The 57,671-nt window shown below is 48.6% G+C and carries 48 protein-coding genes and 2 riboswitches (1 of these 50 running past the window's edge); of the genes, 10 read left to right on the top strand and 38 right to left on the bottom strand.

From position 1 onward, the window contains the following. The 3 genes from BM181_RS09490 to BM181_RS09480 form a co-directional block, all read right to left on the bottom strand. A protein-coding gene (locus tag BM181_RS09490) for an O-linked N-acetylglucosamine transferase, SPINDLY family protein (RefSeq protein ID WP_143092155.1) crosses the window boundary here: on the bottom strand, positions 1 to 1,237 show its 5' portion. The gene continues 218 nt to the left of window position 1, outside the view; the window shows 1,237 of its 1,455 coding nt (coding positions 1-1,237); the start codon lies at positions 1,235 to 1,237; its stop codon lies beyond the left edge, outside the window. A gap of 102 nt (positions 1,238 to 1,339) precedes the next feature. After that, on the bottom strand, positions 1,340 to 2,275 hold the full coding sequence (locus tag BM181_RS09485; protein ID WP_075444357.1) for a metallophosphoesterase: 936 nt from the start codon (positions 2,273 to 2,275) through the stop codon (positions 1,340 to 1,342). Between the two features lie 140 nt (positions 2,276 to 2,415). After that, entirely contained in the window at positions 2,416 to 2,655 is a 240-nt protein-coding gene (locus BM181_RS09480) for a hypothetical protein (protein WP_033171335.1), read from the bottom strand. A 239-nt stretch (positions 2,656 to 2,894) separates the two neighbouring features. Between BM181_RS09480 and BM181_RS09475 the strand changes: the two genes are divergently transcribed. Genes BM181_RS09475 through BM181_RS09465 form a run of 3 tightly spaced genes read left to right on the top strand, consistent with a single transcriptional unit; the run spans position 2,895 to position 6,428 of the window. Continuing rightward, positions 2,895 to 3,401: an NADH-quinone oxidoreductase subunit NuoE family protein gene (locus tag BM181_RS09475; RefSeq protein WP_075444354.1), complete on the top strand. Its 507-nt coding sequence runs from the start codon at positions 2,895 to 2,897 to the stop codon at positions 3,399 to 3,401. 16 nt (positions 3,402 to 3,417) lie between these two features. Next, on the top strand, positions 3,418 to 4,668 hold the full coding sequence (locus BM181_RS09470; RefSeq protein WP_075444351.1) for a complex I 51 kDa subunit family protein: 1,251 nt from the start codon (positions 3,418 to 3,420) through the stop codon (positions 4,666 to 4,668). Next, on the top strand, positions 4,668 to 6,428 hold the full coding sequence (locus tag BM181_RS09465) for an NADH-dependent [FeFe] hydrogenase, group A6 (protein ID WP_075444393.1): 1,761 nt from the start codon (positions 4,668 to 4,670) through the stop codon (positions 6,426 to 6,428). The genes BM181_RS09470 and BM181_RS09465 overlap by 1 nt, the downstream gene beginning before the upstream one ends. 55 nt (positions 6,429 to 6,483) lie before the next feature. Here BM181_RS09465 and BM181_RS09460 read toward each other — a convergent pair whose 3' ends face one another. Beyond that, on the bottom strand, positions 6,484 to 7,791 hold the full coding sequence (locus BM181_RS09460) for an ATP-binding protein (protein ID WP_075444348.1): 1,308 nt from the start codon (positions 7,789 to 7,791) through the stop codon (positions 6,484 to 6,486). Between the two features lie 427 nt (positions 7,792 to 8,218). On the opposite strand from BM181_RS09460, the gene trpS reads away from it, so the two are divergent. Together trpS and BM181_RS09450 are read left to right on the top strand one after the other, a co-directional pair. Further along, entirely contained in the window at positions 8,219 to 9,238 is a 1,020-nt protein-coding gene (trpS, locus tag BM181_RS09455; RefSeq protein WP_075444345.1) for a tryptophan--tRNA ligase, read from the top strand. A gap of 193 nt (positions 9,239 to 9,431) precedes the next feature. Further along, positions 9,432 to 10,766 (top strand): ATP-binding protein, encoded by a 1,335-nt coding sequence (locus BM181_RS09450; RefSeq protein ID WP_075444342.1) that lies wholly within the window; start codon positions 9,432 to 9,434, stop codon positions 10,764 to 10,766. A 20-nt stretch (positions 10,767 to 10,786) separates the two neighbouring features. On the opposite strand, the gene BM181_RS09445 is transcribed toward BM181_RS09450, so the two are convergent. Beyond that, entirely contained in the window at positions 10,787 to 11,998 is a 1,212-nt protein-coding gene (locus BM181_RS09445; RefSeq protein WP_075444340.1) for a Fic family protein, read from the bottom strand. Between the two features lie 295 nt (positions 11,999 to 12,293). Here BM181_RS09445 and BM181_RS09440 point away from each other — a divergent pair, with 295 nt between their 5' ends. Then, positions 12,294 to 13,148 (top strand): PD-(D/E)XK nuclease family transposase, encoded by an 855-nt coding sequence (locus tag BM181_RS09440; protein WP_075444337.1) that lies wholly within the window; start codon positions 12,294 to 12,296, stop codon positions 13,146 to 13,148. A gap of 49 nt (positions 13,149 to 13,197) precedes the next feature. Here BM181_RS09440 and BM181_RS09435 read toward each other — a convergent pair whose 3' ends face one another. The 15 genes from BM181_RS09435 to BM181_RS09370 form a co-directional block, all read right to left on the bottom strand. After that, entirely contained in the window at positions 13,198 to 13,368 is a 171-nt protein-coding gene (locus BM181_RS09435) for a toxin-antitoxin system HicB family antitoxin (RefSeq protein ID WP_256211343.1), read from the bottom strand. 121 nt (positions 13,369 to 13,489) lie between these two features. Continuing rightward, on the bottom strand, positions 13,490 to 14,545 hold the full coding sequence (locus tag BM181_RS09430; RefSeq protein ID WP_075444331.1) for an acyltransferase family protein: 1,056 nt from the start codon (positions 14,543 to 14,545) through the stop codon (positions 13,490 to 13,492). 202 nt (positions 14,546 to 14,747) lie between these two features. After that, positions 14,748 to 15,776 carry an acyltransferase family protein gene (locus tag BM181_RS09425; protein WP_075444328.1) on the bottom strand — a complete coding sequence of 343 codons (1,029 nt, stop codon included), beginning with the start codon at positions 15,774 to 15,776 and terminating at the stop codon, positions 14,748 to 14,750. Between the two features lie 46 nt (positions 15,777 to 15,822). Further along, a complete protein-coding gene (locus BM181_RS09420; protein ID WP_082336256.1) occupies positions 15,823 to 16,884 on the bottom strand; it encodes a glycosyltransferase in 1,062 nt (353 codons plus the stop codon). Beyond that, on the bottom strand, positions 16,884 to 17,243 hold the full coding sequence (locus BM181_RS15000; RefSeq protein ID WP_082336255.1) for an LbetaH domain-containing protein: 360 nt from the start codon (positions 17,241 to 17,243) through the stop codon (positions 16,884 to 16,886). The genes BM181_RS09420 and BM181_RS15000 overlap by 1 nt, the downstream gene beginning before the upstream one ends. A 222-nt stretch (positions 17,244 to 17,465) precedes the next feature. Continuing rightward, positions 17,466 to 18,878, bottom strand: a complete 1,413-nt coding sequence (locus BM181_RS09410) for a lipopolysaccharide biosynthesis protein (RefSeq protein WP_256211345.1) — start codon at positions 18,876 to 18,878, stop codon at positions 17,466 to 17,468. Positions 18,879 to 18,928: 50 nt separating this feature from the next. After that, the gene (locus tag BM181_RS09405) at positions 18,929 to 20,317 is read right to left on the bottom strand and encodes an O-antigen polymerase (RefSeq protein ID WP_075444322.1); all 1,389 of its coding nucleotides are present in this window, start codon (positions 20,315 to 20,317) and stop codon (positions 18,929 to 18,931) included. Between the two features lie 26 nt (positions 20,318 to 20,343). Further along, on the bottom strand, positions 20,344 to 21,477 hold the full coding sequence (locus tag BM181_RS09400; protein ID WP_082336254.1) for a glycosyltransferase family 4 protein: 1,134 nt from the start codon (positions 21,475 to 21,477) through the stop codon (positions 20,344 to 20,346). 146 nt (positions 21,478 to 21,623) lie between these two features. Further along, positions 21,624 to 22,724, bottom strand: coding sequence for a glycosyltransferase (locus BM181_RS09395; protein WP_082336253.1), 1,101 nt, complete (start codon positions 22,722 to 22,724; stop codon positions 21,624 to 21,626). Positions 22,725 to 22,775: 51 nt separating this feature from the next. Then, entirely contained in the window at positions 22,776 to 23,528 is a 753-nt protein-coding gene (locus BM181_RS09390) for a glycosyltransferase family 2 protein (RefSeq protein WP_075444316.1), read from the bottom strand. Positions 23,529 to 23,792: 264 nt separating this feature from the next. Further along, positions 23,793 to 23,945: a hypothetical protein gene (locus BM181_RS15310; RefSeq protein ID WP_177207191.1), complete on the bottom strand. Its 153-nt coding sequence runs from the start codon at positions 23,943 to 23,945 to the stop codon at positions 23,793 to 23,795. Then, a complete protein-coding gene (locus tag BM181_RS09385) occupies positions 23,935 to 24,639 on the bottom strand; it encodes a sugar transferase (RefSeq protein WP_075444313.1) in 705 nt (234 codons plus the stop codon). Before BM181_RS09385 ends, BM181_RS15310 begins: the two co-directional genes overlap by 11 nt. A gap of 17 nt (positions 24,640 to 24,656) precedes the next feature. After that, positions 24,657 to 25,925 (bottom strand): DegT/DnrJ/EryC1/StrS family aminotransferase, encoded by a 1,269-nt coding sequence (locus BM181_RS09380; RefSeq protein WP_075444310.1) that lies wholly within the window; start codon positions 25,923 to 25,925, stop codon positions 24,657 to 24,659. Positions 25,926 to 26,027: 102 nt separating this feature from the next. After that, positions 26,028 to 27,689 carry a polysaccharide biosynthesis protein gene (locus BM181_RS09375; protein WP_256211342.1) on the bottom strand — a complete coding sequence of 554 codons (1,662 nt, stop codon included), beginning with the start codon at positions 27,687 to 27,689 and terminating at the stop codon, positions 26,028 to 26,030. A gap of 205 nt (positions 27,690 to 27,894) precedes the next feature. Continuing rightward, positions 27,895 to 29,244 carry a GumC family protein gene (locus tag BM181_RS09370; protein WP_075444307.1) on the bottom strand — a complete coding sequence of 450 codons (1,350 nt, stop codon included), beginning with the start codon at positions 29,242 to 29,244 and terminating at the stop codon, positions 27,895 to 27,897. Between the two features lie 182 nt (positions 29,245 to 29,426). On the opposite strand from BM181_RS09370, the gene BM181_RS09365 reads away from it, so the two are divergent. Both BM181_RS09365 and proC read left to right on the top strand, forming a co-directional pair. Further along, positions 29,427 to 29,813: a helix-turn-helix transcriptional regulator gene (locus BM181_RS09365; RefSeq protein WP_075444304.1), complete on the top strand. Its 387-nt coding sequence runs from the start codon at positions 29,427 to 29,429 to the stop codon at positions 29,811 to 29,813. A 123-nt stretch (positions 29,814 to 29,936) separates the two neighbouring features. Further along, positions 29,937 to 30,719: a pyrroline-5-carboxylate reductase gene (gene proC, locus BM181_RS09360; RefSeq protein ID WP_082336251.1), complete on the top strand. Its 783-nt coding sequence runs from the start codon at positions 29,937 to 29,939 to the stop codon at positions 30,717 to 30,719. Between the two features lie 360 nt (positions 30,720 to 31,079). On the opposite strand, the gene BM181_RS09355 is transcribed toward proC, so the two are convergent. From BM181_RS09355 to BM181_RS09340, 3 genes are all read right to left on the bottom strand, one after another. Then, positions 31,080 to 31,781, bottom strand: a complete 702-nt coding sequence (locus BM181_RS09355; RefSeq protein ID WP_075444301.1) for an L-ribulose-5-phosphate 4-epimerase — start codon at positions 31,779 to 31,781, stop codon at positions 31,080 to 31,082. A gap of 16 nt (positions 31,782 to 31,797) precedes the next feature. Beyond that, a complete protein-coding gene (locus tag BM181_RS09350) occupies positions 31,798 to 32,316 on the bottom strand; it encodes a hypothetical protein (protein WP_177207189.1) in 519 nt (172 codons plus the stop codon). 395 nt (positions 32,317 to 32,711) lie between these two features. After that, positions 32,712 to 34,517, bottom strand: a complete 1,806-nt coding sequence (locus BM181_RS09340; protein WP_075444382.1) for a M48 family metalloprotease — start codon at positions 34,515 to 34,517, stop codon at positions 32,712 to 32,714. A gap of 561 nt (positions 34,518 to 35,078) precedes the next feature. On the opposite strand from BM181_RS09340, the gene BM181_RS09335 reads away from it, so the two are divergent. Then, positions 35,079 to 36,614, top strand: coding sequence for an SLC13 family permease (locus BM181_RS09335; RefSeq protein ID WP_173372973.1), 1,536 nt, complete (start codon positions 35,079 to 35,081; stop codon positions 36,612 to 36,614). A 712-nt stretch (positions 36,615 to 37,326) separates the two neighbouring features. Then, positions 37,327 to 37,430: riboswitch (TPP riboswitch) on the top strand. A gap of 57 nt (positions 37,431 to 37,487) precedes the next feature. Further along, entirely contained in the window at positions 37,488 to 38,948 is a 1,461-nt protein-coding gene (thiD, locus tag BM181_RS15775) for a bifunctional hydroxymethylpyrimidine kinase/phosphomethylpyrimidine kinase (RefSeq protein WP_075444291.1), read from the top strand. Positions 38,949 to 38,953: 5 nt separating this feature from the next. On the opposite strand, the gene BM181_RS09325 is transcribed toward thiD, so the two are convergent. From BM181_RS09325 to BM181_RS09255, 15 genes are all read right to left on the bottom strand, one after another. Next, complete coding sequence (locus tag BM181_RS09325) at positions 38,954 to 39,553, bottom strand: hypothetical protein (protein ID WP_075444288.1); 600 nt, start codon at positions 39,551 to 39,553, stop codon at positions 38,954 to 38,956. Between the two features lie 174 nt (positions 39,554 to 39,727). After that, entirely contained in the window at positions 39,728 to 41,290 is a 1,563-nt protein-coding gene (locus BM181_RS09320; protein ID WP_075444285.1) for a methyl-accepting chemotaxis protein, read from the bottom strand. 124 nt (positions 41,291 to 41,414) lie between these two features. After that, positions 41,415 to 42,104, bottom strand: coding sequence for a formate dehydrogenase subunit gamma (locus BM181_RS09315; protein WP_075444282.1), 690 nt, complete (start codon positions 42,102 to 42,104; stop codon positions 41,415 to 41,417). A gap of 1 nt (position 42,105) precedes the next feature. Beyond that, entirely contained in the window at positions 42,106 to 42,891 is a 786-nt protein-coding gene (locus tag BM181_RS09310) for a 4Fe-4S dicluster domain-containing protein (protein WP_075444279.1), read from the bottom strand. A 35-nt stretch (positions 42,892 to 42,926) separates the two neighbouring features. Beyond that, positions 42,927 to 43,787 carry a formate dehydrogenase accessory protein FdhE gene (locus BM181_RS09305; RefSeq protein ID WP_075444276.1) on the bottom strand — a complete coding sequence of 287 codons (861 nt, stop codon included), beginning with the start codon at positions 43,785 to 43,787 and terminating at the stop codon, positions 42,927 to 42,929. Between the two features lie 24 nt (positions 43,788 to 43,811). Next, on the bottom strand, positions 43,812 to 46,829 hold the full coding sequence (gene fdnG / locus BM181_RS09300; RefSeq protein ID WP_075444273.1) for a formate dehydrogenase-N subunit alpha: 3,018 nt from the start codon (positions 46,827 to 46,829) through the stop codon (positions 43,812 to 43,814). Between the two features lie 151 nt (positions 46,830 to 46,980). Continuing rightward, positions 46,981 to 47,805 carry a formate dehydrogenase accessory sulfurtransferase FdhD gene (fdhD, locus tag BM181_RS09295; RefSeq protein WP_075444270.1) on the bottom strand — a complete coding sequence of 275 codons (825 nt, stop codon included), beginning with the start codon at positions 47,803 to 47,805 and terminating at the stop codon, positions 46,981 to 46,983. Between the two features lie 257 nt (positions 47,806 to 48,062). Beyond that, positions 48,063 to 49,169 carry a molybdopterin-guanine dinucleotide biosynthesis protein B gene (gene mobB, locus BM181_RS09290; RefSeq protein WP_075444380.1) on the bottom strand — a complete coding sequence of 369 codons (1,107 nt, stop codon included), beginning with the start codon at positions 49,167 to 49,169 and terminating at the stop codon, positions 48,063 to 48,065. A 1-nt stretch (position 49,170) separates the two neighbouring features. Further along, positions 49,171 to 50,103, bottom strand: coding sequence for an MOSC domain-containing protein (locus BM181_RS09285; RefSeq protein ID WP_075444267.1), 933 nt, complete (start codon positions 50,101 to 50,103; stop codon positions 49,171 to 49,173). 3 nt (positions 50,104 to 50,106) lie between these two features. Beyond that, on the bottom strand, positions 50,107 to 51,096 hold the full coding sequence (gene moaA, locus BM181_RS09280; protein WP_075444264.1) for a GTP 3',8-cyclase MoaA: 990 nt from the start codon (positions 51,094 to 51,096) through the stop codon (positions 50,107 to 50,109). Between the two features lie 27 nt (positions 51,097 to 51,123). Further along, positions 51,124 to 52,323: a molybdopterin molybdotransferase MoeA gene (locus BM181_RS09275; protein ID WP_075444261.1), complete on the bottom strand. Its 1,200-nt coding sequence runs from the start codon at positions 52,321 to 52,323 to the stop codon at positions 51,124 to 51,126. A 12-nt stretch (positions 52,324 to 52,335) separates the two neighbouring features. Then, positions 52,336 to 53,367, bottom strand: a complete 1,032-nt coding sequence (locus BM181_RS09270; RefSeq protein ID WP_075444258.1) for a molybdopterin-binding protein — start codon at positions 53,365 to 53,367, stop codon at positions 52,336 to 52,338. Between the two features lie 82 nt (positions 53,368 to 53,449). Next, positions 53,450 to 53,573, bottom strand: a riboswitch (molybdenum cofactor riboswitch). 80 nt (positions 53,574 to 53,653) lie between these two features. Then, a complete protein-coding gene (locus BM181_RS09265; RefSeq protein ID WP_075444255.1) occupies positions 53,654 to 54,817 on the bottom strand; it encodes a DNA polymerase IV in 1,164 nt (387 codons plus the stop codon). Between the two features lie 125 nt (positions 54,818 to 54,942). Continuing rightward, complete coding sequence (locus BM181_RS09260; RefSeq protein ID WP_075444252.1) at positions 54,943 to 56,364, bottom strand: glycoside-pentoside-hexuronide (GPH):cation symporter; 1,422 nt, start codon at positions 56,362 to 56,364, stop codon at positions 54,943 to 54,945. Between the two features lie 52 nt (positions 56,365 to 56,416). Beyond that, positions 56,417 to 57,028 (bottom strand): cytidylate kinase-like family protein, encoded by a 612-nt coding sequence (locus BM181_RS09255; RefSeq protein ID WP_075444249.1) that lies wholly within the window; start codon positions 57,026 to 57,028, stop codon positions 56,417 to 56,419. Positions 57,029 to 57,671 lie beyond the last annotated feature (643 nt).

Raw genomic sequence — 57,671 nt, 5'->3', positions numbered from 1 at the left:
TACTGGCACTCAGGCGTGCACTATGATGGTCGCCGCGCAGCGCGATGACCGGCACGCCCATATAAAGTGCCGTCGCTGCCGCCGCTCCGCCCGGATAGGGGAAAGTATCGAGCATGATATCGATTTGCTGATAGTCCTCAAGATAACGGTCACTGCCTATGCGCACTTCGACGCGCTCCATCGGCAGGCCGGCGTTTTCCAGCCGCCTTTCCAGCACGGCCCGCCGCTCTGGCAGCCGCGTCGTATCCTGCACGATCAGCCGGCTGCCCGGAAGATTTTCAAGGATATGCCGCCAGCATTCCATGACCTGCCGGTTGATTTTCATGAAATTCTGATAGCAGCCAAAGACAACGCCTGCCCGCTGCCGTGGCAGACGGCAAATGCGCTGCATGGCAGGCGCAGGAGTGAAGCAAAAACCGCTCGGCAGCCGCAACAGCTGCTCGGTAAAACGGTAGTCCGTACCAACAGGGTCCATCTCCGCATCAGTCAGGAACGCATCGACAGCCGGAAGCCCTGTGGTATCGAACCAGCCAATGCCGCAAAGCTGCCAAGGCGCTGGCCGCTGGGCTAAGACCATAAGCCCCATGCCACCAGCCGAATGACCGCCTAAATCCACAAGCACATCAATCTCATCCCAACGAATCATCTCCGCCTGCTGCCGCAGGCTCTGCCCTGCCAGGCAGCGGTATGTAAGCCCTGTTGCCTGCAGATGACGCGTGAAGTCGTCCTCGCTATCCTGCAAGGCGTAGGCATAAATAGCAAACTGCCGTGCATCAAGCCCCGTCAGCAGGCATTCATAGAACCTGGCCGACGAAGAATCCCGGAAATCCGGAGCCAGAAAGCCAATGCGAAGCCGCGCATGATTTGTTTTTTCCCGTGGTGGCAAAAGCTCTGTATCACGGTAGAGCCCCTGATAGACCTGATGCTGGGCAAACAGATCGTCGGCAGGAATGCCCGGCAGATAGTGCAGCGCAAACAGATAATTCGAGAAATGCTCGCGCTGGCTGCGCAGATACTTATCGGCCTGCGCCGCATTGTTATAAGCCGCCGCCGCGCCCTCGGCATCCGCAAGATCATGGAATACCGCACCATAGAGCTCATGGATACGCCATAGCTCCTCGTCCGGCACCATCCCCTCCTCACGCAGGGAATCCAGTGCCTGCCGCGCCGCACTCGTCCGCCCGCGCGCCAACATCTGCTGGATCTCCTCCAGCCGCGTCTTCCAAAATCCCATCATCTATATCCACCTTCCAGAAAATGCAGTTTGACTATTCGTACGCGGGAAGGTTATGGTTATGATTCTGATTCACATACATTGCCCGACAAACTGCAACTCATTTTATTGTACCGTAAAATATGCGATTTCTGGTGGGCAGCCTATGCGGCAGGGGAACCAGCTGCCGTTGCCGCTATGCACGTAACCGTAGCTTGCCCCCTTCTCCACCAGTCCGCGATTGTACTTGAATACGGGAAACAGTGGCAGTCCCAGCACACCGAACTGGCAGCCATGCGTATGTCCCGTGAGCGTCAGCAGCACACCAGCTGCAGCCGCATCATCGATGAACTCGGGATGATGGGCGAGCAGGATCGTGCGCGGCCGCTCCTCTGCGGGGATATCCGCCAGCGCATTTTCCGTAAACTTTGCCTTGAGCTGCTGGAATTTCTTCTCCTCACGCAGCATAGGATAGTCCACACCTGCCAGCCAGAAATCACGCCCCGGCACCTTGACCGCCTTGTTGTAGAGCGCATGGACACGCGTCTTCGCCAAATCCGCCTGGATTTTCTCCACGCCACGGAAATGTTCGTGATTGCCCAGACAAAACCAGATGCCATCGGGAAACGCATCCACAAAATCCTCCAGCACCCTAGCCGCACCAGGATTCAGCCTCTCATCGTCAAAGAGATCCCCTGTAATCACCAGCATGTCAGGGCCATCAGCCGCTATGCGCGCAAGCAGCTGCCGCAAATCTTCATTATCGAAGAATCGCCCCAGATGCACATCACTGATTTGCGCCAGGCGAAAGCCGGCAGGAAAGCCGCCAGCTCCCGCCTTTATCGTATAGCGGTTGTCCACCGTATGGCATCGCTCATACTGGCTGCCATACGTGCCTGCCGCCACGAGCCCGACCGGATAAGCCGCCGCTTTTTTGAGGAAACGGCGCCGGTCGGTATCCAGCGGAATTTTCATCACCCGCCGCCAGATGATGGCCCCCGGTATCACGAGCAATACCAGCACCAGCGCACCGATGAACACGACCCAAAACATCTTTATCATAACTTATCCCCTTTTTCTGCTACTATTATATATACTACGATTATGCGCGATTCCCCTGTAAACAAGCAGAAAAAAATAGAACCGGCAAGGCCGATTCCATAACCATCAACAAAACATTACAATATAATCACGACATAAAATTATGCCAAGCCACGTAGGTGCGCATTCTCCGCCTGCCGTTCCCGGTAATACCAGCGGATTGAATTGCCAATAGCACAGCGTACTGCGTCAAGTTCTCCTGCCAGCGCCAGTTTGCGCAGCCGGTTGACGTCAAAGCCATTGACAGACAAGTAACTTGCAGAAAGGAAACCTCCTCGTTTCAAGATTTTGCGATAACTCGCGCTGTCACGACGGTCCATTTCAATGTTCTTGATAGCCATAAATAATCCCCCCATAGTTTTGGTATGAAGTCTATTTACATGCTCCCCTAATGGCACCTATATTATAACACACAAATGTAAAGTTGTATACCACATCTTGGGGAAAACCGATTTTCTCCTACTATATGCGGCTCGAAACCGTCCTGCGCAGTGTTTTTTCCCTAAGCACTGTGATTCTATTCGCTTTTATTATATAATATAACTGTTACATGTATAGTATTTTTTTAGGAGGTTTATCTATGCTGACCGCACAAAGTCAAGAGTATCCACTCTCTGCCGAGCTGCAGGCCAAGATCGATCTGGTACTCGAGTCGCATGACAACGACCCTACCCAGATTGTCGGCATCCTGCTTGAAGTGCAAGAGCTCAACGAACGCCATTACGTCCCCGAGTCCACCGCCTACTATCTGGCAGACCGGCTCGGCCTGCCTGTCACGAATGTATTTGACTGCTTAAACTTCTACAGCGAGCTTTCCTCCAAGCCGCGTGCCAAATACCCGATCCAGGTCTGCAGTTCGCCGGCCTGCCGTGTCAACGTCATCGACACCAAGCGGCTTTTAGAGACGCTTGAGCGCCTGCTCGACATCAAGATTGGCGAGACAACCTACGATGGACGCTTCACGCTCGAGACAACGACCTGCTATGGCGCCTGCGACCGCGCGCCATCCGTACGCATCAACGGCCAGATTTATGACCATCTCGACTCGCAGGAAAAGATCGAGGCCCTGCTGCGTTCGCTTACCTAAGCTGGAGGAAAATGATATGAGCAAGACAATCCGGTTCCTGACCAGGAACTTTGGCCAGTACGATACCTCATCCATTGGCTCTTATATGAAGATTGGCGGCTTTGAGGCCCTGCGCCAGGCCGTGAATATGGACCCTGAGGAAATCTGTGAGATGCTTTCGGACGCCAAGATACGCGGCCGTGGCGGTGCCGAGTACCCGCTCGGCCGCAAATGGCATCAGGCCCGCGCGGTACGCGGCGAAAACAAAGTCGTAGTCTGCAATGCTGACGAAGGCGAGACAACGACCTTCAAGGACCGCGCCCTAATCCAGAACGACCCGTTTAACCTCATCGAAGCGCTGATCATCGCAGGCTTCGTCTGCGGCGCGACTGACGGCTATATCTATATGCGCGCAGAGTACGCCTGCCTGCGCCCGCTGCTCTTGAACGCCATCCGTCAAGCCAAGAACTACGGTTTCCTCGGCGATAATATTCTCGGCAAGGACTTCAATTTCAACCTGCACCTCTACTCTGGCGGCGGTGCCTATGTCTGCGGCGAAGGCACGGCGCTGATACGCTCCATCGAGGGCAAGGCTGGCCGCCCACGCATGAAACCGCCCTTCATCAAGGTCAGCGGCCTGTTTGCCCGCCCGACCTGCCTCAACAACGTCGAAAGCCTCTCAATCGTCCCGCATCTCTTGATGGACAAGGACGGCGTCTATGCCTCCTGTGGCTCGGACGAATCGATTGGCACCAAGATGATTTCGGTTGCCGGCAATGTCAACAATCCCGGGGTCTTCGAGATTCCCTTCGGCACGACCATTCGCGAAATCATCTACAATCTTGCTGGCGGCATACAGCACGATCGCGAGATCCAGCTGATCCAGTTCGGCGGTGCCTCGGGCAAGATTGCCGACGCCTCGATTCTCGATACGCCCTATACCTACGACGATCTGCGTGCCGCTGGCGTCATGGTCGGCTCTGGTGGCCTGCTGGTCATCGACAAACGCACAAGCGTCATCGATTTTTTGCGCATGAACCAGGAATTCTTCTCCGAAGAGAGCTGCGGTCAGTGCACGCCCTGCCGTGAAGGCAATCTACACATCAAGATCATCCTCGACAAGATTGCCAATCACACGGCTACCGCTGAAGACATCCGTATCATGGCCACGATTGCCCGCGTCATGAGCATGTCCTCGCTCTGCGGCCTTGGCGAAACCGCGCAGAACACCCTGCAGTCAGCCATGCTGACTTTCCCAGAAGTATTTGACGTCGGAGGTAACGCATGATGACGGCTGAAAACGAAAGCAAAGAAATCCCGATGGTGCATCTGACCATCAACAATATCCCCATCGAAGTGCCGCAGGGCACGAAAATCATGCAGGCTGCGGCAAAGCTCGGCATCGACATCCCGCATCTCTGCTACCACGAAGACCAGCGCATCAAGGCTCACTGCCGTCTCTGCTCGGTCGAAGTCGTCGGCAAGCGCCGCCTGCTCGCCGCCTGCTCGACGGAGGTCTGGGAAGGCATGGAAGTCCATACCGACACACAGATTGTCCGCGATACCCAGGTATCCATCCTGCAGCTTATGCTCGCCAACCATCATAGGGACTGCCTGAGCTGCCCGCGCAACCAGAACTGCGACCTCCAGCGCCTCTGCAGCCGCTTCAACATCCTTGAATCCCCGCTGCCCAGCGTCGTCAAGGAGGAGCCGCGCATCGAAACCAATCCTTCCATCGTACGCGATCCAGCCAAATGCATCCGCTGCGGCCGCTGCATCCGCGCCTGCAAGGACGTACAGGGCATTGCGGCGCTGACCTATGCCGGCCGCTCCAGCGACATCGTCGTCACGACGGCTTTCAACAAGCCGATGGAAGCTACGGACTGCATCCTCTGCGGCCAGTGCAGCCTCGTCTGCCCGACTGGCGCTATCGTCGAAAAAGACGATACCACAAAGGTACTCGACGCCCTGCAGGACCCGCAGAAACACGTCATCGTGCAGGTTGCCCCCTCGGTACGCGTCGCCCTTGGCGATGCCTTTGGCCTTGAGCCTGGTGCCATCGTCACGGGCCAGATGGTCACGGCGCTCAAGCTGCTCGGCTTTGACCGCGTATTCGATACGAACTTCGGCGCTGACCTCACCATCATGGAAGAGGGCGCCGAATTCCTTGACCGTCTGCAAAATGGCGGCACTCTGCCGATGATGACCTCCTGCAGCCCTGGCTGGGTCAACTATATGGAAAAGCATTTCCCCGACTGCATCGGTCATCTTTCCTCGGCAAAATCGCCAATGAGCATGTTCGGTGCCATTGCCAAGACCTACTATGCTGAAAAAGCCGGCATCGATGTCAAAGACATCGTCACGGTATCGGTCATGCCCTGCACGGCCAAGAAATTCGAGGCCGCACGCCCCGAAATGGGCCGCAACGGGCAGCAGGATGTCGACATCGTGCTGACAACCCGCGAGCTCATCAAACTCATCAAATACGTCGGTCTGCGGCTGCGCCAGCTGCCCGAAAGTGACTTTGACAGCCCGCTAGGCCTTGCATCCGGTGCCGCTGCTATCTTCGGCACAACTGGCGGTGTCATGGAAGCTGCCCTGCGCACAGTCTACGAAAAACTCACTGGCCAGACACTCGAAAAACTTGCGTTCAACGAAGTCCGCGGCTTCGAAGGCATCAAGGAATGCAGCGTAAACATCAACGGGCGTGAGATCCGCATCTGCGTTGCCCATACACTGCGCAATGCCCGCCGCATCATGGAACAAGTCCAGCAGGGCACCAGCCCCTATGACTTCATCGAAATCATGGCCTGCCCAGGCGGCTGCATCGGTGGCGGCGGCCAGCCCATCGGTACGACCAACGCCATCCGCAAAAAGCGCATGGCCGCCCTCTACGAGATTGACCGCAGCCTGCCGCTGCGCAAATCGCACGACAACCCCGAAATCCAGACCCTTTACAAAGAATTCCTCGGCGAGCCACTAGGCGAAAAAGCCCACGAACTCCTGCATACCACCTATCACAAGGTCAGCAAGCCCTACGAATTCTAAACAAACGGCCACCAGCTTCAGCTGGTGGCCGTTTGTTGTTTACTCTATGCAATTGTCACTTGCCACTCAATAGCGAATTGATATATTGCTGGGCAATGCGTCCCGATACGCCGCTATGGGACATTTCCCATTTGACCGCACCAGCCTTGAGTTCCTCGTCGCTCAATGTAATCTCAGGATGGCGGCGGGCCAATTCCCGGATGATATCGTAATACTCCTGCCGGCTCGGGCTAAAGAATCCAATGGACAAGCCAAAGCGCGCCGAAAGCGACAGCTTCTCCTGCACGGTATCAGTCTGATGCATATCGGGGTCCACCGAATCGGGGCGGTCGTTCCAGGTCTCGCGGATCAGATGGCGGCGGTTGCTCGTCGCATAAATCAGCACATTGTCAGGCTTTACCTCCAATCCGCCCTCAATGACCGCCTTGAGATACTTGTACTCAATCTCGAATTCTTCAAAGGATAAATCATCCATATAAATGATGAATTTGTAGTTGCGATTCTTGATTTGGGCGATAATGCGCTGCAGGTACTTGAATTCATGCTTGTAGACCTCAATCATGCGCAGTCCCTGATCGTAATACTGATTGAGGATTGCCTTGATGCTTGTAGACTTACCTGTACCGGCATCGCCATAGAGCAGGACGTTATTGGCTTTGCGGCCATTGACAAAGGCCTCGGTATTATCCTGCAGCCGCTTTTTCTGGCTCTCATAGCCCACGAGATCATCAAGCCGCATATCGCCAGTCGTCGTAATCGATTCGAGCAGCCGGCCCGTGACCTCGATATCCGGCGATACGCGAAACGCCTTATTGAGTCCAAACATGCCTACACCATAGCGCTTGTAGAACGATGTGACAATCTGGTACATATCATAAGCATCCTCAGCCCGCTCGATGGCCGCACTGAGCTCCCGCACCTTTTCGCTGACGCTCTTGTTATAGATCTGCTCCTTCTTCTCCACCGCCTGATAATCCTCGATGACATGGAAGCAGTCGAGTCCCAAAGCCTGCTCCAGCGGCCCGAAATCATAGGCAAGCAGCTGGCGGAACACCTCGAAATCACTGCGGGCAAATTTCTGCACACTGCCATCGCTGGCCCCCTTCTTCTCACAAACCAGCGTGAACGGTGTCTCCGTCGTCGCCAGCAGGAAAGCCAGATAATTATGCCAGAGATTGCCATCAAAACCATAGCGCGTTGCCACATCGAGAAGACGCGAAATCTCATCCAAGACTTCGCCCGACAGCTCCTCCGCATCATAGCTGCCACTCTGAAAACGGCGGCAGATGCCTGCCAGCCGGAACAGGATACTATCCTTATCGATTTTGCGGTAAATGATGAGTCTTGCGGTCAATCGGTACATATACTCGCCCCTTTGCTATAGCTGTAAATCATTTCTTCCAGTGTAGCACAAATGTCCAAAACTTTCATCCTTCTTTTGCGTCCCTGTCACCTTGACAGCTGACGCACATCGGTGCTATAGTAGGCATAGTATGTAAACCGTTGAAGCGAGGATAACGTCCGTCACGCTTGCACAGAGAGTCCGGGGAGCTGGGAGCCGGATGAAAAACGAGCGGGCAAATGGGTCGCTGAGGGCGCACTGAACAGCAGAAGCTCAGTAGGCTGCGACGTCTGGCACGCGTAAGTTGCCAGGAGCATGGTTGTGCTCCATCAAGCGCATGGCAATGTTGCCATGAATCAGGGTGGCACCGCGAAGATTTTCGTCCCTGGCAGTGTTGACTGCCGGGGACTTTTTTCATGCTCCGGCGCAAGAAGAGGAGTGTATCTATATGGAACAGACACAGGAAACTAAGGAAACCAAGAAAATCATCCTATCAGGCATCCAGCCGACGGGCGAATTCACGCTCGGCAACTACCTCGGCGCTGTCCGCAACTGGGGCAAGATGCAGGAAGAATACCAGTGCTACTACTTCATCGCCGACCTGCACTCGCTGACCGTCCATATCGATCCGGCCAAGCGCCGCCAGCAGACGTTGCAGGCATTCGCGCTGCTGCTGGCCTGCGGCATCGACCCGGACAAGAGCCTCGTCTTCGTCCAGAGCCACAACAAATGCCATGCCGAGATGGGCTGGCTCATGAACTGCGTCTCCCAGTTCGGCGAACTGTCACGCATGACGCAGTTCAAGGATAAATCCTCGAAACACCCCGACAACATCAACGCCGGCCTCTTCACCTATCCGGCCCTGATGGCTGGCGACATCCTGCTCTACCAGGCTGACTATGTACCAGTCGGTGCCGACCAGACCCAGCACCTCGAATTCACGCGCGACATCGCCACGCGCTTCAACCACACCTATGGCGAAATCTTCAAACTGCCCGAAGGCTACTTCCCGAAAGCAGGCGCACGCGTCATGAGCCTGCAGGACCCGACGAGCAAGATGAGCAAATCCGACACTAATCCGAAGGCTACCATCTCAATCCTCGACGACGAAAAGACCATCCTCAAGAAATTCAAGAGCGCCGTCACCGACAGCGAAGCAAAAGTCTGCTTCCGCGAAGATAAGCCAGGCGTCAGCAACCTCATGACCATCTACTCGGCCATCACTGGCAAGACCATGGACGAAATCGAAGCCGAATTCGACGACAAGGGCTATGGCGACTTCAAAGCCGTCGTTGGCCAGTGCGTAGCCGATGAGCTCAAACCCATCCGCGAAAAATACGCAGAGCTCATGAATGACCGCCCATACCTCGAAGAAAAAATGCGCGAAGGTGCCGAACGCGCCACCTACATCGCCCGCAAGACACTGACCAAAGCCAAGAAACGCGTTGGTCTGCTGCTCGAAAAATAAATATTACCACCAATGCAAATAGGGCTGACACCAAAACGTCAGCCCTATTTATTATTTCATCCATTAAAGATGGATGATGCCAAAATGGCGACACAAAATGAACTAGCTCGATAAAAATGCATTGCGATTCCTCACCTCATTATATATAATTATGTGTAAGAAATCACATTTTTATATATAATGAGGTGATAACATGAAACGAATAGCTATGCAGCAACTAATAGAATGGAAGGAATCCCCCTATCGCAAGCCCTTAATTGTCAAGGGCGTCCGTCAGGTAGGTAAGACTTGGCTGCTCAAAGAGTTTGGCCGCCGTTACTATGATAATGTTGCCTATTTCAACTTTGATGAAACCCCAGAATATCGAGATTTTTTTACCACCACTAAGGATGTACAGCGTATCCTTCCTAATTTGGCTATGGCCGGAGGACAGGATATCGTTGCTGGTAAGACCCTGATTGTCTTTGATGAGATTCAGGATTGCCCCGAAGTATTGAACTCTCTGAAATATTTTTGTGAAAATGCCCCAGAATACCATGTAGCTAGTGCAGGCTCCCTGTTGGGCATCGCTTTAGCAACCCCCTCCTCCTTTCCTGTAGGCAAAGTTGATTTTCTGACCATATACCCTATGAGTTTTCAAGAATTCCTAATGGCCACGGGCAGTAGCAATCTTGCCACATATCTAAACCAGATAGATGAAATTGCACCAATACCTGAGGCTTTTTTTAATCCTTTGGCTGAAAAAATGAAAATGTACTTTGTAACCGGCGGAATGCCCGAAGTCGTATACCGCTGGGTCAAAACACAGTCTGTAGGACAAATCCAATCTGTCCTGATAGATATCATCAACGCCTATGAACGGGATTTCATGAAACATCCTGAAACCAAAGAATATCCAAAGATTGCCCGTATCTGGAACTCATTGCCTTCACAGCTAGCTCGAGAAAACAAGAAATTCCTATACAATGTCGTGAAAGAAGGAGCTCGAGCAAGAGAGTATAAAGATGCCTTAGAATGGCTGGTAAATGCAGCATTAATCTATAAAACCTTCCGCATTACAGCACCAGGCATCCCTCTATCCGGTTATGAAGATTTAAGTGCCTTCAAAATTTATCTGTCAGATGTAGGTGTCCTTCGCCGTTTGGCAAAATTAGACCCAGTGGCATTTCGTGAAGGAAACCGCCTATTTACTGAATTCAAAGGATCATTGACGGAGAATTTCGTACTCCAGTCCCTTGTCCCACAATTCGATGCAGCCCCACATTATTGGTCGCGACTTAATCCTTCTTACGAAGTAGACTTTGTGGTACAACACGAAAATGATATTATACCTATCGAGGTAAAATCAGACACCAACATCAAGAGCCGTAGTCTCAAAAAATATGCAGAAATATTCGCTTCCCAGACAAAACTAAGGATACGCTTCTCCATGAATAACTTACGAATGGATGACGGCGTGCTCAACATCCCTCTGTTTATGGTTGACGAAACAGATAGACTCATTCGAATAGCAAAGAAAAATTTATGAACCAGTACACCCCCCAATTATTACTCACAGCCATTCTTCCCCAAATCCAATCGATAATGATAGGGGCGATATTTTTTATCCACCAATAACATATCTGCTGGTATCTTATCCAAATACGCATATACCGTATTCTCCGACTTACCGGTAAACTTGCGGATATCCTGCATAGTCGCTCCACAATCCGAAAAGCAGGCCGCCTGCAGCAGCAAATCATAAAATACAAATACTTTCTTATTCTTTCCAGCAATATCTTTTATTTTTTCGCGATTTTTTAAATACAAACGCTCCTTTTCTTCCAATATTGCTCTCGTATACGATACCGTCTGCGCAATAAACTCCAGCATCCCGATAATAAACGTTGTCATATCGCCACAATTTATAGATGCATCAGTCACAGAAAATAACTCATAGTACCGCTTTCGATTCTGCTTTATCAAAACCGATAACTGTAAAGCCACCACCGGATCTAACTCTTTAGCCAGGAAATATGCCGTGATAAACCGCGATAGCCGGCCATTGCCATCATAAAACGGATGGATATAGCCAAAAAAGTAATGAAACAATGCCACCCGGTAAAAAACAGGTATCGCCTCGTCCCGAAGAACCATAAGAGCCTGATCCATACACGAAATAATCTTCGCCTCAGGATACAAGCCGCGATGTACAACCTTTTGTGAAGCAGATACAATATCCACGCTATTCCGGCGAAAAATCGTACCATCCGAAAGATTATCCTCATCCTCCAACCGTATCTCGTCTGCCAAGAACGCATCGTATAGCGCACGAATATCCCGGCTCTCCGCAAAACAAATCTCCTCCCGCACTAAAAGGCGTAGATATGTGTCTACCATCGACCCCATCCGCTGGCTCTTCCGTTCATCAGCAGTCATACTCAACGCCTGGCGGATTTCCCTACGCGTGCTATGTACCCCTTCGATATCGTTTGTAGACTTCACTTCATCGACAATACTTGCTCGCAAGAAAAAAGCTATCGCGGAGTGAGGCAGCCTATAGATCAGCTTCTGACACTCAGAAAACTCCTGACGAATTCTCTCTTGCAAAATTGCAGCGTCCTTCGTATAACAAAAAAAAGCCCGATACTCCTCAGAATGTCCATATTGCGACACCGTCAAGGGCAGAACCTGAGCCTCAACACTATTAATCCGACGCTCATACTCCCCCTGCCACTCCGTATTTCTCTTGTAATAGATTTTATATAACGATTCATACATATGCTTACCTGCTAAACTAAAACATCGACTCATACAAAACCTCAAAAACTGTATTTTTTGAGGTTTTGTATGGATTATACCTCAAAAAATTACATGTATCAAGACCTTTCGTAAGCACTTGCACCATATCAAGACGACGATGCACTCGGCCATTTAACGGAAAAACATACGTTGTACCGCTTATCTTTATATAGAATCTACGTTCCTATTGTGATATAATATTTGTGGAAACATTTGTTTGTAAAGTAAATCACTTGCACCACATCTTACATTTTTTTATAATTGAAGAAGGAAGGTGACTCAAACGGCAACGCAAGAGGAACTGCGCCGGCAAAGAAACCTGGCGCGAATCAAAAGATTCAAGTTATTAGACGATACCTTTTTCAACAGTTGTTTCGATGGATACCCACAAGGAATGGAATTGCTCCTGCGCATTATACAAGGACGTGACGATTTGCAAATCGTGGAAATGGTTACGCAAAACACAGTTCCCAACCTATATGGGCGCGAGGTTCGTTTCGACGTTTTTGCTAAAGACTCACAGGGAACCGCGTATGACTTTGAAGTCCAGCGCAGTGATGCTGGTGCTGTTCCGCTCCGAGCCCGCTACAACAGCAGCCTGCTCGATGCCATGGAAGTGCAAAAAAGCACCAATTGGAAGGATCTACCAAAAACCTGCGTCATATTCATCACAGAACATGATGTGCTACAAGGAAACCAACCAATCTACCACATCCGGCGTAAAATCGAGGAAATGAACAATTCCACCTTCCATGACAATGCCGATATCATCTACGTAAACGCAGCACATCAAGCCGACGATGCACTCGGCCGTTTAATGCATGATTTTCACTGCACCAATGCAGATGACATGTATTATCCTGAATTAGCGCAACGAGTAAAATTCTACAAAACCAACGACAAAGGAGTGAGCAAAATGTGCGAAATCATGAATGAGGTCTTAAACGAAGGACGCGCTGAAGGGCGTGCTGAAGGGCGTGCTGAAGGCGAACGCAACATGGAAATGACCATCGTAAAACGCATGCTCCTAAAACATAAACCATTAATCGAAATCATCGATGCCGTCGATTGGTCTAAAGAACGTGTCATCGCCTTCGCCAAAGAAAACAACATCCCAATCACAGAATAACAACAACTTTTCATCATGCAAAATGACGGGACACAATGCCCCGTCATTTTTATTTTCTCAATTTGTCTACACTCCGCCCCGAATCCGACTTCGGCATCTCCCCGAGCGCATACTCGCAACACTGCTGCACAAGATTATTTACTGATACATCCTGTGCCTTCGCCACCGCTGTAAGCCGCTCTAAAAGATCCGCCGGCAACCGAAATGTCTTATTCATCATTTCAGAATTCTTCTTAACTACAAACATGATATCACCTCATTACTCTAGCGTTTTAACTAAACAATTGTCTATAGCGTATTCACTCGACTGAATATTACGGTCTCAAATAAATATAACAAATTCAGCGATAAAAGAATATTTTTGCTATATAATGATTCTTATTCATTATTTTTCCTACAGTCGTAATAATAATCATAATTAAACAAGTCACAATAAGTGTTGATATAAATTCAAACAAAATACCGTACGAATGCAAAATATTGAACTGGTAATATTTCACTATATTACGATATAACGGGCCACAAATCTTTTCCAAAATAATTATATTCAATAGATATATATCTAATGTATATTGTCCTTGTTCTATTGCATAACATTCCAAGCTAGTACCTTTTAAACAAGGCATTATTTTATAAATAATCATCAATATTAAAAAACATCCAGATATTCCCATTATAATTTTTAATACATCTATCAAAACAATCCCAACAAAATCATATTTATTTATATCAAACGTGAAGGCTGACGGTTCATAAGGAATAATCCCAAACACTACAAACGATAGAATAAATATCATTAATACAAGCTTCCAATATCTAATACTTGTAGAAAAACTTTTTTTATAATAAACTGCCAACCAATAACCACCCACAAAAAACAAATACATAAAAAGTCCTTGGGCACCATATCCTATTTTAGGTATCGATACAAAAGGTATACCCAACAAAAAACATTTAGCATCATGTGAAAACGAACCACTACACCACTTCGATATAACTAAAATCATTACAGTATTAATAGCTAAATCTCCTAAAAACCAAACGCCATGTGCAGCTTCTAAATAATGCAATAAATCAAATTTCCCAGAAATACAAATTTTCAATATTCCAAAAGAAAGCATCGGTATTATCAACCCAAGCAATCGTGTTTTTAGTTTATTATCTATATAGTATTTTCTACCATATTTTCTTAACGATTTAGCAAAAAAGTAACCACATATCCCCATAAACAATGGCATATGAAATGTATATATAAATCTAAATATATAATCATCATTAGGATTTACAAGTAAACATGTTTGTTGGACAACATGCCCCCACAATACACAAAAGATCGCAAAGAATTTTACAATATCAAGATACTTATTTCTTTTTGGTTGCAGCTCTACAGAACGCATATTCTTTTAGATCATCCTCCGATTTAATACTATTCACTAAAGAATATCCAAATGTATATTTCGTGATTGTCAATATACATCTCCCAAACTATTACTCATCTCAACCTATCAATAACAGTCATTTGTTTCATCATCTATTGATGAAAGCTACATGTCTAATTAAATACCCATAAATCTAACAACATAGTACGATAACTGCACATCATTTTAAGTATTTAGCGATTTTCCAATCCAAGCGATATGATAAACTGCATATAACAAATGATAAAATACTTACTATAATAAATTTATTTAAGCTACCTATATCAAAATCAAGAAATAACATACATACAAGTGTCAATAATATAGTAATATCTTTATGCACTAAGTATATACCTGTAGATAAATTTCTATATGATTTATATTTATCTATATCACTAATATAGTGTAACAGAGCCAGCACAAAAAAAACAATAAATATAGGTAGTACAATAAACATTGAACCATCATCAACAAATGATTTGTCTCGAAGTGCAAATAACTCAACCAAATATAACAAATATACAATAATACACCGATAAAACAATGATCTTTGGTTATAACATCTTTTTTTATAAGCATTCCAAGCATATTTTCCTATTAACACCATAATCAGCCCATAATGAAAAACATTTCTAAAAGAAGAAAACACTCTCAAATATAGTATAAATAATGTCTCTAGCGGAGTATCTTCAACTATAAAAAAGTATGAATTTCCTAATAATCCTATTGCATATAAGCCAATAGCTATAACCCAAATAAATTTATCACTCAACTTTAATTTATATTCTAAAAAGAAATCCAACCATACAGCTAGCAAAATAGCCTGAAGATACCATAATGCACCTAGCGGATAAAAAAATACTGATTGAATACAATGAAATAATATATGCGTTATATCTATCCCCTGATAATACCACAGAATAATATTCATAAAGATTGCAATAGGTTCAAAGACAATAATCATCATTCCAATTCTCTTAGAGAAGTCAAGTATTGCCAATTTCCGTTCTTTTCCATTATCTATTTTTTTTTCAAGAAGAAAAATGCTTACCACCATAAAAAAAGGGACAGCCAATCTAAATACACTACGATTAATCCACCAATACAAACTCGGATATTCTGAAAACAAGTGAGTATGAATACCTACAACACAAAAGCAAAAAAATAATTTCATTATATCAACATACGAATAATATTTTTTATTTATCATATAATCCCCATAATATACAATACCATACTACCCATAATAAACCATACTAAAAAACAATTTTTTTCCACTTAATGTATATCGAATTTTCATTTAATGTTTCTCTTATATTAATTGCCTCAATAGCAATTTTATTTGCCTCATCTTGATGTGAAATAACCCACAGCATAGCTTTTACTAGTTCTGTTTTAGAACCAACTTTTACAAGAATTCCATTTTTATAAGATCGTATAATCATTCTTGCGCCACCACACGGACAATCTGTACATATCACAGGCAATCCTATAGCCATTGCTTCTAACATAGAATTTGAAATCCCCTCGTAATCTGAGCTAGAAACATAACACGTGGCATCTTTAATCACCTCATGAATATTCTTTGTAAACTTTTTTATCATGCAACATTTTTCTAACGAATGTTCAGCAATATATTGTCTTAACTTGTCTTCCAATTCACCTTCACCATATATTGACAAATGATAATCTGGGTGATATTTATATACATCTTTAAATGAATCGATTAGCAAAAATAAATTTTTTTGATTATTAAATCTGCAAAAATTCACAAATTCTTTTCTTCTTTTGCCAAAATAAGGATCTATCAAATTACTATTAATTGGATTTGGAATACACAAACACTTTCCAGGATTTATATAGTTAAAATAGTCTTTCGCTTCTTCCGTCTGAAAAACGATTTTATCTGCAAATGGATAAAAAAACTTTCTTAATAAATCAATTTTTAATGAAGCATTTCTTCGCGGATCATTTCTCTCTGATATGATTACTTTGTGTTTTAAGAATGCAGAAGAAACAATACTATAAATGTTAGGTTTTGGTAAAAACGAAATAAGTGCAATTACTCCAGATTGTTTACAAAAGGACCGAATTTGTTTCATCCACCAAATATCTCTTAAAATTCTATTGTTGAACTTTGATTTCAAAAGTATCAAATCACAACCTTCTGGAATATCATATGCAACTATATTTTCAAACACAATAATTATAGGATGCAGTCCATCCTTAGAAAACTTTTTTGCTAAAGTTAACATAACTCTTTCTGCTCCGCCACCTGCTAGAGAGCGTATGACAAATATTATTTTTTTCATAACCATCACTTTATCCTATTTGTAATATATAATTCTGTCGCTCTATCTTTCCTATGTACAACCCCTGGATTTCCTATAACAATAGAATGATCCGGTACATCAAAATTCACAAAAGAATTAGCCGCAATCAATACATCATTACCAATTTTTATATTCCCAATAACAGTTGAGTTCAAACCAATATATACGTCATTACCAATTATCGGTGCACCACCATTATCTCCCTTAATATTTCCGATTGTGCAACCTTTTAATAATGTCAGATTTTTCCCAGCAATCACTTGTGAATTAATGGTAATATTATATGGGTGAATCATTAGAATTCCGCCTGATATATTTACAGTTTCCGGGATTTCTATCCCCATCTTCCCTGCGTGAATACTATAATAATGCCGATATATTCTTTTTAAAAGTGAGCACTTAGCATCTTATGATTTTCTAAACCAAAACAACGACATAAATGCATGATTTTTTCGCATTTTAAACATTATACTATATAGGTTAACTCCATGCTTTCCCGAAAAGCGATAATAATCTTTTTTAATTTGGTTTATATATTTTTCCTGCATATAAAACGACCTCATATATTATTCACTTCGTATTTTCTTATAAAAAGCCAATAAGACTTTTTTCTTTGCAAAAAGCATTAACATCATTATAAATAAAATTAGATATCTAACAACTACATACGGAATTAAAAATTGCGCAACAAGTGAAAAAAAAGCTAAAGCCACACATAAAATTAAAAATTTAATATATGGCATTTTTATTTTTATTTTCTCATTATTATATATAACTCTTTCCACGACAATCATATGAAAGAATCCATAACAAAAATAACAAAACAATGTCGTATACGCTGCAGCAATATATCCGTACAACTGTATGAAATAATAATTCAAAACAATATTTAACACAGCAGATGTGCATGTACACACCATAACGTACATACGTTTTTCAAAAAAATATTCTATATTAGCAAAAAAACCATATAGGAGCATAAACGCAATGCTAACTGCCACAGGATAAACAACATCTATTGCTTCTAAATATTTTTCTCCACCAACAATAAGCATCGCCTCTGGTGCAATGAAAAAAATCACTATTATACATATTCCCAAAAATGCAAATACTATAACATCCATTGATAATACATTATTAAAATTTTTCCGTTTCAATTCTCTATACATCCAAGGAATATATGCATTATTTACACTTTGAGTTACTATCATTCCCAACATTCCAATTGTATATCCTATCCCATATAAAGCAGCTTCTTGAGTTCCAACTAATGCTCCAATCATAATTTTATCAGCCTGACTTAATATTATTTGTGATAAATAATGAGGGATTAACGGCAAGTTAAATCTTAAAGCATAAATCCAGTTACTAAAAATGATGTTCCTTTTTATATATTTCAAATTATATGGCAACAACCCAATAACAACAACCATTTGTGTTAAAACTATCCCCAACACTCTTCCTATAGCGCCATCATTTCTTATTGTAATTATCAACACACCTAATAACTGACTTACTACGCTTATGATAATAGTAACAAAAACCAACTGCTTATATTTATACTCAAATCTTTGATAGGAAGACCACAATAAAACAATCGTTGTTAGTAATATCTCCAATAACATCAACATCATAAAATATGTATTCATCCCTAACAACGAGTTTATGCTATTTCTAAACAATATGTAAAGAAAAACGGAACATCCCCACAAACATAATACCAATAGTTGATACGATGCTAAAATCGATCTTCGCTCTTCACTATTGACAGATATCATAGATTTATTAAATACTGCCTCTGTTAGTTTAAATGTTATACATATGGATAAGATCTCCATCCATGATATGTATATTATATATAACCCATATTCTTCTATTGTCATCAGTCTTGTAAATATAGGTGTAGTTATAAAAGAAATACTTCGTTGTATAATGCTGCATAGCAAAAACCATACTGACGCTTTAACTGCAATTGACATCATCTTATATTTTTTTATTATACTGAATAACATTATAAATAGCCTCTATACTAACATCTTTTCATTGTCCTTGCAGTTCTATTTACTACCAAAAATATAATAAGTAACGAAGTAAAATCTTTCACAAATTGCGAAGCATAATCTCCCCCAATAGCAAAATGAAAATAGACAAATAGAACACCAACATAGAATGTTGGAATGAAAACGACGCGTTTTTTCATAGAGTGATATATATTAAGTATTTTCCTCCCAATCATACCTATCATAAATCCATATAAACATACAAAAAAAACACCGCCACTATAAAATGCTTCTCCGACCACCCCCGAAGGTATTTGAATCAAACCCGGTACACCAGCTATAAAAAAAGAATTATAATATGTTAATGTTAGAGGCTTACTTATATCTAATAATTTAGATGGGATAATATTCATCAAAATACAAATTGGCTCTAAAAAATATCGTGGAGTATATTCATCTGTTGCAACTTTAAAAATACTAACATGTAACGAAAGGAAATAGTGGGTTGTAGACTGAAAAATACTACTAAAAATCCCATCTAGAGAACTCGCATCATATCTAGATGATGACATCAAATAATCAATATAATCTGAATACACCTGCGTAAATCCACCACCTTGAAAACTACCAAGTGCAACTAACAGAGGTCTGTACATCACCAGCATAAAAATGACAATACCAAAAATCTGAAGTACTTTTACATAATTATATCTTAAATGATCAACATCTGTTTTTCTTATATAATCGCCAATAATTAATGTCAAAAAGAACGTCAATAATATTCCTCTACCACCGTTAGATATAAGTATCAACAATGAAACAATTAATGAATATACTAATATTGAATATCTTTTTTCTTTTCGACATCTATCAATTAATAGATAAACCGCAAATGGTGCACAATTATACAACTTATTAATAAAATCATATGTTCCTGTCTCTGTTTGTATTAGACCTTCTCTTATATTGGCAATATTAAGCATTACAGTCGTAAGCCCCCCAAATAGAGAGCAATATAACAAAAACAACACCAAACATATAATTGATATAGATAAAGACAACCTCTTTGTGAATCGTCTCTCATTCTTAAATTGAACTACACAATCAATCTCATTGTCTTTTTTCCTTTTTCCAAGTTTTATTTGTGATCCTATTATAAAAGAAACGTAAAATATAATTATACATAAATAAGCGTAATATAGAATTTCATTAGAAAATACATTAAAATTAATAAAAATTGCATATTTCGATCTAGAACCATACTCTTCAAAACAAGTATACACAATCCCCGGTATAGCATAGTATACCAGCAATCCCATATCAATCATAAATCTCGGATCGACAAAAGGAGTTCTTTTCCGAAATATAATTGATATAATCAATATCATCGTGAACAATAAATACAAAAGACCGATCATCTTATCCCCTCATCAATCGAAAGATATTATTCACTTTCAATTATCTTTTTAAACATTGCATAACACCAATCAAATTCTAGTTCTTTTTTTCTAAGCAATTCCTTTTCCAGCAACGAGTTATATTGTGACTTATCATAGATAAGTTCACTTATTTTCTTCTCTAAGGAATCTACACTTAGATCAAACAAAGCTTCTTCTAATGGTAATATCTCTGGAATCCCTCCACTTTTGCTTGCAATAACCGGTACTCCCATAAATAAAGATTCCATTATTGTATTAGGACATGAATCTGCTCTCGATGGTACCACCGACAAATCAACTTCTGATAAAAATGAATTAGGTTCATTAATCCTACCCAGGAAAATAATCCGACTACATCCCTTATATTTCTCTTTATATTTTTCAATAAGTTCTCCATCCCCTGCTATAAATGCAATAACATCTTCTCCACGTTTTATTAACCTATACGCTGCCTCCAAAAAAAGGTCACACCCCTTTCGAAGATCTCCAAAACCGTTAATACTACCAATAACAAAGCTATTACCATTTTCTCGATTACTGCAAGCAGATACTTGTAATTCTTTTTCCCAAGATGGATTTACATTGTTTATTTGCACTTTTATCTTTTCTTTTAACTTACGGATAAAGAATTTATGTCTTTTTAATATCATTTTTTTATCATATTCACATTGAACAATTATTCTTTCAGCAGCAATCATTGTAATGAACTCAGCAAATAATAATAATTTAATTTTTATGTATGCTATTACTTTATTTCTATTATTTCCATTTAATATAATTTTCTCATAACCTATTAAATCTTTTCGGACCATTAAACAAATATGTGGCACTCTAAGTAACACCAACCATAACGTAGGAGGTACATCAAACGAAATCAAATAATCATATTTAATCTTCTTTAAGCTTAGTAAATATTTCCAATTTAAAAGCGCATATCCCAACTCATTTTTAGCAAATCTACTATGATGCATAGAAATATGCCTTATTGGTTCCCTAAAAGATAGTCTTTCATCTCCAGACATAACGGTCAAATCACATAATCGACATAAGCCCCTTGCCAATTCTTTAAATCTTTTTACACCTCCAGTTTCTTTTATTTTACCCAATTGTGCTGATGAATATAATATCATTTTTTTCATATCTATAATATTAACCCTTTTATCAAAGAAGTCTCTTATAGACTTCGATAGACCATTACATTTTGAATAACGTTATCATTATCTACTATTGTCTTTGACAATTATTCTACACCAATTCTCCCGACTATTTTTTAGAATTTACAAATCTAATCATTTCTATTTTTCCAACCATAAAACATTTTTTCAGCATCAGAAAAGCATTTATTTATGTCATATTTTTCAATCACATATTTTCGTCCTTCTTCCCCCATTCTTTTTCTTACTAACGGGAAATCATAAAGGTATTTTATGGCTTTTACTAACGCCTCTACATCGCCACTTTTTACTACTATACTAGATTTACCTGGACAAGTTGCTTCCATAAGCCCTGGCAAATCTGATATAACCACCGGACATTCACACGCTTGCGCCTCTACTGCAGAAACCCCAAATGACTCTGACCTAGATGGAATTACCGCACAATCCATATTAGCCCATTCTTTTGCAGCATCTTTCTGCGAAATAAACCCTAACCAACTAACACAATCTCTAATCCCTAACTCTAATGCCATTTTTTTATACACTGTCTCATGAGATCCTCGTCCTGCAATCCTTACTTCTATGGGAATATATGGATATTTTTTCCTAATGATTGCTACTGACATCAACAAATAATCTATTCCATATTCTGGCGATAAGGTTTTAACTGTCCCTATGACGAACTTTTCTTTATCCTCTCTATACCGCAATCCACCATTAAATAGATTCGTGTCTACACCAAATGGTACTATTGAAAATTCTCTCGATGTATATTTAGACGCTTCAATTGCCATTGCTTTACTCGTGGAGCACAAAAAACAAGCTCTATAAAGGATAAATTTTATCAAAGCTTTGTGTATAAAAGATTTATTAGGAAACGAGTATATGTCTGACCCCCATACAAACAGAAAATATTTTTTTATTCTCGATAGCGCAGCCATGGCTCCATAACTAGATGCGTAATGTACTGCTATTATATCCGGGTTAATCGCCTGTATAATCGATTCTATTTTTTTCACCCTAGTGAAATACAATATCTTTTTAATATCTCTCGACGATACATCTGCCCTAGTCTGTAAGCAATAAACGTCAGCCATGATATTATCATCTGCTGGTGTCAAGGAAATTACCGATACTTTATGTCCACGTTCCGAAAACCATTTGCACCATTTTAAAGTATGATAATTATTAGCTGGAGCTAAAAATACAATGTTCATTTTATCTATCATACCTAGATAATTCTCCCATCCAATGTAACAGATACAATAAAAGCGATTTTACTATTTAAGATGAAAAATCTTTATTATTCCCCACCAACATATATGCCAAATTGATGTAAAAATTGATAGATGTTCTATATCTCTATACAATATCCACGTATATTTCAATAGGGATATTTTATTGCTAGATATAGAATTTTTCCTCAAGCGATATTTCATTAGTATTTCCGGAAATCCATATATATTTTCTTTTTTCAACATAGCTAGCCACAAGGCATCGTCATTTCTCTTACGAATATTCGGAACTTGAAATTTCCCCATTTTACTAACATCATACATAACTGTTGAATTTCCCACAGGACAATCTAATAAAAGACGATTATAGTCTGTTTTAGGAATTGCATGCAAAATTTTTGTAGTATCATGACCATCCTCTGTCATTTGTTGATAAGATGTACTTGTAAAGTAATATTTATTTTTCTCCATAAAATTTATTTGCTTTTCCAGTTTATCAGGCAGCCACAAATCATCACTATCCAAAAAAGCTATATACTGACCATTTGCCAATTCCATAGCCTTAGTACGGGCTATAGCAGCACCGCTATTTTTTTCTAGGCAATAATATTTAATTCTATTATCCTTTTGTAGATAATTTCTTACTATCGTTCTAGTATCATCTTGCGAACAATCATCCACAATTATCATTTCCCAATTTTCATAGGACTGATTTTGTACAGATTCAATTGTTTCAGCAATAAACTTCGCACAATTATATGTAGGTGTAATAACCGACACAAGTCCACGAATGCACATTCTATTTCACGCTCTCTTTGACGGATATTTTTAAATCATCTTATTCTGACGATAAAACTAGCATTTTACTTTCTTCTAGATTTTTATTCAATTCTTAATACTACATTTACTTTATGTAATATACGATTATTATCAAATTCTTTTATTATTTCTCGAAATTTATATAGTACATATATTATCATTATAAGAAAACGCCCTATAAGCTATATTCAACTTACAATAAGCTCTTCTAAAGCCAAAATACTTAATTAAATAATCATGGAATCATGTAGCATGATTTATATTCCGTTCCCCATCCACAAAGTAAAGCTTGTCATCAAACATTTGCTCCATTTTTGTCATTTCTATATTAATAGGTTCATGAGGTTTACTAGTTGCTAGAAACACATATTTATAATATTGCCAGCTATTGCCCATTTACCTTACTCCTTATATACTCACCTAGTATTTTCTTTGCCTGTACCTGCTTCGCTTTGTATTCTGCCTGACTGACCTTGTTCTGACGTAACAACCACTCGCCATAATCCTCACTTGTTTCCATGCCATCAGTGGCAATGTCTTCCTGCCTGCTGACCTTAAATACAGTTCTCCAGATGATGCATAGATCTTTACAAAGAGTAATCTTTTGGATGTAGGCCAAATCGTAAGCAAAACGCTCTTTCCACCCGCTATTGTTACGCCCATTAATCTGTGCAAGGCCAGTGAGGCCTGGAGTGACGTCCTGTCGATGCATCTCCTCCTCATTGAAAAAGACCATATCACGCACCAACTGTGGACGCGGTCCGACAATACTCATATCTCCTTTAAGGATATTCCATAGTTCCGGCAATTCGTCCAAACTAGTAGCACGAAGTTTGCGACCAAAATCAGTCATGCGTTCTTCATCCGGCAAAAGATTCCCCTTTTCATCTTTGTCATCCGTCATGGAACGGAATTTATACAAGCGAAAGAGCTTTTTGTTTTTCCCAGGTCTTATCTGCGAGAAAATCACAGGACTGCCGAGATTTTTCTTAATCTTCCATGCCAACCATAACAACAAGGGGCTTAATAGCACTAGCGCTAAGGCTGACGCTGTTATGTCAAACAACCGCTTGCCATATTTCTGATACAAATAATCACCTCATAGGCTCACAAAAAACATTTATGAATCACTTCAATAATTCTGTCCTGTTGTCCGATCGTCATCTTATTGTCACTAGGCAGACACAATCCCCGCTGGAAGATATCTGCACCCACGTCTATGCCGCTGCCGGCGATATAGGCATTACTTCTGCCACGGCCATTGCCTTCTTTGGTGATAAAAGCATTTGTCCGGTAAATCGGCTGCATATGCATAGGTTTCCAGATAGGGCGGCCCTCCGCATTGATTGCTGCCATAGCATCCAGGATTTCCTGCGGTGAGCTTTTGCCGCTTTCGTGTTTGTAAAGGTATTCCTGTTCGCCTCTGACCTGCGGAGCCATTGCGTCTTTGTCGATAATCAGGCAGGACAGCCAAAAGTTCGGCTGGCTGTTTTCTTTATCCCAGGGATTCATCTTGACAGGCAGGTCAGCAAGACCTTTTTCATAGCGTTCATAGATGGCTTTTTTCTGCGCAATATGCTCGTCAAGATACGGAATCTGGCCACGAATGATACCGGCAATGATGTTGCTCATGCGGTAGTTGTAGCCGATTTCTTCATGCTGATACCACGGTGCTGCCTCGCGGCTCTGCGTCGACCATTTTCGTACCTTGTCGGCATCTTCTTTGCTGTCGGTCAGGAACATACCACCGGAGGAACCCGTGATGATTTTGTTGCCGTTGAAGCTGATGGCATTGAAATTCCCCAGTGTACCAGTTTCTACCCATTTGCCGTTCAGCTTGTATTTTGCGCCTAAAGATTCGGCCGCATCCTCTACAATCAGTGCACCATGCTTATCACAGATTTCTTTTATCTGCTGCATTTTGCCTGGCGTACCATAGAGATGCGCAACAATCACGAGTTTCACATCCGGGTACATTTCGAAAGCCTTAGCCAAAGCTTCGGGGCACATATTCCAGGTATCATATTCCGTATCGATAAATACGGCCTCACCGTCTTCATAGGCTACCGGATTGATGCTGGCATCAAAGGTACAGTCAGAGCAGAACACTTTATGCCCCTGCAGGGTGCCTGCATTCGGTCTTGCCTGTCCATAGAGCTTTTCGCCAGCGAGTTTCGTTGCTAAATGCAGGGCGGCCGTGCCTGCAGACAGGGCTACCGCATATTTGCAGCCGACATATTCGGCAATCTGTTCTTCCACGGCATTGATATTGGCACCTACAGTAGATACCCAGTTGGTACGGATGGCTTCATCTACCCATTTCTGCTCGTCGCCGTGCATCGTGGGAGAGGAAAGCCAGATTTTGTTGGTTGACATTAGTAAAAAAGCCTTCTTTCATAATTGTTTGAAACGGATACAGCTTTGAACCTCATCCGGCCCTACGGGCCACCTTCCCCATAGGGGAAGGCTTTTCATACGTCACACTTCTAATTGTTTACTTTTGTAGGTAGGTATCATATGTTTGAGGGTTTTGAGAATAACCTGTTTGTCCGTCGTTTCTTTCAACGTCTGCAAGCTTTGCTGCAAGTCTGATTCATCCAAGGGCTGAATCTGTGCCTTGAAGATTTTCTTGTGTTTGGTGCTCGTAGTGCCTTCTTCACTGGTGAGTAGTTCTTCGTAAAGCTTTTCACCAGGTCTGAGGCCCGTGTAGATGATCTTGATGTCTTTGCCTGGCGTAAGTCCATGGAGACGGATCAAATCTTCTGCCATATCCTTGATTTTTACGGGCTTGCCCATGTCAAAGAGGAATACTTCCCCCCCTTCGGCCTGACTGCCCGCTTGCAGGACAAGCTGCACAGCCTCAGGAATCGTCATGAAGAAGCGCGTCATATCCTTGTGCGTGACAGTTACGGGGCCACCAGCAGCTATCTGTTTTTCAAAGAGAGGCACGACACTGCCACGGCTGCCAAGAACGTTGCCGAAGCGGACGGTTACGAACTTTGTCATGCTGTGCTGATTGATTTCCTGCAGGACAAGCTCAGCTGTACGTTTGGTAGCCCCCATGACACTTGTCGGATTTACGGCCTTATCCGTCGATATAAGGACGAAAATCTCTGCATGATTCTGATCCGCTAATTCGGCTACATTCTTGGTACCAAAGACGTTATTGCGGATGGCTTCATCCGGCTGGATTTCCATAAGCGGCACATGCTTATGGGCTGCGGCATGGAATACAACCTGTGGCTGGAATCTTTCAAATACCCGTGCCATGCGGTCTTTGTCCGTGATATTGGCAATGACCGTATGATAGATTTGCTCAGGGAATTTGCGTTTGAGCTCCTGATGGATTTCATAGATACTGTTTTCCCCACGGCCAAGCAGGATGATTTCCCTAGCTCCTACGCGGCTAATCTGCCGCGAGATTTCCGAGCCAATGGAGCCGCCAGCACCTGTGATAAGTACCGTTTTGCCTGCGATATAATTGGTAATCTTGGCAAAGTCCAAATGAATGGGATCACGCCGCAGCAAGTCTTCCAGCTGGATTTCGCGCATCTCGCCCATGCTGACTTCATCACTGACCATTTCGTAGATACTTGGCATGATGCGGACTTTGACACCCGTATTACGGCATTGCAGGTCAATATGACGGATGGTATCACCATCTGCGGATGGAATAGCAATAACTATTTCATCAATCTTATTTTTCTTGACGACATCTGACAGTTCATTGATGGTTCCAAGTATAGGAAACCCTGCCAGCCTGCCTTTTTGTTTCTTCTCATCATCATCGACAAAGCCAATGATTCTAGTGGTAGCATTATCATTTTGCTCCAACTCTCTTACGAGCATCGCCCCGGCATCACCAGCACCTACGATTAGAAGATTTTCTTTCTCCCCTTTGGATTCGGTTACCAAATCAAGATTTATCTTAAACATCAGCCGGCTGGCACCGATAGCACCAATGCTTAGCAGCCAGTTTAAAATCAAGACACTGCGTGGCACTTCCAGCGATAACATCACCGTGATGATGAAAACAGCCGCCTGCGATAAAGTAACTGCACCAATAATGGCAACCAAGTCGCGCATGCGGGCATAATGCCAGATGCGATGATACATCCCATAGAAATAGAAGATTACCAAATTCAGCAGCACCATCCATGGGAGACAGCTGCGAAAGGTAACAAACTCCTTAACAGGAATCGTCCCCTCAAAGCGCAAAAGCAAGGCCAATATCGGAACGATTCCCAAAATGATTGCGTCTATCAAGATTAATTTGAATTTGTCTCTTATTTGTTGCAGATAGTTCAAAATATGCCTCTCTTTTCCCGTTTTTGTACTCTTGTTGTTATGCTTCTCGTTTGTACCAGACAAGACCATAGCCAAAACTTAGCAGGCAGCCAATGACAAAGCCGATTGCAACGATGAGTGCTTTATGCGGTGCAGCTGGTTTGTCTTCATCCGGCAAATTGGCAGCATCGATGACCTGAATATCCATGCTTTCCATGGCTTCCTGGATTTTATCCTGCTCACACTGCTGGACAAGGCTCGTATAGATCTGCTGCTTAATTTTGGCATCGCTTTCGAGTTTTATATAATCCATCATGCCCTCTGGCAGCTTGGCGATTTCACCTTCTTTTTCCGCTTTTTTCTCGCGGATAGCCTTCTCACTGGCACTCGCCGCACTCGACTGAGCCTGCGCCACTGCCTGGTTCTTCAGCAATTCCATCTGCGCAGCATTGAGACTGGCCGCATTGGAATTTACGATGGCACCGACTTCGTCTGTTAGTGCTTGATTAAGCTGGGAAAGCTGCTGCTGTGCTGTGATTACCGATGGGTGATTATCTGTATATTTCTGCCGTGCGCCGACGAGCTCGACTTCCTTGGCTACAATCTGGGCGCGGATATTCTGTACCGTGCTGTTGTCGTTGATGTTGTAGCTGCGTGCACCAGCCTTCTGCTCGCCGAGTTTCTGCGTTGCGACGTCATACTGTGCCTCTGCCGACTTCTGCATGACCTGCATCTCGCCGATGGTTTTGTCAAAGGCTGCTAGTTGCTCAATCGCGGCCTTTGCCTGGTCACTCGGACTGTACAGCTTATGCTCACGCTGGAAGGCAGCCAGCTTTGCCGCCGAATCATCAACATCCTTTTTGGCATTTTCAATGCGGTCGTTAAGGAACGTGACAAGGAGGCTCTGCGTCTGCTGGCTGTTTTCAGTCTGCATCTGCAGGAAGTTATCCACCACCCCCTGCGAAATCATCTGTGCTTCCTCCGGCGTACGGCCTGTAGCTGTTACCGTGATAAGGTTGGTCTGCTTCGTATTCTCGATTTTGAGATTCTTCTTGGCAAAATCTTTAGCTTCCGGCTTCTTCTTTTCATCGGGCCACTCAATCTGGTCGATAATCGGGTCTAAGACACGGCGTGACTTCATCAGCTCGATATAGTTGAGCGGCGAGGCATTCGAGCTGCTGCCACCAATATTTATCCCCATCGCGGCAGCCATTGCAGCAGCACCACCAAGGTCATTGCCTGCCGTACGAGTCTGCACCATTGTCATAGACTCGTACTGTTTTGGCAGGATAAAGGCCGTACCAATAGCCAGTGCCGTACAACCGGCAATGATACCGCCTACTACCTTCCGCCGCTCCAGCATGATCTGCATGAGTCTTTCCAGGTCAATGCTCTCTTCGTGTTCCATATCGTTACGTCGCTCCTTTAGTTTCGTTTTGTTAATTCATTTTGCACTACGTGTCGTATCGCAACTTCTATTATATGTTTCAATCCGAAGCAAGTCAATAATTTGCATTTCAATACGGCGCAAAATCGTATTTTCCAGAAAAGATTTCATATAATATAGGAAGATTTTGGGATAAGGTCGTGATGGTTATCAATAAACATTTGCTGGAATGGCGCGAATTGCACGATTTGAAGCAACAGCAGGTTGCCGATGCGATTGGCGTCAGCCGTTCTACCTATGCAAATTACGAGGCAAGCAAGCGGTCACCAGATATCGAGACGCTGACGAAGCTGGCCGATTTCTATGGCATAACGCTTGATGCCCTGGTTGGTCACAAAGCGAAACAAACCAGCGAGATGACACTGCCACCGCTTGCCCGGCAGATGCTGCAGAGTTTCTATAAGCTATCGAAACATATGCAGCAACGTTACGCAGCGCATATGGCACTAGATGTGGAGCTTGAATCCGGTGCTGGTGTAGCAAAAACTTCATACGATACTGTGGCCGAGAAAAACACAGACAAAAAATAGGCATTTCGATTGCATGAACATCGAAATGCCTATTTTCTTTACCTAAAACGGTTTGTTTATGATATAATTGTAACTATTGTATTGTACAGTAAAACAACCAGCTATATACAGGAGGTTATCGCAATGAATAAACTCGGTTTTATCGGCATGGGCAATATGGCGCAGGCGCTGGCTGAAGGTTTTATCAAGGCAGGGGCTATCGATAAAGCGAAGGTCTTTGCCTTTGCACCGAATCAGGCAAAACTGAAAAAGAACAGTGAGCGCATCGGCTTTACGCCGTGCGCGACGCTCACTGAGCTCGCCGCAGCAGCTGATACGCTCATCATGGCATGCAAGCCGTATCAGATCGAATCCGTACTTGCCGAGCTCGGCAATAAGCTCGATGGCAAGGCGCTGATTTCGATTGCTGCCGGCTGGGATTACGCCAAATATCAGCAGCATCTAAAGACCGCAACACGCCTGCAATTCATCATGCCGAATACCCCCGCCATGGTTGGCGAGGGGGTGCTATTGTTTGAGGAAACAAATTCGCTAAACGCTGGCGAGCGTGCCAAAATCATGCAGCTTTTTGCCGCCGTCGGGCTTGTCCAGGAACTGCCGAGTTCGCTTATGGGCATTGGTGGCACGGTCACAGGCTGCGGCCCGGCCTTCGTCGACCTCATGATCGAGGCCTATGGCGATGCTGCGGTAAAATACGGCATGAAACGCGCCGACGCCTATCGGCTGATTTCCCAGATGATTCTCGGCTCGGCCAAACTGCAGCTTGCCACTGGCGAGCATCCGGGCGTACTCAAAGACAACGTCTGCTCCCCAGCCGGCACTACCATCCGCGGCGTCACGGCACTGGAAGAAAACGGCTTCCGCAATGCCTGTGTGAAATCTGTTGAGGCTATTATGGAGCGCTGAAAATATTCGCATACAGAAAAAACCGCAGGGTAACCACTCCCTACGGTTTTTTCGCATAGCTTTATTCGAATCATTTAGCTGGTTTTAGTATATCAATTTTACACCAAAAGTCAAGCTATGCTATAATATCGTTGCCGTGTGTACCTTTCTCCCAGAAAAAAGAGAAAGGAGGCATAGACTTGTTCGAATCATTTATAGTCTCTGTCCTGGCAGGCGTAACCAGCTACTACATCTGCAAATGGCTGGATAAGAGACTCTAATACGCATGGCAGCCTCAGTGCCGAAGAGAATTAACCAACTCTTCTCATGCACTGAAGGGGTTGTGACAAAATGCGAAAGCATTTTGTCACAACCCCTTTTTTATTTTTTCCTTTGTCCGTAGTAGGCATTCGGGCCGTGCTTACGCAGGAAGTGCTTGTCGAGCAGGGCCTGGGGCATGGGGTCACGGTCGCCGGTGAGCATTTGCGTGTGGAATGCCATCATGGCTACTTCTTCGAGCACGACGGCATTGTGGACGGCGTTCATGCAGTCCGTGCCCCAGCAGAAGGGGCCGTGGTTCTTGACAAGGACAGCGGGTACATAGTCGGGATTGATGCCGTACTTCTTGAAGCGCTCCACCGCTACGACACCCGTATTGTATTCGTACTCGCCCCGGATCTCTTCCTCGGTCATATCGCGGGTACACGGAATCTCGCCATAGAAATAGTCACCCTGCGTCGTGCCATAGGCGCGCACGCCCTGCCCTGCCTGGGCAAAGATTGTCGCCCAACGCGAATGGGTATGCACGACACCGCCGATATGGGGAAATTCTTTATAGAATATACGGTGGGTCTCGGTATCCGAGGAAGGATTGAGCTCTCCTTCGACCTTGTTGCCTTCAAGGTCAACGACAACCATATCCGCAGGTTTCAGCACATCGTACTCCACGCCTGACGGCTTGATGACGAACAGTCCCTTGTCCCGGTCGATGCCTGAGACATTGCCCCAGGTAAAGGTAATCAGATGATGCTTTGGCAGCAGCATATTGGCTTCATAGACTTTTTGTTTGAGTTCTTCGAGCATTATATTTCCTCCCCGTTCATTCCGTCAGCTCGTAGCGCGCGATTTCATTGGTCTCACGGTTCGCACCGATGATAATGTCCTTGCCTTCATAAATATAGTGTAGCACATTCGCTGCGCCGCGGCCACGGTCGAGCTCCTGAGTCTCATAGCCATCTTTCCCATAGGTAAAGTCGCCCTTGCGGTTGCCGATGATCCAGGCCGGCTTGCCGCAAATATCGCCGCCGAAAATCGCATGGAGGAATTCGAGTTTTTCCGGATGCGTATAGGCCAGCTCGAATCTGTCATTCTTTTTTTCATAGATGTTCACGGTATCGCCATGGAACGGCGCAATCGCACATAGCTCCTCCTCACCGTCGCCATTGAGATCCATAAGCACCGCATCGCTGGCCGCATCGGTGATAAGCTCCTCGATGCGCCACTCATCCCCTGCCGCTTGGGGCGGGAATACCTGGAGCACGCCGCCATCGAAGGATACGATGCCGCTCGTCGAGCCATCCTTTTCCATATGACGGTAATAGCCATGGCTCTTGAGCATATTGTCCTTGATTGGCGTAAGCTGGAGTTGGTTGTCATCATTAAGTTGTAGAGGAGCTCGATTTCGTTGCAGTCCGCCTGGAAGTCGGTCCAAACATCCCAGTGAATCGGGACAACCACCTTGCACTGAAGGTTTTCAGCCATACGCAGGATATCGATGGACGTCATCTTGTCCTGCATACCGATTGGGTTCTCGCCAAACGAGCCAAAAGCAACATCGATGTCGTAATCCTTGCCATGTTTGGCAAAGTAAATCGAGAAATGCGAATCACCAGAATGGTAGATGTTGCCGCCCGGCGTCTTGAGCAGGTAGATTACCTGCCCTGGCGCCAATGCGGACGAAATAAAAAACCTCCGCGCCAACGGCGTGGAGGTCATAGAGATAAACGAAACGCTTTAAGACTTGGCTGCGGATTTCTTTTCCGCAGCTTTTTTGTCTTTGTGGTCCTTATTCCATTGTTGTTCGTACTTCTTCCTGGCGTCTGCCTTCTCTTTCTGCAGCGTCTTGTAGTCCTTGTCACTGATCTGCGACAGATATTCCTCGGGGATCACGCGGAAAGCCTTCGGACGCAGCCGGTAGAATTCCTGATAGTTCGCCAGAGCCTCAGCCTGCTGGCCAAGCTCCTCATAGATCTGCGCACTCATGAGCCAGCCATAGGGATTCGCCTTATCGACTTCCTTAGCCTGCATCAGATCGGCCAGTGCCGCTTCGGTGTTGCCCATCATATGGTAGACATCAGCCCGGTTCAGATAGTTATAGACATTCTTGCTATCCATAGTTACGGCTTTGTCTAAATCTTGAAGTCCCGCTGTAAAATCCCCGGCAACGGCCTTGGCGCGGCCGCGGATCGCATGATTTTCCGCTTCATTCTCGGGATTGCGGGCAGCAAAGACACGGCGCATCTGGAACAGGGCGCGCTCGCCCTGCCCATAGTCACTGTACGTATCGCCATTTTCCCGCATCTTCTTGACGAACTTGGCGTTGGCAGCCAGCACGGCCTCGCGTTCACCCTGCAGTGCCTGCTGCCTTGCCTGGGCAGCCGCTTTCATCTTCGTACGGGCACCGCTTGCGCTCTCCCCCGCATAGGCAGCTGTCACGAGCGCCTGCAAGCGCTCGCCAGCCCGCTCCGTGCGCAGGAATCGCTGCAGAGCCTCGTTGACTCGCGTCTTTGCCAGGCAGGTCACATTGCCATCGCCATCGGAACGGAACTCCCAGCCCGCCGGCGAATCGTAGTCATGGAAGGCCTTGGCAAGCGCTCCGGCCACAAAATAGGCATTCTCCAGGGTATTGTCATACTCGCCGTCCCAATCAACGCTCAACAGTTTTTCGCCATCAATATAGATGTCCTTGCGGTCTTTGACCGTCACATGACCACAGCCATAATCGGTCATCATCTGCGCCAGCTTCTGCTCACGTTTATCCGTATCGGGATGGTCGTTATAGTTTTCCTGCTCCTTGAGTTTCGGGTCAGGGTCCTGGTATTCGAGGACATTCTGTGTCTCATAGGTCAGATAGCGGGCCATGCGGGCCATGGCCGCTGCGCCGCCGCCCGGATTGAAACCGGCACTCGTCATGATATAGAAGCCGCCCGCATCGGCATCGTACTCCGTCGGCAGCGTCACATTCTTGGCAATCGAGTAATTGGCCAGTGCATTGAGCTTGTTCCAATCCGCTACGCCTGTGTCCATATTCAGGAAAGCCATGCCATAGTACTGGGCCACAGCCTTGGCGTAGTTATGCGCGCTATGCTGCTCAATGCCATGCGTCATCTCATGCGCCAGCACGGCCGCCAGCTCATCGGGCTCCAGATTCAAGCCGCGCACGAGCGCCTTGTTGATACTCACATAGTTGGTTGGATAGCAGGCCGCATTGAAATCCTTGCTATTGTTGACCGTCCAGCAAAAAGGCAGACTGTTGGCCTTCAATACATAGTCGCCTTTATCCACCAGCTGACGCATGACACGATTGACCACCTGTACATCATTGCTATTGGGATCGATGCCATTTTGCTGGATATCCTGCCGCTGGCTCTGGATCTGTGCCTGGGCATTGTTGCCAAGCTCCAGTATACTCGACAGGCTCGACTGATATGCCCCCAGCACACCGAGTGCCTGGGCCGCAATCGCCCAGGCATCTGCCGCCTCAGCTTTCGGCAGCGATGTGCCTCCTATACCAATCATCATAACTCCTGACAAAATCATAGCCGTCAGGCAACGTTTCCAGCGCTTGCTATAACGCAAAGAAATCACCTCATCTCTTTTGGAATCTATCCTTATTTTAGCACAGGCGGCTTGAAAAAATCGTGAGAAACAGAAAAAACTTTTACTTTTTGTCTTTTCCGTAACCTGAGTTACATACTCTTTTCATAATGACCGATTATAATAAACTTGTCGATGAGAGATATACCTGGTAATCCCCCAGGGGTACGATCTCATTGGCGTCCCTAAACAAGAAGGTTTTAATCCCACCCTTCTTGCTTCCCATTTCTCAAATTTTTTATCATCCCTTCCCAGGAAGCCCGTGAAGTACAATCCCACTTCACGGGCTTCCTCTTTTCATGCCCCTCTGCTTATTTTCATTATTGCTGAATAATTATCTTAATTTTCATACTATGCCCAAATAGAATCGAACCAATCAGTCTGGGCTATTGAAAAAATACTGAATTTTATTTATGATAGAAATATAATAAATTGTAATAACAATTTGTGGAAATCATTCTATTGCTTCATATCATAAAAGGAGGCGCATGTATCTTGGACAAGATGAGTAAAGAAGCACTTGCCGTCAAGCGGGCCGAGCAGGCCTTTGACCGCAAGCGCCGGACTATCGGCCTGTTCGGCGGACCCATCCTCGCACTCTTGGTCTTTCTGACCCCGATTGCAGGACTGACTGTACCAGCCCATAAGCTGCTGGCAATCATGGTACTCGTGGCTATATGGTGGATCACAGAGCCCGTACCCATTCCGGTCACCTCGCTCATCGGGCCGACATTGGCGGTCGTGACTGGCGTCGTGCCAGTCGGCACTGCGTTTGCCGCCTTTGCGAACCCGATGATTTTCCTGTTCATGGGTGGATTCATCCTGGCCAAGGCCATGATGACCCATGGCCTCGACAAGCGCTTCGCCTATTGGCTGCTCTCGCGCTCCTGGGTCGGCTCGAACCCCAAGCGTATCTTCCTGGCCGTCGGCCTTGCCGCCGCGCTCTGCTCGGGCTGGGTCAGCAACACGGCTACGGCAGCCATGATGTTCCCGATCTGCTTGGGCCTTTTGACGTCCATCAAGGAGATGTTTGCCGCCAATGGCCGTGAGATCGACCTGCACGAATACAAATACGCTACGGGCCTCATGCTGATGACGGCCTACTCCTGCTCGATTGGCGGCGTATTGACGCCTATCGGCACACCGCCGAACCTCATCATGCTCGGTTTCCTTGACCAAATGTGTGACATCCATATATCGTTCTTTGAGTGGATGACCTGGGGCTTCATCGCGATGGTCGTCTATTTCGTCATCGCAGCCTTCGTACTGTCGCGCATGTTCCCAGCTGATGTCGAGCGCATCGATGGCGCGGATACCTTCATCAAGAACAAACTTGCCGAGCTTGGCGGCTGGACACTCGCACAGAAGAACACATTGTTCTGCTTTATCGTGGCCGTTACCCTCTGGGTAACGCCGGGCATCCTCTCGATCGCCCTTGGCAGCACCGATCCGACACTCAAGATGTACAACAGGCTGTTCCCGGAAGCCGTCGCTGCCATGGCCGGTGCTCTTATCCTGTTTGTCCTGCCGGTCAACTTCGAAAAGCGCCAGTTCACGCTCAAATGGCAGGAGGCCATGGAAGGTATCGAATGGGGCACGCTGATCCTGTTCGGCGGTGGTCTTGCCATGGGTGGCATGATGTACAAGACCGGCCTTTCGCAGTGGGTCGGTGACCTCATCGTCAGCTCGATGGGCGGTGCTCCGTCACAGGTTGGCATGGTCGCGATCTTCTCCGTCATGGCCTTGCTGCTCTCTGAGCTCACGAGCCATACAGCAGCTACGAACATGATTGGCCCACTGGCCATCACAGCAGCCGTATCGGCTGGCCTTAGCCCCGTTCCGGTATCGGTCGGCATTGCGCTGGCGGCATCACTCGGTTTCATGCTGCCAGTATCGACACCGCCTAATGCAATTGTCTATGCCTCAGGCTATATCCCCATCACTAAGATGATCCACACAGGTGTCATCATCGACGTCGTCGGCATCGCCTGTGTCACGATTCCGCTGGTTATCTACTTCGTCAGCTGGGTCGTCGGCTAACTTAGTGTAAAATATTTCTCGGTCAATTGTTTGCAATAGAAAAAGGTAGAACTACTGGACACCACTAAATTCTACACCTAATCCCGAGGCACTCAAGCCTCGGGATTATCTTTTTGTATATGAAAAAGGACTGCTGCACGTCACATTACGTGCAACAGCCCCTATTTTCCCACGAAAAAAGCTGTGGTTGTTCAGGCCACAGCTTCGGTGCATTTGGAATCTCGCAAACTCCATTAGCTTGCCTTTATTATACCTCGGATTTACGCTTGCCGTCAATTCATGCTATACTAATACGCGGTGCGGAACCTCCGGCTAGAGGGAGGTGTTACATTTGGACCAAAATCTCGCAAACTTCATGGTTTCTGTTTTTGCAGGCATAGTCAGCCACTACCTCTGCAAATGGCTTGACAGCTAACCAACGCACCACGTAAAAGCCGCGCCGCAGGACTGTTCACCCTGCGGCAAAAAGGACTGCTGCTCATGCGGCAGTCCTTTTTACATAAACACGTCATTCATGTTATAAACCATCAATTCCACCAATGGCAATATGTCGGATCTGATCTTGGCCCGGAAGTAATCTTAAATTATATCTTTAATCATTAAATAACAAGCATATCTTTATAATACGGGGGAATTTTACCGAGAACTTCTTGACACATACGTCGGCTAAGCCTGCCTTGACAAAAATCCCCGCGCGGCGTAAAGTAGAGGCAAAACGATACACGGGAGCCTGCAGACAGGCTGAGAGGAAGTTATGCACTTCGACCGCACCTGATTTGGATAATGCCAACGTAGGAAAGTATGCAAAAAGATTCACAGGGACTATCCGAAATGGATAGTCCCTGTTTTTGTTGCCCCAAAGGAGGAATATCGATGTCACTAAGTCTCTGCCAGAACAACATCACCAAAGCCTGTGCGTTACGTAAGTCCCTGCCCCTCTATGCCATCACTGACCGGCGCTGGCTGGGCGATAAGCCCCTTGCCCAGGCGGTAAAAGAAGCCCTGCTGGGCGGTGTTACCATGATCCAGCTGCGCGAAAAAAATCTGGACGCTGACCGCTTCCTGCTGGAGGCCCAGAGAATCAAAGCACTATGCCATGCTTTTAACGTCCCCTTTATCGTCAACGACAATATCGGCATAGCTCTGGCCTGTGATGCCGACGGCGTACATATTGGCCAGCAGGACATGGCGGTAAAAGAAGCCCGCGCACTGCTAGGCCCGAATAAGATTTTAGGCGTTTCCGCCAAAACCACCGCCCAAGCCTTAGCAGCCGAAAACGACGGCGCCGACTACTTAGGCGTGGGGGCCGTCTTTCCCACCGACTCCAAAGCTGACGCCAGCGAAATAAGCCATGATGAACTGCAAAGGATCTGCACAGCCGTCTCCATTCCCGTAGTGGCCATCGGCGGTATAAATGAAAAAAATATCTCTAAGCTGCAGCATAGCAGCATATCCGGCGCTGCGGTCATCTCCGCCATCTTTGCCGCCCCGGATATACGAGCAGCAGCCACCCGGCTCCGCCAGCGTCTTTCCGCTCTCCTCACCAAAACTGCCTTGACCATTGCCGGCAGCGATGCCAGCGGCGGCGCTGGTATCCAGGCTGATCTGAAAACCATGCTGGCCTGCGGCGTCTACGGCATGAGCGCCATCACCGCCCTGACGGCCCAAAACACCACCGGAGTAGCTAGTGTATCCCCCTCTACTCCAGATTTTCTTTCCGCGCAGCTGGACAGCATCTTTGACGATATCTTCCCCGACGCCGTGAAAACCGGCATGGTCTTTTCCGCCCCCCTTATCGCTGTGATTGCCGGCCGGCTCCGCCAGCGCCAAGCCAAAAACATCGTGGTGGACCCAGTGATGGTTGCCACCAGCGGTGCCCGTCTATTGTCCACAGATGCGATTACCGCCTTAAAGGAACAATTATTCCCTCTAGCGACGCTGATAACCCCGAACCTTAAGGAAACCGAAGCGCTGACTGGACTTTCGATCACGAACAAGGCAGATATGGAAACAGCCGCCCGGAAACTCCAGGCGGCTTATGGTTGCAACGTACTATGCAAAGGCGGTCATCGCCCAACCGATGCCGACGATCTGCTCTATACAGCTGACGGCCCCTTATGGCTGCCCGGCCGGCGCGTGGACAATCCCAACACGCATGGCACTGGCTGCACCCTGTCTGCGGCCATCGCAGCCCACTTAGCCAAGGGATACAGCCTGCCCCAGGCCGTACAGGCAGCCAAGGACTATCTAACGGGAGCCCTAACGGCCGGCCTCAATCTCGGCCATGGCGCTGGCCCTTTGCATCATGGCTGGCAACTCTGTAAATTCCCTTGATATTTTCAGCTTATCCGATAATCTTGAAACGATTGGATGGTCCCGGCCTTGATGCCGTCAATCAGTTCACCGATTACCCGCGGATCTGAGTAATCAAGCGGCAGGAAGCAGGAGTCAGCCTTGTTATAATACTGGCGTACATCATTTTCCACCACCTGCAAATCCTGGCGGAACTTCAGCCGGCGCGCCTCGTAATCACGCCCCGAGCTGATATAGCCGCCACAGGTAATGATCCCCCAGAGGACAAAGAACAACGACCAGCCGACCTGCGGCATAAGACCTGCACCATAGAGCATCATATACACCACCACGGTAGCCAGGCAGCCGCCCAGCATCCAATGCATAAGCGATGGTGCCTGCCATTTCATCTGCATGAGCCAGAGATCTTCCATGACACCATATTTGCCACGGTTATGCAGGAAATACTCACGCAGCCGCTGCAGCTCCTGAAGCAGACGTGCCTTATCCGCAGGCACCGCCGCCAGCTCTTTGAGCTTCACTTTCTCGCTTGCCGGCTGTTCTTCCTTATCATCAACCGGTTCTGCACAGAAGGGACATAATCTTACGCCCTCATCCAATACCTTGCCACACTTTCTGCAAATCATCGTTCTTCCTCCTTTCTTCATAATAATTCAACTATCTTCCTTGAATAGTTTTGGGAAAAATCAACGATTTGAATTTCTTCATGGTACTTCTATTGGTAACTTATAATATTCGCTATCAAAACGAAATCCCCTGCTTTCGCAGGGGATTTTTTTACATATTTCTACATAAATCGCTTATTTTGTGCGGAATTTGCCAACACTGTCCTTGAGCGAATCCGAGAAGGTCGACAATTCATTGCTCGATGCCGCACACTCCTCAGAAACCGCCGAGTTGTCCGTGACAACGCCGAGGATATCGCGGGAGAGGTTGTTCACCTGCTCCATCATCTTCTGCTGCTCAAGGCTCTGCAGGTGCAGCTGCTCGATGACCTTATTGACGGCCTCGGTATTTTCCGTGATCCCCGACAGGGACTCGGCCGCCGTGCCGACGACTTTCGTACCACTCTCGATGGCTGCCAGGGCCTTGTTGATGAGCATCTGGATGTTCTGCGTGCTGAGTGCCGACTGTTCGGCCAGCTTGCGTACCTCCTCTGCGACCACGGCAAAACCGCGGCCAGCCTCGCCAGCGCGAGCGGCCTCAATCGAAGCATTGAGTGACAAGAGCGACGTCTGCCCCGTGATCTCATCGAGCGTCCCAAGGATCGAGCGGATCTCCTCCGAAGCCGCGCTGATATCGCGCATGGCAGCCACGACATTATCCATCTGGCGGCGGCTCATCTCGATGCTGTCATTCGTCAAGCGGCTTGACTGGCGGGCCTGCTCGACAAAGGATTCCACCTTGGCGTTTTCCGCCATTGTCGCATGAATCTTGTCCTGCAGATTCTGCACACTTTCATTCTGCGACATTGCGCCTTCGGCAAGGCTCTGGGAAACCTTCGATACTTCACCAGAGCTTACCGCTACCTGCTCAGCCATATCACCCATGCTTTCCATTTCCGCACAAAGTGTCTGGCGGATGTGATTGATATTGCGCTGGATCGGCTCATAGTCGCCAATATACTTCATATCGGTGGTCGTCACAAGATCACCAGCAGCCATCGTATTGAGATTCTTCTCGATATCCTGCACATAGCCGAGGATTGCCGTGCGCATCTTGTTCAAAAGCTCATACAGCGCACCGATTTCATCCTGACGCGGATAGCTGAACTTCTGCGTCATATGGCCGTTGGCCAGCTTATTGACACTGTCTTCAAGCGCCGCCAGCGGATTGACGACGCGCTCCTGGAACGTATAATAGACACGGCGCAGTACAAGCCCGACTGCCGCAATAAAACCAGCCAATAACACATAGAGAAGCACTGCCATCACATCGACCAGAGTCTGCGCAGCCTCGACCATCTCATTGGTCTTACCAAAATACGTCTCACTGGCTTCAAGCAGATGCGCGGGGTTCTTTGTCTGTTCATACTCGGCAATCGCCGGCTTCACCTCGCTATTCCAGTACGCTTCCGCCGCATCGCGCTTACCAGGGAAACTGCCAAGATGCACCCGGCTGCCCAAATCCTTGAGCAGTCCCTCGATTTTTTGCGTTGTCTGGCTGGCATCAGCCCCAGCCAGCACCTGCTTGACAATGCGCTGCGAACCGCCGCGCACAACGCCGGCATCATTCACCACAGCAACATAACTCGTAAACAGGTACAAACTTATCCCTACGATAACTACCACACCAACAGCAATGGCAAATACCCGTGCCAACAGCCGCTGAATCAAATATGCAATGGTCTCTTGCTGATTCAATTCCTTCACTCTCCTTTTTCCGTTCTCTCATTCGTCATACCTGTCAACAGTATAACAAAAAAATTCTCACACAGGTGTGACTTTTATCACGCCTGTGTGAGAATTTTCTGTTTCCTTACGCTTCTTAGTTTTTCACGGCTTGCTTGATTTCTTCACGCGTGACTTTGCCCTCAGCCACGAGTTCATCAACCCATTTGCCATGATGCTTAGCCGCATAGCTGGCCTTGACCGTACCATCGCACATGCCCTGCATCGAATCGGGATTGACGCCCAGCGCCAGATAAATATGACCGATAGCAGCAGCAAAACCAAAGCCAGCGCAGATGCTGTGCAAGGGAATCATCCAAGTACGGATGGCCGGGCTAACAAGCCCTTCGCCAAACCAGAGCACAGCTCCCGAGATGACGAGCAGCGCCCAGATGACAGCCTGCAGCAGGATGTTCATCTTCTCGCCGCCGTTGTAGAAGCTCTGGGGCGGGATGCCCTCGGGTTCCTTGCCGATGAGCTCAGCCGGGAATTTCTGGTTGAAGACGATATCATCGCGGCCAAAGCTCAGGACTTCCTTGACCAGACGGCGAATGCCATCATGAGCCGTTACCAGGCCGATAATCGGATTAGCAATGAATATGACTGCAAAAACGCGATGTGCGTATTGCAGCGTCGCGGCACCGAACATGTCATACAAGAACCGGAAGGTATCCGTATAGAGCGGCAGCGCCGTCAGGAATAACAGGAAGAAGCTGATGGCATTGATCCAGTGAAAATAGACAAAGCCCATCTTATGACGCTTGATGTATTTCTTATTTACGAGCATCTTATTTTTCCTCCTTCTTGCTGGTCATGCCTTTCAGTGCGGCCATACCGAGCACGCCAACGATGGCACCAGCTCCGGCCAGCTTGCCGAGCGGACGCACGACATCCTTCCAGAGATTGATGGAATCTGGCGTCTGCGGATTTTCCGGCAGATTATAGACCGACGGTTTTTCCGGCAGTACATAGAGCATATGGATGCCGCCCACGCCTTGCGGGTTGTAGACATTGGCATCCTGATGGCCTTCCTGCTTCAGGATTGCCACCCGCTCCTCAGCACGCTTGAGCATTTCCTCCTTCGTGCCGAAGCGGATCGCATCTGCCGTGCAGGTCTTCGAGCAGGCCGGCTCCATGCCCTCAGCAATGCGGTCAAAGCAAAGATCGCATTTCGTGGACTTGTTCGTCTCCTTGTTGACCTTCGGTACATCGAACGGGCAGTTATGGGTGCAATAACCACAGCCCACACATTTCTCCTCATCGATGACTACTGCACCGTTTTCGAGTTTTTCGATGGCCTCTTCCGGGCAGCCTTTGGCGCAGGCCGGATCCGCACAGTGCATGCACTGGCGCTTGAAGAAATCCCAGTGGAATTTGCCCGCAGAATCCACGCGCTCGTTCATCTGGATGAGGTTCCAAGTCGTCGGCGTCAGCTCTTTATGGGACTGATACTGCCCTTCAAAGGGCGTTGACATATCGGCCGGCAGGTCGTGCCACTGCTTGCAGGCGACCATGCAGGCACGGCAGGCGCTGCAGCGTGCCACATCATGCAGCATAGCGATTTCTTGTGCCATTATAGTTCTCCTTTCATACTCGCAAATACACAGTTTTACGCATTAGCGAGCATTACGCTTCCTTTTTTCTGGAGACTTTTCTCCTCACCGAGAAAATCAAGATGGATTGTCGCCCAATCCCGCAAATAAACATCTTCTTCGCCTTCCTCATTATAGGTCTTGAGGTAAGCATGGCATTTGTCGCAGACATCGAGGCGCATAGCTTCTTCGCCCTCGGGCTCTAAGATATGCATTTCCTTGAGATCCTCATTGCCGCAGTAGACACAGCCAATGCGAGCATAGGGCCAGACGGTATGGCAGCCATCGCAGACGAGCACACGGGCGCGGCCCTCCTGCTCCTTGCGCAGCTGCGCCAGCACCGGCTGGCGCCCGCAGACCGGGCAGTAATTACGTTTCCAGCCGATCCCCTGCCAGAAAACTGGGTCTTTGAGCTCGGCGGGAACCAAGACTTCGACCAGCTGCCAGCCCAGCGTGCGAACCAGCACCTCATTGAGCTTGTTGTCCGCTGCAAACTGCTGGATTTCTGCATCTTCCTGCCGCAGCAGGCAGTCGAAGAACTGCTGAATCTCCGTAAGCTCAGCCTCAGCTGTCCAGCTCTGCCAAGCCTTGAGCGCGGCTTTCATCATATCTGGCGCTTCTATCTCTTTGAGTGCTTCGAGGCAATCCCCCAGCGACACTGCGGCCACCTTGACCATGGTACGCTGGAGCTGCGGCTGCTGCAAAAGCGGCATGCCGTCCTTGACGAGATTTACGATGTCATCCTTTGCGGGAAAGGAAACCGGCGAGACTGCACCTGTAAGGATTTTCTCCATCGCAAGCTGCAAGTTGGCCGTTTCCGTCAGGAAAGGGTGTTTCTTCAGATATTCATCCATGGGTGATTTCTTGGCTGGTTTCATAGAAGTCTCCTAATATAATACAGTTTATGCTTTCACGATGTTTACCAGGCAGGCTTTGAACTCCTGCTCCTGCGTGTTCGGGTCGAGGGCATCGATGGTCAGGTAGTTGGTGCTAGGTCCCTTTGCCAGGCCCTTGAAGCCCCAGCTGTACGGCATCCAGACCATATGCGTCTCTTCACCGTTGACGGTAAGCGGCTGCGCGCGTTTCGTGACCATGGCTTTGACCACGACAGCACCACGGGCCGAGCTTACTTTTACCTTGTCGCCCTCTTTGATGCTGAGTTTCTTGGCCAGCTGCTCGCTGATCTCGACAAACGGTTCCTTGACCAGCTCATTGAGCCACGGGATGTTGCGCGTAACCGTACCGGAGCACCAGTGCTCCGCAATGCCCGAACTCGTCAGCACATACGGGAATTTATCCTTCGTGCCCAGCGGCTGTTTTTCCGGAACGCGCGGATATTTGACACAGGGGTTGAACTGCGCCAGCTCATTCTTATGCAGTGCATTATGTGTCGGGCTTTCGACCGGCTCGTAGAACTCCGGCAGCGGGCCATCGACTGGCGTCGAGGACGCATCACGCGTCATGCCATCAGGGTTCTTGTCCTTATAGGTGGCAGCAAAGAGACGGCCAATGCCCTCGCCGTTCATGCGGAACGGTTTCTGGCCGTCCGGCGTATCCGGGCCAGCCGTGCGGTTGCCGACATCCGGCACATCGTAGCCCGTCCATTTGCCAGCAGCCGCATCCCACCAGACAAGCGGATGCTCTTTATCCTTCGGCGTGCCGTCCGGATTGCACGAAGCGCGGTTGTAGAGGATATGGATGTTATCCGGCCATACCCAGCCGAACTGCGGGAAGATACCGATATCGCCTGGATCTTCCTGGCCGCGGCGTTTCGTGCGGTTGCCCTCGCGGCTGATGTAGCCGGCATAAATCCACATGCCCGAGGCCGTCTCACCATTGTCCTTGAGCTCGCCGATGCCGTTTACGAGTTCCCCCGTAGCTACGTTGTAACCACTGATTTCCTTCATGACATCTTCGATGTAGTTGTCCTGCGAGTAGTTCCAGGACATGTACTTGATTGGCTCGTCCTTCTTCTCCGTGGAATCCTTGTAGAGTTCACGGATACGCTTCCAAAGCATATCGTTGATCAGGTAATCCGGCTTGGAATCGCCGACCGGTTTCGGTCCCTGCATACGCCACTGGATCAGGCGCATCGAGTTCGTAATCGTGCCTTCACGCTCGAGATAGGAACAAGCCGGCAGGAAGATGACTTCCGTCTGGATTTCGCTCGGGTTGTCGCCCGGGCGGTTCCAGAACTCCGCCGTCTCGTTAACGAAAATATCCTGCACGATAAGCGAATCCATCTTGCAGAGGCCATCATGGACCATCGTGAGGTTCGCATTCGTCATCTGCGGGTTCTGGCCGCAGAGATAAAGCGCATGCATCGTGCCCTTCCAGGCATCCTCAAAGATAGCATAGATGGAATCCGGATGATTGCCGTTGCGGATAGCACCATAATCGAAGCCATAGCCATTCTCCGGCGTAGCATGCTCGCCGAACCAGGCCTTCGTCATATTGACATACCATTTGCGGCGGAACGTACCATAAGCCTCGGTCCAGGACTTGAGGTCCGGCGTCTTATGCGTCGGATGGACGAGATACCCCGGCTGCATATTGAACTCGATGCCAAAGTCCGTCGATGCCTGTACGTTTGGCTGCCCGCGCATCGCGATGATGCCTGCGCCCGGGATGCCGACATTGCCTTTCAAGAGCTGCATGATCGTAAAGCAGCGGATATTCTGTACGCCGACCGTGTGCTGCGTCATGCCGAGCGCATACATGATGATGGCCGGTTTGTCGTTTTCGATCCAGATGCTGGCAGCGCGTTTGGCATCCTCAGCCTTCATACCCGTGATGTTCTCGACCATCTCGAGAGTATAGCGGCTGTAGAATTCCTTGAGGCGCGACATAACCGTATTCGGAGCGAAGAGATCCTTTGCCTTCTGCGGTTTGCCATCGGCACCGAGAGCATAGCCCCAAGTCTCTGTATTCGTATAGGCTTTCTTCTCGGCATCGTAGCCAGAGAACAGGCCGTCGTCGAATTTGAAGTCATCGCGGAGCAGGCAGGCACCATTGGTGTTCTGCAGGACATACTCCTTGTTGAACTTGCCAGATTCGAGCATCTCATGAATGATGTAGCCCATGAAGACGATATCCGTGCCCGGGCGTACCTGGAAGAAGTCGTCGGCAATCTTCGACGTGCGCGTGAAACGCGTATCCACATGAACGATTTTCGAGCCGTTCTTTTCGCGGGCAGCCATAACGTTCTTGAGGCCCATCGGATGGCACTCAGCGAGGTTCGAGCCCTCAATCCAGATGAGGTGCGTATTCTTGATATCCGCCCACGGATTCGTCATGGCGCCACGGCCAAAGGCTGCGCCCAGAGCCGGTGGCGTATTGGCATGGCAGACACGGGTCTGATTGTCGATATAGACAACACCGAGCGCCCGGGCCATCTTGATATTCTGATAGCATTCCTCGTTGTTGATCTGGGAACCGCCGATGAAGGAAAGGCCATCGGTACGGCGGACCTCATAGGTCTTGCCATCGATTTCCTCGGTCTGCTTCCAGCCCTTCTCACGCGCATTCTTCATGGCATGGGCGGCCTTGTCGATGGCCTCCTCCCAGCTGATTTCCTCCCAGTGATCGCTTCCCGGTGCACGGTACAGCGGCTTTTGCGCACGCTCCTTCGAGTTCGGGATATGGCCATAGCCCAATCCCTTGCTGCAGAGAGCACCACGGTTGATCGGGCTGTCAACGGCGCCTTCGAGTTGGACGAGCTTATCATCCTTCACGTAGCCGATGACGCCACAACCACAAGCACAGAAGTGGCAAATCGAGGTAAACTCGCGTGCCCCTTTGAGCTTGAATTCTTTCGCGGCAGCCTTGACCTTCGGCATATCGAGTCCCAGGCTGGCCATAGCAAGGCCGATACCGCTGAGACCTGTGGCTTTCAAGAAGTCACGCCTGCTCAAATTCATCAAAACTTCCTCCTTTAGTCTCCTAAAACCATTTCTTGTATCTATAAAATCATCTATATCTCATAAAAGAAATCTATTCGTTATAGTAGAAAACTATGAAAACTCCATATGTGATATTTATGATTCTATGCAAAAATAATATCTCGTTTTTTCACGCTTCTTTTTCCAGCTGCTCACCGGCCACGACAATCCGTTCCGGATTCGTATAGATGCAGAAACTGCCCGGGCGCATCCGCGCCACCAAAGTAATCCCTAATTTTTTGGCCAGACGCAATGACAAAGTCGTCGGCACCGACTTGGCGGCTACCGCACCGATGCCCATGCGGCCGAGTTTCAGCATCATTTCCGACGAGCAGCGGCCGCTGAAGATGATGATCTTGTCCGCAAGATCGATCTCCTCTCGCAAGGCCCAGCCATAGAGCTTGTCAAAGACATTATGACGGCCGATGTCCTCGCGGAAGACGAGGATGCGTTGCTGCCTCTGGTCGTAGAGGATGCCGCTATGCACGCCATTGGTCTTCTCATGGGTGGCCGCCAGCTCCGACAGCAGCTTGTCCGCACAGGCCAGGATGTCCTGAGCAGCAAACTTCACCGCCCGCGGCCGCGCGAAGATGCGTGCAGGGTCACAGGCGAGGATTTCACGGGCAGAATAATAGCGCGGGTCCTCGGACGCCTTGGCCGCCCATGCCTGTGCAACCGCCGTGGTCTCCACATGGGCAGCAAACGCCGTCTCGTCGATGCTGAGAACCTTGATGTCCGCAGCCGTACGGATATGGCCCCCCTGCGCCAAGATCCCCGTCACGAGGTCCTGGAGGTCGCCAGGCGAGCAGAATGCCGTCGTCAGCAAGCTGCCATTGAGATAGACATCAAGATAACGCTCGATGGATGTGTACTTGTGGTCCTCGACAATCCTGCCCTGCTGCGAATCATAGCGGACAACGGGAAAGTCGATGAGTTCTTGTTCTCTTGGCTGCATGAAAAACGCCTCCCCATGTGCTGTGTCTCCTACGAGCAACAGATTATCATTTCATCTTGTTTTGGGCGACGATTTTTGTCACAACAAGATGAAATCCTCTGCCGCCATAGCCATGGTAGCAGACTTTTTGTCCATTGGCAAACGACAAAAAAACCGGCCATAGGCCGGTTATAAATAAAAATAATCTTATCATTAGCAAATTCTGTCCACTTTGTCTCCCTGCCGAACCAAGCGGCATAAATTATCTGACAAATCCCTCAGAAGTCGCGTCCCATAAGGAAGCATACGATTTTCTCTGCCTGCGCCATATCGTCGATGGCATAGCGATGCACCGCTCCATCAGCTGCCTGCACCGCCAGGTCACTAGAAAACAGTGCCACCGTCTCCGCATCGATGACAGGCTCTCCCAGTCCCCGCCACAGGGACAGCTTGGGCATAGCTCCGTGATTGCGGCTCTCGATCAGCACGAGATCCACTCCCTCAAGCTTTGCAGCCACCGCGAGCAGCGACGCCCGCTTTTCCGTCCGCCGCTCGATGAAATATCCCGCCGGCGATACGACGGCGACCGCATCGGCACCAGCCCGCGCAAAGCGCCAGCTGTCCTTGCCCGCGACATCGACCTGATAGCCATGGCAATCGCCCTTGACGACCCCGACACGGATGCCGCACGCACGCAGCCGCGGGATCAGCCGCTCGATGAAAGTCGTCTTGCCCGTATTCGACACGGGGGCCGAGACCGTGACCAGCGGAATCTCGCGCCGGCTGTTGGCCAGACGGCCGCGCGCCAGCTGCATATCCGCCGGGGTATTGGCATTGAAGAAGCAGTTCACGCGCGGCACAGGGATCAGCTTCTGCCGCACCTTGGCCAGCACGGTGCCGATTTTGCGCTGGCCAACAGCCAGCGCCTGCGCAAAGTGCCGGGCGCAGTCCCTGTGGTAGACTGCTGCCAGCGGCTGCCGCCGCCCAGCTGTCTCAGCCAGCACGGCCTCGGAGCCTTCCCCCCCGTCCAGCTCCGCCAGCAGGGGCTTCACTGCCGAAAAGGAAAAGAAGGGCATGTCGCAGGAAACCGCCAACCCATACTGCGTAGGCATTGCTGACAGCCCGCGGCGCAGACCTTCCAGCGGCCCCATGCCTGCCTGCTCATCAGCCAGCAGCTGGAAACCATACTGCTGCGCCAAAGCCAGGAGCTGCTTTGTCTCACGCTCCACGCATAGATACTTGCAGGCAAAGTCCTGCCGCTGCGCCTTGCGCAGCAGCCACTCCAGCATGGACGCGCCATCGTATTCGAGCCAGCGCTTGTCCTGTCCCATCCGCGAGCTCTTGCCCCCTGCAATGACCAGCAGGCTCAATCCTTCCCTATCCATATCATTTCCGCCCGCATTCGCCTGCATCGCCGCGCAGGATCTCGATGCCATGCTGCAGCTGCGGCAGGATGAAGCCCAGGCACTCCTCAACCGCCTTGACGCTGCCCGGCAGATTCACGATGAGACTGCGCCGGCAGATGCCAGCCTGCGCACGGCTCAGCATCGCGCGGGCCGTAACTTTCATGGACAAAGCCCGCATAGCCTCGGGGATGCCCGGTGCCAGCCGCTCACAGACCGCCAGCGTCGCTTCCGGTGTGATATCGCGCGGCGAAAAGCCCGTGCCGCCCGTCGTGACGATAAGACCAATGCCACGGGCAGCATACTCCCGCATTTTTTCTTCGAGCGCTGCCTGCTCGTCAGGCAGGATGGCCATATCCGCCACCGCATAGCCGGCCGCCGCCAGCATCTCTTGGGCCTTCGGGCCGCTCTTATCGGCGCGCTCGCCGCGGCTGCCCTTATCACTTGCCGTGATGACAGCTGCGTCAAGCGGCAGCTTCTCGCCGGCGGGCACGAGCTCAAGCTCCATGCCTTCCTTTACCTCACCGCCATGCAGCACCCGCGCAAAAACGCCTTCACGCGGCATGATGCAGTCGCCGACCTGCTCGCGGATGGCACAGCCCTTATGGCATTCCTTGCCGATCTGCGTGATCTCGAACCACACATCGCCAGCGCGCAGCCGTGTGCCAACTGGCAGTTCCTTGAACCGGAAGCCCTCGGCGACTACATTCTCGCCGAATGACCCCAGTTTCACATCGACACCGAGCTTGCGGAAATCCTCGATCTCCTTGAGGCCCAGGAAACTTACCTGGCGGTGCCAGCGTCCCGCATGGGCATCGCCTTTGATGCCCCATTCCGTCTCAAACTGTACAGCAGCAACCGGATGCTTGAGCGTTCCCTTTTTCTCACTGACACAGAGCGCATGAATCTTTCCCATGTTTTAGCCTCCTACTTGTACCATGGCCCGGCTGTCGCGGGCAGCGTTATGTTTATCGTCAAAAAAATGTTCCTCGGGTTTATGATAGATGGCCTGCTGGACAGCCAGGCGCAGATTGTCATCACTGATGCCGCCACGCAGCAGCTGGCGGATATCGAGCCCTGTCTTCGCATTGAGACAGAGCTTCAGGAAGCCCTCAGCGGTCAACCGCACGCGATTGCACGAAGCACAGAATTTATGCTCCATCGCATCGATGAACCCTACCTCGCCCTTGAAGCCTGCGAGCCGGTAGTATACCGCCGGGCCATTCACAGTCCCGGCCTTCAGCCCCGCAGGTTTCAGCGGTCCGTAGGCACGCTCGATCAGGCTGCGTACCTTCGCCATTGCTACCCCCTGATAGCCGACCTCATAGGCACAGCCAATCGGCATGAGCTCAATGAACCGCACCTTGACAGCCTGCTCACGGGCCAAGGCCACCAAGGCAGGGATCTCTTCCTCATTGACTCCCGCAATCGGCACGCAGTTGAACTTGATATTCTCCATCCCCAGGGCCCGGAGCTTCGCGATGCCCTCCTCTACCTGCGGATAGAGCGGCCGCCGCGTGATTGACGCAAAGACGTCGGGGCGCAATGTGTCGAGGCTGATATTCACCCCCGACAAGCCCGCTGCCACCAGCGGCTCGGCCTGTTCCGCCAGCAGCACCCCATTGGTCGTCAGCACGACCTGCTCAATGCCCGGCACCGCGCGAATCGCGCGCACCAGCTCGACAATCCCGCGACGCACCAGCGGCTCGCCTCCTGTCAGCCGCACCTTGCGGACGCCAAGCGCCGCCAGCGCCTGCACGATGCGCAGGATTTCCGCAAACGTCAGGATATCCTCATGCTGCAGTTTCTCGATACCGGCCGCAGGCATGCAATAACGGCAGCGCAAATTGCAGCGGTCTGTCAGCGAGATGCGCACATATTCGATTTTGCGTTGATACTGATCGATCATACTCTCATCCCAAATCCATAGTCAAAATCACAACAGGATAATGTCAACCTTCGTCCCCGGCGGCAGCGGATCAGTCCCTGCCGGGATCGCCACAAAAGCATTGCAGCCGACCACCGAGAACAGGCTGCCCGAAGCATGCTGCTGGGGCAGGCGCACTTTGCCATTCTCATGATACGCACGGATGAACCGGCGGCCCTTGCTCGCCTTCGGGAACGCATCGGTAAGCACAGCCTGCGCATGGCGCACAGCCAGCTTCTCCTCACCGCTCAGCTCCACCAGCACCGGCCGCGCCAGAAGCTCAAAGGTCGCATAGGCAGCGAAAGGATTGCCCGAAAGCGCAATGCCGAGCGTCTTGCCAAAGGTATAGGCAATCGCGGGGCCGCCTGGTTTCATGCAAACACGCCAGAAAAGCCGCTTCCCGATCTCGGCGACCACGCCATGCATGATATCCTTCTTGCCCACCGACACTCCGCCAGTTGTCAGGAACAGGTCGACCTTGTCCTGCCACTTGGCGATCTCAGCCGCAGCCGCCGTGACATCATCGGGCAGGATGCCGATCACCTCCGGCTCAAAGCCCAGCTCACGCAGCCGCCCGCTAAGGCTGTAGAGATTGCTGTTATAAATCTTGCCCGGTGCCAAAGGCTGCCCCGGCTGCAAAAGTTCATCGCCCGTGCTCGCAATGGCGATGCGCACCTTGCGGATGACCTTGACGGTCGCCAGGCCCATGCTGGCCAGCGCGCCAAGATGCGCCGCCGTAAGCCGCGTCCCTGCCTTGGCCAGCAGTGTGCCTTTGCGGATATCCTCGCCGGCAAAGCAGTAATTCTCATGCGGCTGGAACTCCTGCGGCACATAGAGCGTATCGCCAGCCGTCGTCACATCTTCCTGCCGCACGACGCAGTCGCAGCCCGCAGGGATCGCCCCGCCCGTCATGATGCGCACCGCTGAGCCAGCCGGCACGGACTGGTCAAAATACTGGCCAGCACACTCCTCACCGATGATGGTCAGCTGGGCGGGATGCTCTTTATCCGCACCAGCTGTCGCCTCTGACGCAAACGTGTACCCATCAAGCGGTGACCGGTCAAAGGGCGGATTGTCAAAGGGAGCGCTATAGTCCTCGGCCAGGCGGCGCCCCAGTGCTGCCATCAGCGGTACCTCTTCGGTTTCACGGATCTTGCTGACCTGTGCCAGCAGCACCGCAACGGCTTTCTCCAACGAAATATCCTGCATCGTACTCCCTCCTCAGTGCTGGAACCCACAAACCGGGAAATGGCAGGTCTTGCAGTTCATGCAGAGACCGCCGATACCGAAATGACGGATCTCACGGCGCGTCAGCCGCTCGCCGGTCATGACACGCGGCAGGATGAGGTCAAAGACCGTGCGCGCGGCATACATGACACACCCTGGCAGGCCCATGACCGGAATCGTCCGGCCCTCCTGCTCCAGATAGCCCAGCAGGAACATCGCGCCAGGAAGCACCGGCGCCCCATAGGTGATGATATCGGCACCGGCATCACGGATAGCGGCCGGCGTGCGGTCATCGGGGTCGACACTCATGCCGCCCGTGCAGATGATGATATCCATGCCGAGCCCGGCAAGCTCACGGATCGCATCCCGGGTATGTTCCGTCACATCATCGGTGATGCGGTGCTCATCGATCTGCAAGCCAAAGGGTTTCAACTTGCCCGCGATGACCGGCGTGAAGGTATCCTCGATGCGTCCCAGGAACACCTCGGTGCCCGTCGTCACCACCCCGACCTTGAGATCCTTCTGATACGGACGCAAGCGCAAAAGCGGCTTATCCCCGGCAACTTTTTTGACCTGCTCCATCTTGTCCTTCTTGATGACCAGCGGAATCACGCGCATGCCCGCAAGTTTCTGCCCTGCCTTGACTGGCATATTCTGGGGCAGGGTCGCGATCGTCACATCGTCGAGCTCATTGACATCGTCGAATCTTGACTCGTCAACCTGGAAGACGCCATCCACCGTCGCTGTGAGCTCGATCTTGCCTTCCTTCGGCTCCGACGCCTTCATGTATTCGTTCTGGCAGAGCTGCCGCAGGATTTCAGCGGCATCGTTTTCATGCAGGACCGTATCGTCATTTTCCCAGACATAGATATGGTCCTTGCCCACCGACAGCAGCACGGGGATATCCTCCTCGGTGATCACATGCCCCTTGCGGAACACGGCATCCTTCGTCACCCCTTTGATGATCTGCGTGATATCATGGCAGAGAATCTGTCCGACGGCATCCACGGTTTTCATTTCCTTCATACGGCTTACGCTCCTATCCCTTACACATACAGTTCCGGCCAACAAAAAAGACTATCCCCTACGAAAAGGATAGTCTCCACCTGCGCTGCAGCATTGAACTCCTTTTCAAAATGGGAAGGTCCCGGCGTTTCCCCCGGGGCCCCGGCTCAATATCATAGCGTATCTGCTCATGCCTTAGATATTTTCGCTCGGAGTCGGTATTCTTTTACTTACTATTATTATACACGAAAACAAGCAAAAATGCTTATGATTTTTGTCACTTCCTTATGCATCATACTTATAACCATTATTTTCGTTTATCTTTCCGCAGCAGCTGCGCCTTGGTAATGCCCTCTTCGCCAAACTTCGCACGGATCTTGTCTATGGCCGCATAGAGGTTCTCCTTCTTGGCCTCATCATGGAACAGGTTGAGCTCGGCCCCCGCATCAAATCCTGCCGTACTGACCCCGAGCAGACGGATGCCGCGGAAGATCCGCAGCTCACGGAAAAGCGCGCAAGCCGTATGGTAGATCTCCTCATCGTAACAAGTTGCCTCGGGCAGCGTGCGGCTGCGTGTATACGTCTTGAACCCCTGTGACAGCCGCAGCTTGAGCTGGATTGTCCGCGCCTTTTCGCCAGCCTTGCGCAAACGCCAGCCCACCTTGCAGGCAAGGTCGAGCAAGACGCGCTCTGCATCTTCCGCACACTGGAGGTCTTCGGTAAAAGTGACCTCCTTGCCGATGGACTTGGCCCGCTCGCGCGGCGCAACGCTGCGCCTGTCCTGTCCGCGAGCCAGTTCATAGAGATGTCGCGCCATGTGTTCCCCGAGATGGTGGCACAGCTTCTCATAGCTGGTCCCATAGAGCTGCCCGATGGTGCGGATGCCCATCTCTCCCAGCTGGGCATCCAGCTTGCGGCCCACGCCCCAGATGCGGCTGACCGGCAGCGGATCGAGCACCTGACGCACCGCCTCCGGGGTGATGATGACCAGACCGTCGGGCTTATCGAGATCTGAAGCTAATTTGGCCAGGAACTTGTTCGGCGCGATGCCAACCGAAGCCACAATGCCTGTCTCCGCCCTGATTTCTGCTTTAAGCCTGCGCGCATAGGCAATCGGTGTGCCCATGATATATTCCATACCTGTAAGGTCCAAAAAAGCCTCGTCGATTGACAACGGTTCAATGACTGGCGAATACCGTGCAAAAATTGCAAAGATAGCGGCCGACACTTCCGCATACCGCCGGTAATTTCCCGCCAGGAAAATCCCCTGCGGGCATAGCTGCCGCGCACGCACCATCGGCATCGCTGAGTGAACACCAAACCGCCGCGCCTCATAGGAACAGGTCGATACCACGCCACGTCCCGCCAGGCCGCCAACAATCAACGGCTTGCCGCGATACTCTTCATGGTCGTTCTGTTCCACCGACGCAAAAAAAGCATCCATATCCACATGCATGACCAACCGGTCCATAACCCTGCCCCCTTCCTTGCTTCCATTATATAGAAAGAGACCCGAAACAGCAAACGCATTTTCGGGTCTCTTTCTGTACTTAGGTTATAGGTAATCAGAATCCAAGGGGATTCCTCAGGGGAAACTTAAACATTGATCTCTTCCCAGCGCTCCTCGAGTTCCTCGACGATGCGCGCATGCTCGCTCTCCGTCAGCGTGACCTTAGCCCGATAGATGAACGTTGCCAAAATCAGCAATACGATGGGCGCTGCGAACATGATGATCTGGAATTTGAGCAGATCCGGCGCTGTGATATCAGCAGCCGTAGCATTGCCAGTCATGCCGACCCAGATGGCCGTCATGCCGATGATGCCGCTCGTGACTGCACCAGCCAGCTTGTCGATAAGCGGACGCACGCAGAGGCAGACCGCTTCATCGCGATGCCCCAGCTTGAGCTGGCCATACTCGACCGAATCCGTAATCGTCATCAGGACAACAAGGAAGATAAGCGGCTGCGGCAAAGCGAAGAGACCAGCACCTACGAGTGCCAGCGTGACATTCGTGCCTGCCATGAAATAAATAGCGAGAGCCGCTACCATAATGATAATCGAAGAGAAGAACAGTTTGCGGCGGCTGAACTTCGTCGTCAGAACCGGGAACAAAGCCACGGCCAGCAGACCAATGACAACATTGATGATACCAAGGATCGAGAATTTCGTAGCATCGCCAATGACATAGATGAAATAGTAGAGATTGAAATTGTTGACGATATTCGAGCCCAGACCATAGACGAGATACGCAATTGCCATCCAAAGCAGCTGATCGTTCTGCGTCAGAACCTTGAAGACATCCTTAGCCGACGTATCGGTCTTGTTCTCACGCAGCGCTGACTCCTGCTCCTTGGTACCAAAGCCCAGGATAATAGCACCGAGCGTTGCAATGCCGCCACCGATGCAGGCAAACGCCAGCCAGCCCGTCGGGTCGCCCGCGCCGCCATTCTGATTCAACGAGAAGAAAAGGACCACCGGCATAACAATGACCGTGATGAGCTGGCCACCGAAAACCGAACCGATACGGGCAATCGTCGCCGTAACTTCGCGCTCATGCGAGTCAAAGGACAGTGCCGGAATCATCGACCAGATTGCGACATCTTTGGCCGAATAGAATACATCCATAATGAAATAGACAATAGCAAAGAGAACAAGATAGAGCGTCGGATTCGTGACAGCCAGACCACCCATATCCGTAAACAGCAAGGCCAACGTGATAGCAGCAACGAAGGCACCAACGATGACCCAAGGCTTGAAGCGGCCCCAACGTGTCTTCGTCTTATCGATGATATTGCCGATGAACGGATCGATAAAGAGCTCTGCAATACGCAGTACGAGAATGATCGTCGTGACAATACCAATCATATAAGCATCACGCGTCGCATCATCGGAGCGGAACAGATTGCTTGTAACGAAAATCATGAAATACGTGCCCAACATGGCATAGAATACATCGTGGCCAAAGGTACCGCAGGCATACGCGATACGCGACCATACAGCGCTTTTTTTCTCTGACATAACCAAAAGCCCCCATTGATATTTTCTGACAAAAAGTAAAACGAACAACCGATTACTGCTGAATCCCCTTAACCTTGCAGATATAGGCGATAAGGCCATCTGCAATAGCTTCCAGCGAATCATGGCTCGTATTCACAACGATATCATAGTTCTTTCCCTCGCCCCAGGTACGTCCCGTATAGTAATTATAGTATCTTGCCCGCTTCGCATCCTCACGGTCAAGTTCCTTGAGCGACTTGCCATCATAAACCGTCTTGCCGCGTGCTTCACGATACGCATCATCAGCACAGACAAAAATAGAGAAAACGTTATCATATTTGCGCAGAGCATAATCGGCACTGCGGCCCAGGAATATACAAGGGCCATCCTTCGCAATCTTGCGGATAGCTGCCGACTCAGACATGAACATTCCCTGGCTGCTCTCCCCCATATGCGTGCCAAAGGAATGAAAGGGAATGAAGCTCATCGACAACGGCTTGACCTTGTTCTCCATCTCCAAAAGCTCTTCTTCACTGAGATCGTCGATGCCGAGCTTGGCAGCAGCGATATGGACGATCTGCCGGTCATAGAGCTTGAGCCCGAGCTTTTCCGCCAGGATACCGGCCAGCTCACGCCCACCAGCACCATATTGGCGGCTGATCGTAATGACTGGATAATCACTCATAGAAAATTCCTCCCCGTTAATGTAAACGTTTTCTAGGATTTCCAAAAAAAAAATAATTTCATCAGAAACCGCTCTTTTCGCACAAACTAATAGAAAACGATTTCTTTATCTATTATTATAGCGTGTTTTATAAATAATGCAATATGTTTTATAAAAGTAGTAATTTTCAGTTTATTCTACGATTACAACAAGGTATGATTCCTACAATATAATGAATTGCAGTTTGTCTGGCAGTTTGTCAGGGCGAACGGGAAGGAAACCCGTTAGTACGCAGCTTGGGGCTTTCGGGGTAGTACTTTTTCTGTTTCCGCTAAATGGACCGTATGCCTAGTTCTGCGGACTTAGTTACCTGCTCCCGTCACCAGGTCGCGGCGTACACATCGGAGTCTAGCTTATGCGCTTACGGCCCAGTCCTGCTGCGCAGGACAGTCGCTCCAGACAGAAAGAAGCACTACCCCGTTCGCCCCTTTGGTAATGGAAATCTGAGATGGTACGAACCGTTTCTCCCGCAGCAAGCACATCGATGTAATTCGTTGCCTATCGCCGGAAAGGAACAGGCTTGTTCCAACATATCGGAGGGCGAGGGTGGGTACACTTTCTTCGTAGACGGAGCGACTGCCCGAACGCAGTGAGGGATGGCCCG

This window comes from Pseudoselenomonas ruminantium, from assembly GCF_900113715.1.
Taxonomy (GTDB): Bacteria; Bacillota; Negativicutes; order Selenomonadales; family Selenomonadaceae; genus Selenomonas_A; species Selenomonas_A caprae.
Note: the sequence above shows the minus strand (reverse complement) of the source record. Positions and strands in the feature narration are given on the sequence as shown.

Bases quoted from the DNA above. Each gene is read 5' to 3' on its own strand.
- BM181_RS09445 (WP_075444340.1), bottom strand. From the start codon at position 11,998: ATGTATGAATCGTTATATAAAATCTATTACAAGAGAAATACGGAGTGG.
- BM181_RS15310 (WP_177207191.1), bottom strand. From the start codon at position 23,945: ATGGGCAATAGCTGGCAATATTATAAATATGTGTTTCTAGCAACTAGT.
- BM181_RS09305 (WP_075444276.1), bottom strand. From the start codon at position 43,787: ATGAAACCAGCCAAGAAATCACCCATGGATGAATATCTGAAGAAACAC.
- BM181_RS09260 (WP_075444252.1), bottom strand. From the start codon at position 56,364: ATGTCAGAGAAAAAAAGCGCTGTATGGTCGCGTATCGCGTATGCCTGC.
- BM181_RS09275 (WP_075444261.1), bottom strand. From the start codon at position 52,323: ATGCAGGATATTTCGTTGGAGAAAGCCGTTGCGGTGCTGCTGGCACAG.
- BM181_RS09370 (WP_075444307.1), bottom strand. From the start codon at position 29,244: ATGGAACACGAAGAGAGCATTGACCTGGAAAGACTCATGCAGATCATG.
- moaA (WP_075444264.1), bottom strand. From the start codon at position 51,096: ATGATCGATCAGTATCAACGCAAAATCGAATATGTGCGCATCTCGCTG.
- BM181_RS09450 (WP_075444342.1), top strand. From the start codon at position 9,432: ATGAAACGAATAGCTATGCAGCAACTAATAGAATGGAAGGAATCCCCC.
- BM181_RS09425 (WP_075444328.1), bottom strand. From the start codon at position 15,776: ATGATAAATAAAAAATATTATTCGTATGTTGATATAATGAAATTATTT.
- BM181_RS09315 (WP_075444282.1), bottom strand. From the start codon at position 42,104: ATGCTCGTAAATAAGAAATACATCAAGCGTCATAAGATGGGCTTTGTC.
- BM181_RS09255 (WP_075444249.1), bottom strand. From the start codon at position 57,028: ATGAGTGATTATCCAGTCATTACGATCAGCCGCCAATATGGTGCTGGT.
- BM181_RS15000 (WP_082336255.1), bottom strand. From the start codon at position 17,243: ATGGGGATAGAAATCCCGGAAACTGTAAATATATCAGGCGGAATTCTA.
- BM181_RS09355 (WP_075444301.1), bottom strand. From the start codon at position 31,781: ATGCTCGAAGAACTCAAACAAAAAGTCTATGAAGCCAATATGCTGCTG.
- BM181_RS09270 (WP_075444258.1), bottom strand. From the start codon at position 53,367: ATGAAGGAAATGAAAACCGTGGATGCCGTCGGACAGATTCTCTGCCAT.
- BM181_RS09410 (WP_256211345.1), bottom strand. From the start codon at position 18,878: ATGTCAATTGCAGTTAAAGCGTCAGTATGGTTTTTGCTATGCAGCATT.
- BM181_RS09325 (WP_075444288.1), bottom strand. From the start codon at position 39,553: ATGATTTGCAGAAAGTGTGGCAAGGTATTGGATGAGGGCGTAAGATTA.
- BM181_RS09485 (WP_075444357.1), bottom strand. From the start codon at position 2,275: ATGATAAAGATGTTTTGGGTCGTGTTCATCGGTGCGCTGGTGCTGGTA.
- BM181_RS09400 (WP_082336254.1), bottom strand. From the start codon at position 21,477: ATGAAAAAAATGATATTATATTCATCAGCACAATTGGGTAAAATAAAA.
- BM181_RS09395 (WP_082336253.1), bottom strand. From the start codon at position 22,724: ATGATAGATAAAATGAACATTGTATTTTTAGCTCCAGCTAATAATTAT.
- BM181_RS09340 (WP_075444382.1), bottom strand. From the start codon at position 34,517: ATGATTTTGTCAGGAGTTATGATGATTGGTATAGGAGGCACATCGCTG.
- BM181_RS09335 (WP_173372973.1), top strand. From the start codon at position 35,079: ATGAGTAAAGAAGCACTTGCCGTCAAGCGGGCCGAGCAGGCCTTTGAC.
- BM181_RS09430 (WP_075444331.1), bottom strand. From the start codon at position 14,545: ATGCGTTCTGTAGAGCTGCAACCAAAAAGAAATAAGTATCTTGATATT.
- mobB (WP_075444380.1), bottom strand. From the start codon at position 49,169: ATGGATAGGGAAGGATTGAGCCTGCTGGTCATTGCAGGGGGCAAGAGC.
- fdnG (WP_075444273.1), bottom strand. From the start codon at position 46,829: ATGAATTTGAGCAGGCGTGACTTCTTGAAAGCCACAGGTCTCAGCGGT.
- BM181_RS09460 (WP_075444348.1), bottom strand. From the start codon at position 7,791: ATGTACCGATTGACCGCAAGACTCATCATTTACCGCAAAATCGATAAG.
- thiD (WP_075444291.1), top strand. From the start codon at position 37,488: ATGTCACTAAGTCTCTGCCAGAACAACATCACCAAAGCCTGTGCGTTA.
- BM181_RS09435 (WP_256211343.1), bottom strand. From the start codon at position 13,368: ATGATGAATAAGACATTTCGGTTGCCGGCGGATCTTTTAGAGCGGCTT.
- BM181_RS09380 (WP_075444310.1), bottom strand. From the start codon at position 25,925: ATGTCAACCAACAAAATCTGGCTTTCCTCTCCCACGATGCACGGCGAC.
- BM181_RS09265 (WP_075444255.1), bottom strand. From the start codon at position 54,817: ATGGACCGGTTGGTCATGCATGTGGATATGGATGCTTTTTTTGCGTCG.
- BM181_RS09390 (WP_075444316.1), bottom strand. From the start codon at position 23,528: ATGTGCATTCGTGGACTTGTGTCGGTTATTACACCTACATATAATTGT.
- BM181_RS09285 (WP_075444267.1), bottom strand. From the start codon at position 50,103: ATGGGAAAGATTCATGCGCTCTGTGTCAGTGAGAAAAAGGGAACGCTC.
- BM181_RS09480 (WP_033171335.1), bottom strand. From the start codon at position 2,655: ATGGCTATCAAGAACATTGAAATGGACCGTCGTGACAGCGCGAGTTAT.
- BM181_RS09475 (WP_075444354.1), top strand. From the start codon at position 2,895: ATGCTGACCGCACAAAGTCAAGAGTATCCACTCTCTGCCGAGCTGCAG.
- BM181_RS09420 (WP_082336256.1), bottom strand. From the start codon at position 16,884: ATGGTTATGAAAAAAATAATATTTGTCATACGCTCTCTAGCAGGTGGC.
- BM181_RS09405 (WP_075444322.1), bottom strand. From the start codon at position 20,317: ATGATCGGTCTTTTGTATTTATTGTTCACGATGATATTGATTATATCA.
- BM181_RS09465 (WP_075444393.1), top strand. From the start codon at position 4,668: ATGACGGCTGAAAACGAAAGCAAAGAAATCCCGATGGTGCATCTGACC.
- proC (WP_082336251.1), top strand. From the start codon at position 29,937: ATGAATAAACTCGGTTTTATCGGCATGGGCAATATGGCGCAGGCGCTG.
- BM181_RS09310 (WP_075444279.1), bottom strand. From the start codon at position 42,891: ATGGCACAAGAAATCGCTATGCTGCATGATGTGGCACGCTGCAGCGCC.
- BM181_RS09350 (WP_177207189.1), bottom strand. From the start codon at position 32,316: ATGCTCAAGAGCCATGGCTATTACCGTCATATGGAAAAGGATGGCTCG.
- fdhD (WP_075444270.1), bottom strand. From the start codon at position 47,805: ATGCAGCCAAGAGAACAAGAACTCATCGACTTTCCCGTTGTCCGCTAT.
- BM181_RS09470 (WP_075444351.1), top strand. From the start codon at position 3,418: ATGAGCAAGACAATCCGGTTCCTGACCAGGAACTTTGGCCAGTACGAT.
- trpS (WP_075444345.1), top strand. From the start codon at position 8,219: ATGGAACAGACACAGGAAACTAAGGAAACCAAGAAAATCATCCTATCA.
- BM181_RS09365 (WP_075444304.1), top strand. From the start codon at position 29,427: ATGGTTATCAATAAACATTTGCTGGAATGGCGCGAATTGCACGATTTG.